General features: G+C 50.6%; 59 protein-coding genes and 2 tRNA genes (2 of these 61 only partly in view). 19 read left to right on the top strand and 42 right to left on the bottom strand.

Features of this window, described 5'->3' with window-relative positions:
- A protein-coding gene (locus tag J9260_RS03950) for a class I SAM-dependent DNA methyltransferase (protein ID WP_210219749.1) crosses the window boundary here: on the top strand, window positions 1–12 show its final stretch. Its footprint begins 2,547 nt before the window's first position; only the last 12 of its 2,559 coding nucleotides appear in the window; the start codon falls outside the window, past its left edge; the stop codon is at window positions 10–12.
- Window positions 13–197: 185 nt separating this feature from the next.
- Here J9260_RS03950 and J9260_RS03945 read toward each other — a convergent pair whose 3' ends face one another.
- On the bottom strand, window positions 198–869 hold the full coding sequence (locus J9260_RS03945) for a hypothetical protein (RefSeq protein WP_210219748.1): 672 nt from the start codon (window positions 867–869) through the stop codon (window positions 198–200).
- 137 nt (window positions 870–1,006) lie between these two features.
- Here J9260_RS03945 and J9260_RS03940 point away from each other — a divergent pair, with 137 nt between their 5' ends.
- The 4 genes from J9260_RS03940 to J9260_RS03925 all read left to right on the top strand — a co-directional run bounded on the left by J9260_RS03940 (window position 1,007) and on the right by J9260_RS03925 (window position 4,352).
- The gene (locus tag J9260_RS03940) at window positions 1,007–1,426 is read left to right on the top strand and encodes an OsmC family protein (RefSeq protein ID WP_210219747.1); all 420 of its coding nucleotides are present in this window, start codon (window positions 1,007–1,009) and stop codon (window positions 1,424–1,426) included.
- A gap of 14 nt (window positions 1,427–1,440) precedes the next feature.
- A complete protein-coding gene (gene cysS / locus J9260_RS03935; protein WP_210219746.1) occupies window positions 1,441–2,826 on the top strand; it encodes a cysteine--tRNA ligase in 1,386 nt (461 codons plus the stop codon).
- A 2-nt stretch (window positions 2,827–2,828) separates the two neighbouring features.
- Window positions 2,829–3,956, top strand: a complete 1,128-nt coding sequence (locus tag J9260_RS03930; protein WP_210219745.1) for an NAD(P)/FAD-dependent oxidoreductase — start codon at window positions 2,829–2,831, stop codon at window positions 3,954–3,956.
- A 144-nt stretch (window positions 3,957–4,100) separates the two neighbouring features.
- A complete protein-coding gene (locus tag J9260_RS03925; protein ID WP_210220842.1) occupies window positions 4,101–4,352 on the top strand; it encodes a hypothetical protein in 252 nt (83 codons plus the stop codon).
- Between the two features lie 70 nt (window positions 4,353–4,422).
- Here the strand turns inward: J9260_RS03925 and J9260_RS03920 are convergent, their stop codons facing one another.
- From J9260_RS03920 to zapE (J9260_RS03880), 9 genes are all read right to left on the bottom strand, one after another.
- Window positions 4,423–4,965, bottom strand: a complete 543-nt coding sequence (locus J9260_RS03920; RefSeq protein WP_210219744.1) for a hypothetical protein — start codon at window positions 4,963–4,965, stop codon at window positions 4,423–4,425.
- 44 nt (window positions 4,966–5,009) lie between these two features.
- Window positions 5,010–5,375, bottom strand: a complete 366-nt coding sequence (locus J9260_RS03915) for a hypothetical protein (protein ID WP_210219743.1) — start codon at window positions 5,373–5,375, stop codon at window positions 5,010–5,012.
- A gap of 166 nt (window positions 5,376–5,541) precedes the next feature.
- Window positions 5,542–8,145, bottom strand: coding sequence for a bifunctional aconitate hydratase 2/2-methylisocitrate dehydratase (acnB, locus tag J9260_RS03910; protein WP_210219742.1), 2,604 nt, complete (start codon window positions 8,143–8,145; stop codon window positions 5,542–5,544).
- Window positions 8,146–8,174: 29 nt separating this feature from the next.
- Window positions 8,175–9,479, bottom strand: coding sequence for a citrate synthase (locus J9260_RS03905; RefSeq protein ID WP_210219741.1), 1,305 nt, complete (start codon window positions 9,477–9,479; stop codon window positions 8,175–8,177).
- A gap of 28 nt (window positions 9,480–9,507) precedes the next feature.
- Window positions 9,508–10,383, bottom strand: a complete 876-nt coding sequence (sucD, locus tag J9260_RS03900; RefSeq protein WP_210219740.1) for a succinate--CoA ligase subunit alpha — start codon at window positions 10,381–10,383, stop codon at window positions 9,508–9,510.
- The gene (sucC, locus tag J9260_RS03895) at window positions 10,380–11,549 is read right to left on the bottom strand and encodes an ADP-forming succinate--CoA ligase subunit beta (protein WP_210219739.1); all 1,170 of its coding nucleotides are present in this window, start codon (window positions 11,547–11,549) and stop codon (window positions 10,380–10,382) included. Before sucC ends, sucD begins: the two co-directional genes overlap by 4 nt.
- 202 nt (window positions 11,550–11,751) lie before the next feature.
- Window positions 11,752–13,188 carry a dihydrolipoyl dehydrogenase gene (gene lpdA / locus J9260_RS03890; RefSeq protein WP_210219738.1) on the bottom strand — a complete coding sequence of 479 codons (1,437 nt, stop codon included), beginning with the start codon at window positions 13,186–13,188 and terminating at the stop codon, window positions 11,752–11,754.
- Between the two features lie 11 nt (window positions 13,189–13,199).
- Window positions 13,200–14,417 (bottom strand): 2-oxoglutarate dehydrogenase complex dihydrolipoyllysine-residue succinyltransferase, encoded by a 1,218-nt coding sequence (gene odhB, locus J9260_RS03885; RefSeq protein WP_210219737.1) that lies wholly within the window; start codon window positions 14,415–14,417, stop codon window positions 13,200–13,202.
- A gap of 232 nt (window positions 14,418–14,649) precedes the next feature.
- Window positions 14,650–14,874 (bottom strand): AFG1/ZapE family ATPase, encoded by a 225-nt coding sequence (zapE, locus tag J9260_RS03880; protein WP_246499623.1) that lies wholly within the window; start codon window positions 14,872–14,874, stop codon window positions 14,650–14,652.
- Between zapE (J9260_RS03880) and J9260_RS03875 the strand changes: the two genes are divergently transcribed.
- Window positions 14,862–15,920 carry an IS701 family transposase gene (locus J9260_RS03875; RefSeq protein ID WP_210217672.1) on the top strand — a complete coding sequence of 353 codons (1,059 nt, stop codon included), beginning with the start codon at window positions 14,862–14,864 and terminating at the stop codon, window positions 15,918–15,920. The two genes, zapE (J9260_RS03880) and J9260_RS03875, sit on opposite strands and share 13 nt — an antisense overlap.
- Here J9260_RS03875 and zapE (J9260_RS03870) read toward each other — a convergent pair.
- Both zapE (J9260_RS03870) and J9260_RS03865 read right to left on the bottom strand, forming a co-directional pair.
- Window positions 15,897–16,880 carry a cell division protein ZapE gene (gene zapE, locus J9260_RS03870; RefSeq protein WP_210219736.1) on the bottom strand — a complete coding sequence of 328 codons (984 nt, stop codon included), beginning with the start codon at window positions 16,878–16,880 and terminating at the stop codon, window positions 15,897–15,899. The two genes, J9260_RS03875 and zapE (J9260_RS03870), sit on opposite strands and share 24 nt — an antisense overlap.
- 23 nt (window positions 16,881–16,903) lie before the next feature.
- On the bottom strand, window positions 16,904–19,723 hold the full coding sequence (locus tag J9260_RS03865; protein ID WP_246499621.1) for a 2-oxoglutarate dehydrogenase E1 component: 2,820 nt from the start codon (window positions 19,721–19,723) through the stop codon (window positions 16,904–16,906).
- A gap of 286 nt (window positions 19,724–20,009) precedes the next feature.
- Between J9260_RS03865 and J9260_RS03860 the strand changes: the two genes are divergently transcribed.
- From J9260_RS03860 to J9260_RS03825, 8 genes are read left to right on the top strand one after another with little or no spacing between them, the layout of a single operon-like run.
- Window positions 20,010–20,714 carry a GntR family transcriptional regulator gene (locus J9260_RS03860; protein ID WP_210219734.1) on the top strand — a complete coding sequence of 235 codons (705 nt, stop codon included), beginning with the start codon at window positions 20,010–20,012 and terminating at the stop codon, window positions 20,712–20,714.
- Between the two features lie 12 nt (window positions 20,715–20,726).
- On the top strand, window positions 20,727–21,104 hold the full coding sequence (gene sdhC, locus J9260_RS03855) for a succinate dehydrogenase, cytochrome b556 subunit (protein ID WP_210219733.1): 378 nt from the start codon (window positions 20,727–20,729) through the stop codon (window positions 21,102–21,104).
- Between the two features lie 26 nt (window positions 21,105–21,130).
- Complete coding sequence (gene sdhD, locus J9260_RS03850) at window positions 21,131–21,511, top strand: succinate dehydrogenase, hydrophobic membrane anchor protein (protein ID WP_210219732.1); 381 nt, start codon at window positions 21,131–21,133, stop codon at window positions 21,509–21,511.
- Between the two features lie 22 nt (window positions 21,512–21,533).
- Window positions 21,534–23,321 carry a succinate dehydrogenase flavoprotein subunit gene (gene sdhA / locus J9260_RS03845; protein ID WP_210219731.1) on the top strand — a complete coding sequence of 596 codons (1,788 nt, stop codon included), beginning with the start codon at window positions 21,534–21,536 and terminating at the stop codon, window positions 23,319–23,321.
- Window positions 23,322–23,332: 11 nt separating this feature from the next.
- The gene (locus J9260_RS03840; RefSeq protein ID WP_210219730.1) at window positions 23,333–24,112 is read left to right on the top strand and encodes a succinate dehydrogenase iron-sulfur subunit; all 780 of its coding nucleotides are present in this window, start codon (window positions 23,333–23,335) and stop codon (window positions 24,110–24,112) included.
- A gap of 7 nt (window positions 24,113–24,119) precedes the next feature.
- Entirely contained in the window at window positions 24,120–24,356 is a 237-nt protein-coding gene (locus tag J9260_RS03835) for an FAD assembly factor SdhE (RefSeq protein ID WP_210219729.1), read from the top strand.
- Entirely contained in the window at window positions 24,349–24,633 is a 285-nt protein-coding gene (locus tag J9260_RS03830) for an FAD assembly factor SdhE (protein ID WP_210219728.1), read from the top strand. The genes J9260_RS03835 and J9260_RS03830 overlap by 8 nt, the downstream gene beginning before the upstream one ends.
- Window positions 24,626–25,048 (top strand): rhodanese-like domain-containing protein, encoded by a 423-nt coding sequence (locus J9260_RS03825; protein ID WP_210219727.1) that lies wholly within the window; start codon window positions 24,626–24,628, stop codon window positions 25,046–25,048. The genes J9260_RS03830 and J9260_RS03825 overlap by 8 nt, the downstream gene beginning before the upstream one ends.
- Window positions 25,049–25,059: 11 nt before the next feature.
- Here J9260_RS03825 and corA read toward each other — a convergent pair whose 3' ends face one another.
- The 30 genes from corA to rlmE all read right to left on the bottom strand — a co-directional run bounded on the left by corA (window position 25,060) and on the right by rlmE (window position 54,382).
- Complete coding sequence (gene corA, locus J9260_RS03820; RefSeq protein ID WP_210219726.1) at window positions 25,060–26,109, bottom strand: magnesium/cobalt transporter CorA; 1,050 nt, start codon at window positions 26,107–26,109, stop codon at window positions 25,060–25,062.
- Window positions 26,110–26,168: 59 nt separating this feature from the next.
- Complete coding sequence (locus J9260_RS03815; RefSeq protein WP_210219725.1) at window positions 26,169–26,474, bottom strand: hypothetical protein; 306 nt, start codon at window positions 26,472–26,474, stop codon at window positions 26,169–26,171.
- 147 nt (window positions 26,475–26,621) lie between these two features.
- On the bottom strand, window positions 26,622–27,530 hold the full coding sequence (truB, locus tag J9260_RS03810; RefSeq protein WP_210219724.1) for a tRNA pseudouridine(55) synthase TruB: 909 nt from the start codon (window positions 27,528–27,530) through the stop codon (window positions 26,622–26,624).
- Window positions 27,527–27,931: a 30S ribosome-binding factor RbfA gene (rbfA, locus tag J9260_RS03805; RefSeq protein WP_210219723.1), complete on the bottom strand. Its 405-nt coding sequence runs from the start codon at window positions 27,929–27,931 to the stop codon at window positions 27,527–27,529. The genes truB and rbfA overlap by 4 nt, the downstream gene beginning before the upstream one ends.
- Before the next feature lie 3 nt (window positions 27,932–27,934).
- Window positions 27,935–30,898: a translation initiation factor IF-2 gene (gene infB, locus J9260_RS03800; RefSeq protein WP_210219722.1), complete on the bottom strand. Its 2,964-nt coding sequence runs from the start codon at window positions 30,896–30,898 to the stop codon at window positions 27,935–27,937.
- Between the two features lie 21 nt (window positions 30,899–30,919).
- Window positions 30,920–32,419: a transcription termination factor NusA gene (gene nusA / locus J9260_RS03795; RefSeq protein ID WP_210219721.1), complete on the bottom strand. Its 1,500-nt coding sequence runs from the start codon at window positions 32,417–32,419 to the stop codon at window positions 30,920–30,922.
- Window positions 32,416–32,895, bottom strand: coding sequence for a ribosome maturation factor RimP (rimP, locus tag J9260_RS03790; RefSeq protein ID WP_210219720.1), 480 nt, complete (start codon window positions 32,893–32,895; stop codon window positions 32,416–32,418). The genes nusA and rimP overlap by 4 nt, the downstream gene beginning before the upstream one ends.
- 65 nt (window positions 32,896–32,960) lie before the next feature.
- Window positions 32,961–33,037, bottom strand: a tRNA-Met gene (locus J9260_RS03785).
- Window positions 33,038–33,102: 65 nt separating this feature from the next.
- Complete coding sequence (locus J9260_RS03780) at window positions 33,103–33,396, bottom strand: DUF2818 family protein (RefSeq protein ID WP_210219719.1); 294 nt, start codon at window positions 33,394–33,396, stop codon at window positions 33,103–33,105.
- Entirely contained in the window at window positions 33,393–34,826 is a 1,434-nt protein-coding gene (gene nuoN / locus J9260_RS03775) for an NADH-quinone oxidoreductase subunit NuoN (RefSeq protein ID WP_343231189.1), read from the bottom strand. The genes J9260_RS03780 and nuoN overlap by 4 nt, the downstream gene beginning before the upstream one ends.
- Complete coding sequence (locus tag J9260_RS03770; protein WP_210219718.1) at window positions 34,823–36,445, bottom strand: complex I subunit 4 family protein; 1,623 nt, start codon at window positions 36,443–36,445, stop codon at window positions 34,823–34,825. Before J9260_RS03770 ends, nuoN begins: the two co-directional genes overlap by 4 nt.
- 27 nt (window positions 36,446–36,472) lie before the next feature.
- Complete coding sequence (nuoL, locus tag J9260_RS03765) at window positions 36,473–38,458, bottom strand: NADH-quinone oxidoreductase subunit L (protein ID WP_210219717.1); 1,986 nt, start codon at window positions 38,456–38,458, stop codon at window positions 36,473–36,475.
- 3 nt (window positions 38,459–38,461) lie between these two features.
- Entirely contained in the window at window positions 38,462–38,767 is a 306-nt protein-coding gene (nuoK, locus tag J9260_RS03760) for an NADH-quinone oxidoreductase subunit NuoK (protein ID WP_093069533.1), read from the bottom strand.
- Window positions 38,764–39,363, bottom strand: coding sequence for an NADH-quinone oxidoreductase subunit J (locus J9260_RS03755; RefSeq protein ID WP_210219716.1), 600 nt, complete (start codon window positions 39,361–39,363; stop codon window positions 38,764–38,766). Before J9260_RS03755 ends, nuoK begins: the two co-directional genes overlap by 4 nt.
- Before the next feature lie 9 nt (window positions 39,364–39,372).
- A complete protein-coding gene (gene nuoI / locus J9260_RS03750; protein ID WP_093069530.1) occupies window positions 39,373–39,864 on the bottom strand; it encodes an NADH-quinone oxidoreductase subunit NuoI in 492 nt (163 codons plus the stop codon).
- A 10-nt stretch (window positions 39,865–39,874) separates the two neighbouring features.
- Window positions 39,875–40,945: an NADH-quinone oxidoreductase subunit NuoH gene (gene nuoH, locus J9260_RS03745; protein WP_210219715.1), complete on the bottom strand. Its 1,071-nt coding sequence runs from the start codon at window positions 40,943–40,945 to the stop codon at window positions 39,875–39,877.
- A gap of 4 nt (window positions 40,946–40,949) precedes the next feature.
- Window positions 40,950–43,256, bottom strand: coding sequence for an NADH-quinone oxidoreductase subunit NuoG (gene nuoG, locus J9260_RS03740; protein WP_210219714.1), 2,307 nt, complete (start codon window positions 43,254–43,256; stop codon window positions 40,950–40,952).
- Between the two features lie 3 nt (window positions 43,257–43,259).
- Entirely contained in the window at window positions 43,260–44,540 is a 1,281-nt protein-coding gene (nuoF, locus tag J9260_RS03735; RefSeq protein ID WP_210219713.1) for an NADH-quinone oxidoreductase subunit NuoF, read from the bottom strand.
- A gap of 4 nt (window positions 44,541–44,544) precedes the next feature.
- Entirely contained in the window at window positions 44,545–45,066 is a 522-nt protein-coding gene (locus J9260_RS03730; RefSeq protein WP_228292183.1) for an NADH-quinone oxidoreductase subunit NuoE family protein, read from the bottom strand.
- Entirely contained in the window at window positions 45,066–46,319 is a 1,254-nt protein-coding gene (locus J9260_RS03725) for an NADH-quinone oxidoreductase subunit D (protein ID WP_210219712.1), read from the bottom strand. The genes J9260_RS03730 and J9260_RS03725 overlap by 1 nt, the downstream gene beginning before the upstream one ends.
- Window positions 46,319–47,032: an NADH-quinone oxidoreductase subunit C gene (locus tag J9260_RS03720; RefSeq protein ID WP_210219711.1), complete on the bottom strand. Its 714-nt coding sequence runs from the start codon at window positions 47,030–47,032 to the stop codon at window positions 46,319–46,321. The genes J9260_RS03725 and J9260_RS03720 overlap by 1 nt, the downstream gene beginning before the upstream one ends.
- A 3-nt stretch (window positions 47,033–47,035) precedes the next feature.
- Window positions 47,036–47,512 (bottom strand): NuoB/complex I 20 kDa subunit family protein, encoded by a 477-nt coding sequence (locus tag J9260_RS03715; RefSeq protein WP_202717941.1) that lies wholly within the window; start codon window positions 47,510–47,512, stop codon window positions 47,036–47,038.
- Window positions 47,503–47,859 carry an NADH-quinone oxidoreductase subunit A gene (gene ndhC, locus J9260_RS03710; protein WP_093069518.1) on the bottom strand — a complete coding sequence of 119 codons (357 nt, stop codon included), beginning with the start codon at window positions 47,857–47,859 and terminating at the stop codon, window positions 47,503–47,505. Before ndhC ends, J9260_RS03715 begins: the two co-directional genes overlap by 10 nt.
- Before the next feature lie 224 nt (window positions 47,860–48,083).
- Window positions 48,084–48,168, bottom strand: a tRNA-Leu gene (locus J9260_RS03705).
- 24 nt (window positions 48,169–48,192) lie between these two features.
- A complete protein-coding gene (gene secG, locus J9260_RS03700) occupies window positions 48,193–48,651 on the bottom strand; it encodes a preprotein translocase subunit SecG (protein WP_210219710.1) in 459 nt (152 codons plus the stop codon).
- Between the two features lie 14 nt (window positions 48,652–48,665).
- A complete protein-coding gene (tpiA, locus tag J9260_RS03695) occupies window positions 48,666–49,418 on the bottom strand; it encodes a triose-phosphate isomerase (RefSeq protein WP_210219709.1) in 753 nt (250 codons plus the stop codon).
- A gap of 76 nt (window positions 49,419–49,494) precedes the next feature.
- Window positions 49,495–50,829: a phosphoglucosamine mutase gene (gene glmM / locus J9260_RS03690; protein WP_210219708.1), complete on the bottom strand. Its 1,335-nt coding sequence runs from the start codon at window positions 50,827–50,829 to the stop codon at window positions 49,495–49,497.
- A 40-nt stretch (window positions 50,830–50,869) separates the two neighbouring features.
- Complete coding sequence (folP, locus tag J9260_RS03685) at window positions 50,870–51,694, bottom strand: dihydropteroate synthase (RefSeq protein WP_246499619.1); 825 nt, start codon at window positions 51,692–51,694, stop codon at window positions 50,870–50,872.
- A 71-nt stretch (window positions 51,695–51,765) separates the two neighbouring features.
- Window positions 51,766–53,697: an ATP-dependent zinc metalloprotease FtsH gene (ftsH, locus tag J9260_RS03680; RefSeq protein WP_210219707.1), complete on the bottom strand. Its 1,932-nt coding sequence runs from the start codon at window positions 53,695–53,697 to the stop codon at window positions 51,766–51,768.
- A gap of 64 nt (window positions 53,698–53,761) precedes the next feature.
- Entirely contained in the window at window positions 53,762–54,382 is a 621-nt protein-coding gene (gene rlmE, locus J9260_RS03675) for a 23S rRNA (uridine(2552)-2'-O)-methyltransferase RlmE (RefSeq protein WP_210219706.1), read from the bottom strand.
- A gap of 48 nt (window positions 54,383–54,430) precedes the next feature.
- Here rlmE and J9260_RS03670 point away from each other — a divergent pair, with 48 nt between their 5' ends.
- The 5 genes from J9260_RS03670 to J9260_RS03650 form a co-directional block, all read left to right on the top strand.
- Entirely contained in the window at window positions 54,431–54,730 is a 300-nt protein-coding gene (locus J9260_RS03670) for a YhbY family RNA-binding protein (RefSeq protein ID WP_210219705.1), read from the top strand.
- Window positions 54,731–54,745: 15 nt separating this feature from the next.
- A complete protein-coding gene (locus J9260_RS03665; protein WP_210219704.1) occupies window positions 54,746–55,630 on the top strand; it encodes an AEC family transporter in 885 nt (294 codons plus the stop codon).
- A gap of 98 nt (window positions 55,631–55,728) precedes the next feature.
- Window positions 55,729–56,319 (top strand): thioredoxin family protein, encoded by a 591-nt coding sequence (locus J9260_RS03660; RefSeq protein WP_210219703.1) that lies wholly within the window; start codon window positions 55,729–55,731, stop codon window positions 56,317–56,319.
- Complete coding sequence (locus J9260_RS03655; RefSeq protein WP_210219702.1) at window positions 56,309–57,316, top strand: TolC family protein; 1,008 nt, start codon at window positions 56,309–56,311, stop codon at window positions 57,314–57,316. Before J9260_RS03660 ends, J9260_RS03655 begins: the two co-directional genes overlap by 11 nt.
- Window positions 57,313–57,671: the beginning of an efflux RND transporter periplasmic adaptor subunit gene (locus tag J9260_RS03650; RefSeq protein WP_246499617.1), read on the top strand. Its footprint extends 427 nt past the window's final position; the window shows 359 of its 786 coding nt (coding positions 1–359); the start codon lies at window positions 57,313–57,315; its stop codon lies off the right edge, out of view. Before J9260_RS03655 ends, J9260_RS03650 begins: the two co-directional genes overlap by 4 nt.

Below are 57,671 nucleotides of genomic sequence, written 5' to 3'. Positions count from 1 at the left end.
GTGGCCGGGTGACGTTATCTGTATGAAAATTCACTATTATGGTAATTCTGTTCAAGTTATTTATTGATATTGGTTGCCAAAGACTACAATATGTAAACCATTAGTTTACAAAACAGTCGTGAATTCACGCATCCACAACGCACGCACGTAGAGACGCAAAATCTTGCGTCTCTACCAAACAAACCGAAACAACACCTCTATCGGCGTGCGCAATACTCAGCCGTTTCCTCCATCGCTACCGGCAGCACTTGCGCCCCCGCTTTAATCACCAGTTCGGCAACGCCCACTTCATTCGCGCCCGCTTTCCAGTTGTAGGTGTAACCCAAGCGTGTCCAAGGGAAACCGTTTTGGGTTTGGTAAGACTGGCTGGTTTGTTTCGCGTACCAAGCGGCGTGGTCGGGTGCGACCGTTTTAGGCAAACTGGCTTCGCAGGTCGTGGCTTGCAAACTCGGATTTGCGCATGGGCGGAATAATGCCGCTGCATCGACTTCGAGCGTGACAAAATGGCGTTTTTCGTCGCGGTTCAGCGGTAAACCCAGCAATTGTTGTACATCGCTCATCACTTTATCGGGCGCGAAACTGCGGCAACGGGTTTGCACGACTTGATCCTGCGTTACCCACACTTCGCCCCATTTGAGCTTGGTCGGTTGCCCCAGCGGGTAACTGTCGGGAAACTTTGTCCAAGTCACTACCCGCACTTTATCGCTGGCAATCGCGGGTAAAGGTTTGACTTCGGTTGGCTCAATAACCGCCGCATCACGGATCGCGGCCTGGTAACGCTGGCTGTCATTGGACGGTGATAGACTCGCACAGCCGGACATAACCATAATGGCTGTAAGTATTAAAGACGCACTCGCAATACGCTTCATAGGTAACTCCCTCCTTATCAGGCTTGGTTATAGCAGGATTATGCAACAACGGCTACACACCTATTGTGAAAGCTGGCAGGCTGGCGGCCTTTCCGTTACCATTTGTTCCTATTCTTACCACTTGCCGAAAGGGATTTATGGACGCACAACCCAAAGACCCGCATACCGTTGTTGTCAGACTACGCGATGCCGAAGGAACTTACACCTGTGATATTCGTGCCGGTAAACATGAAATGGTGGCGGATGAACCTGTTCCCTTAGGTGGTGATGATCTCGGTGCAGCACCCTATCAGTATTTAAAAGCTGCATTGGGCGCGTGTACGGCGATGACTTTACGCATGTACGCCGAGCGCAAGAAATGGCCGTTGCAAGACGCTTGCATTACCCTGAAACACACCCGTGACGCGAATAAGCAAAGCGTGTTTACCCGTGACATTCAGCTCGTGGGTGATTTGACCGCCGAACAGCGCGAAAAATTGCTGGATATTGCTGACCGTTGCCCGGTACATAAAACCTTGAGCAACGGTGTCGCCATCCTCAGTAAACTTGTTGACTAACCTGAAGTATCACCATGTTACAGATATACAATAGCCTGACCCGTCAAAAAGAAGACTTTATTCCGATTACGCCGAAAACCGTGCGCATGTACGTGTGCGGCATGACGGTTTACGATTATTGTCATCTGGGTCATGCCCGCGTCATGGTGGTGTTTGACACGGTTTACCGCTATTTACGCGCCAGCAATTACGCGGTGAATTACGTGCGTAATATTACCGATATTGACGATAAAATCATCCGCCGCGCGGCTGAAAACGGCGAAAGTATTCAAGCCTTAACCCAACGTTTCATCGACGCAATGCACGAGGATGAGGACGCACTAAACGTATTGCGCCCCACCGAAGAGCCGCGTGCCACCGAAACCATTGATGAAATGCTCGACATGATCAATACCTTGATGGGCAAAGGTTACGCTTACCAAGGCAAGAACGGTGACGTGTATTACGACGTATCCAAATTTGAAGGTTACGGTAAATTATCCGGGCGCAAACTCGACGAATTACGTGCTGGCGAGCGCGTGGCGGTGGATGAGGTGAAAGACGATCCGCTTGATTTCGTACTGTGGAAAGCCAGCAAACCGGGCGAACCGGCGTGGGAATCCCCTTGGGGACAAGGCCGCCCAGGTTGGCACATTGAATGTTCCGCGATGTCGAAAACGCGCTTGGGTAGCCATTTTGATATTCACGGTGGCGGCTCGGATTTGCAGTTTCCGCACCACGAAAACGAAATCGCGCAAAGCGAGGCGTGCAATGGACACACTTACGTTAATTACTGGATGCACAACGGTTTCATCCGGGTTAACGATGAGAAAATGTCGAAATCGCTGAATAACTTTTTCACCATTCGCGAAGTCCTGACCCATTACAAAGCGGCGGAAATCCGCTTTTTCATCCTCAATAGCCATTATCGCAGCCAATTGAATTACGGCACAGATCAACTGGATGCGGCGCGTGCGTCATTATCGCGCTTGTACACCGCCATTCGTGGCCTGCCTGAATCTGGCCCTGCGGCTTACACCTATTACGAAACCCGTTTTAACGCCGCAATGGACGACGATTTCAATACGCCCGTTGCAATAGCGATGCTGTTTGAACTCGCGGGCGATATTAATCGCATCCGTAAAACTCAAAGTGATGCCGCCGCCGCGCCTTTAGGTGCTTTGTTGCAAAAACTCGGCGGGATTTTAGGGCTGTTACAGGATGACCCCGAAAGCTGGTTCAAAGGCAAAGCTGCGGCTGATGGTTTGGATGATGCGGCGATTGAAGCTCTGATCCAACAGCGTTTGGACGCACGTAAAGCGAAACAGTGGGCAGAATCTGACCGCATTCGCGACGAACTCAAAGCCCAAGGCGTGATTCTGGAAGATAGCGCGGGCAATACAACATGGAAACGAGCGTAAACATGAATAAAATTACAATTATTGGAGCGGGTTTTGCCGCACTGAGTGCTGTGCGTCAATTACGCAAGCAGAATCGCGATGTGGAAATTACCGTAATTGCGCCGCGTGCAGAACTGCATTACCTGCCGGGGATTATCTGGATTCCCAATGGCTTGCGCACCCGCGAAGACTTAACCATTGATCTGGCGAATTTTTTCCAGCGCATGAATGTCAAATTCCACCAAGGCAATGTCACGGGTTTGCGTGATGCCGGGCGTATTGTGGAAACCGACAACGGCGAAGTCAGCAACGACGGTTTGATTATTGCTTCTGGCGGACGTTTCATCAAAAAACTGCCGGGTATCGAACACGCGATTACCCCATGCGAAGGTATTAGTGCTGCTGAAAAAATCCGTGACCGGCTCCAAGCCATGCAAGGCGGCACGATTGCGATTGGGTTTGCAGGCAACCCCAACGAACCCAGCGCGATGCGTGGCGGCCCGATGTTCGAGTTTTTGTTCGGCATTGACACCTTGTTACGCCAGCAAAACCGCCGTGATAAGTTCAACTTGGTATTTTTCAGCCCCGCACCCCAACCCGGCAATCGTTTAGGCCCCAAAGCCATGTCCGGTTTGCTATCTGAAATGGGTAAGCGCGGTATCGAAACTCACCTCGGTCACAAAATGAAAGGCTTTACCGCCGAGAAAGTGACCACAGAAGGCGGCGAATTTAACGCAGATTTGATCCTGTTTATGCCGGGAATGACAGGTAATTTGTGGTTTGATAACACCACGTTGCCACGTTCCGCCGGGGGTTTGCTGAAAGCGAATCAGCATTGCAAGGTCGAAGGTTGGGATAAGGTTTACGTGGCGGGCGACTCTGGCAGTTTCCCCGGCCCCGACTGGATGCCTAAACAAGCGCACATGGCGGACTTACAAGCAGAAGCGGCGGCGAAAAACCTGTTGGCTGATCTGTGTGGTGGTCTTGGTGACGCAACCTTTAAAGTTGAACTGATCTGCATCGTGGATTCCGTCGACAAGGGAACCCTAGTAGCACGCACCGAAAAACGTTCCATTGTGTTACCCGCGTGTCGCGTGTTCCACTGGATGAAGCGTGGCTTTGAATGGTGGTATTTACGTCAATATCGTTAACAGCGGCATAACTCAGCAGACATTGTGCAAACAATGGGGAAACATTGTGGAAGTCAGCACGACCCCATTGTCGCAGGGGGTTAAACACACTATCGTCAAAGTAGCCTAAGGGCGATTGTGTCACCCCAAACAAGGAGTTTCGCCATGAAAACAACAATTGCTATTGCATTGCTGGCAATCGGCTTATCCGCTTGTCACGCACCACCACCGGGATCTCACCACGGTGGTGGCATGACTGCACATCAATCTTGGTGTGCTGAACACCCGTATAAATGCCGTGACCGTGACGATAATCCACCCGGCTTACGCGGTGGGCGCGGTACTAACTGGGAAAACCCGGCAGGTCCTCGTGGTGGCCCCGGTGCAAGCCCTGATCGTGATCGTCGACGTTGGTAAAATCACAACCCGCGCTGTCGTGTTCCACTGAATGGAACACGACTTTGAACGAAGCTCCCGCACACGCACGTTATTTGATCGTCACCTTGATACCGTAAACCCCTTTCCAAGGGTCAGCCTTCTTGCATTCCACCACTTTGATTCCATAGTCGCCGTCAATGGTGGGTGAAATCGTTGCATTACTGTGACAAGACAAATCCATGTCGTTGGCATTTGCACCGTTTGGAGCAGTAACATACACAGAAACCCGGCCTGTACCTTGCTGATCAAGTTGCTCAACTGTCATGGTTTGGCCTTTAGCCGCATCCACCACAAAATACTGCACATCCTCAAAACCGGACAGATTGCCGGTGATGACTGCATGATCCGCTCCTTTGACAAAGTTTATGCGCCTAATCGGGTCATTGCCCACCTTGGCATTGGCGACAGTCGCCGGATGACTAGTTGCATTCTGAACAGGCTTTGGTGCAACGGGTTTCTCCGTCGCTTTGACATCGGCTGCGGCTTTCCCGCTATCCTGCTTAACTTCATCGGTTTTAGTACAAGCCGCACTTGCCAGCAATAACACGCTCATTGCCGCAATATTAAACAAGCTTTTGACATTAACACTCATAACACTCCCTCCTCATTAGGTGACACTTAAATCACGCATGACCGCTATTTCACGACACCAACAATTCCACCGCATTGCTGAAAACAGGCGCGAAAGTCATTATCACAACGTTCAGTATCCGCGTATTCGTAGCAGCCACTTTTCTGGCATTTAGCCCGATCTGCATCCGTTTTCGCGTAAAGCAGGCACGCATAATGTTCATGCTCCGCTTGTTTTTCACATTTTGCCTGTTTTCTATCCGCACGTTTTTGTGCCTTATGGGTGCATTCACCTTGGGTATCCTGACAACGCATAACACACGCCTGACCTATTGGTGATAACGGCGGTGTATAAGTGTATTCAGGCCCGCAACCTGCTAATCCCAGCAGTGTAATAAAAGTGAACAGCATCATGATTTTTCTTACTAACATGTAACACACCCTCGCAATTAACAAAAAAACCTGATCTAACAATAGACCGCAATCGCACTCGGTGCAAACGGTTAAGGTTTAGCTATAAAAAAAGCCCCGACTAGCGGAGCTTTCTCTTACTCCCCTCGCCCGCTACGCGGGAGAGGGGCTGGGGGTGAGGGGTTATTTAACCCGCCACTACCGGAATCGGCACAACTTTCGCCGCAGCCTTCTGATAGCTTTCCATCTTGTCAAAGTTCAGGTAACGGTAAATGTCAGCCGACATGCTGTCCAGCTTATTGGCATATTCCATGTACTCTGCAACCGTTGGCAATTTACCCATAACCGCCGCAACAGATGCGAGTTCCGCCGAAGCCAAGAACACGTCAGTGTTAGTCCCCAAACGATTCGGGAAGTTACGGGTAGAGGTCGAAACCGCAGTTGAACCTTCCTGAATACGTGCTTGGTTACCCATGCACAGTGAACAGCCCGGCATTTCCATCCGCGCACCGGCACGACCGTAAATGTTGTAGTAACCTTCGTCACTCAACTGCGCTGCATCCATCTTGGTCGGTGGTGCAATCCACATACGGGTTGGGATTTGCTTGTTAGCAGCATCCAACAACTTGCCCGCCGCACGGAAATGACCAATGTTAGTCATGCAAGAACCGATGAAGACTTCATCAATTTTGCGACCAGCCACTTCAGACAACAGATGTGCATCATCTGGGTCATTCGGTGCGCACAGGATAGGCTCTTTGATCTCATCCATATTGATTTCGATCACGGCTGCGTATTCTGCATCTGCGTCAGCACGCATCAGGCTTGGGTTCGCCAGCCACTCTTCCATCTTACCGATACGGCGTTCGATGGTGCGTGGATCGCCATAGCCTTCTGAGAGCATCCATTTCAGCATCACGATGTTGGAACGCAGGTATTCAGCCACGGAAGCTTCAGACAACGCAACAGTACAACCCGCCGCAGAACGTTCCGCAGAAGCGTCAGACAGTTCAAATGCCTGTTCGACAGTCAGGTGATCCAGACCTTCGATTTCCAGCACTGTGCCGTTGAAGACGTTCTTCTTGCCTTTCTTTTCAACCGTCAGCAGACCCATTTGGATCGCTTTGTGTGGAATAGAGTGCACGAGGTCACGCAAGGTGATGCCCGGTTGCATTTTGCCAGTGAAACGTACCAGCACAGATTCCGGCATATCCAGCGGCATAACGCCAGTCGCAGCAGCAAATGCCACCAGACCAGAACCCGCCGGGAAGGAAATACCAATCGGGAAACGGGTATGCGAGTCGCCACCAGTACCAACAGTATCCGGCAACAACATACGGTTCAACCACGAGTGGATTACACCGTCACCGGGGCGCAAAGAAACACCGCCACGAGTCATGATGAAATCAGGCAGCGTGTGGTGAGTCACCACGTCAACCGGCTTAGGATAAGCAGCCGTATGGCAGAAAGACTGCATGGTCAAGTCGGCTGAGAAGCCCAAGCAAGCCAAATCTTTCAACTCGTCACGGGTCATTGGGCCTGTGGTATCTTGTGAACCAACCGTGGTCATTTTCGGTTCGCAGTACATACCAGGGCGTACACCCGGCAGACCGCACGCCTTACCGACCATTTTCTGCGCCAGTGTGTAGCCTTTGCCAGTATCAGCAGGCTGCTCAGGCGAGCGGAACAGGTCAACTGGCGGCAGACCCAGTGACTCACGCGCTTTCGCAGTCAAGCCACGGCCGATGATCAGGTTGATACGACCGCCAGCACGGGCTTCGTCCAACAAAACCTGAGTTTTCAGACCGAAAGTGGAGATGACTTCATCCGTACCGTGACGCTTGGCAACGCCTGCGTAAGGATACACATCAACTACATCACCCATATTCATTTGGGCAACGTCCATCTCGATTGGCAGTGCGCCAGCGTCTTCCATCGTATTGAAGAAAATCGGGGCAATTTTGCTACCGAAGCAGTAACCACCCGCACGCTTGTTAGGAATCCCCGGCATATCATCGCCGAAGAACCACAGCACAGAGTTAGTGGCAGACTTACGTGAAGAGCCTGTACCTACCACGTCACCAACGTAAGCAACCGGGAAGCCTTTCGCCTTCATCGCATCGATTTGCTTCAGAGGGCCTACGCTGCCTTGAACTTCTGGCTCGATACCGTCACGTGCCATTTTCAGCATCGCGTTGGCATGGAGTGGGATGTCAGGGCGTGACCAAGCATCTGGCGCAGGAGACAGGTCGTCAGTATTGGTTTCACCAGTCACTTTGAAAACGGTAACGGTGATTTTCTCAGCCACTTCTGGCTTGGAAGTGAACCATTCGCCCGCTGCCCAAGATTCCATGACTTTTTGTGCAGACGCATTACCTGCTTTCGCTTTGGCTTCCACGTCGTGGAACGCATCAAACATCAGCAGCGTGTGTGACAAAGCGGTAGCCGCTGCGTCAGCCGTTGCAGGCACATCCAGCGCAGCAATCAACGGTTGTACATTGTAACCACCCAACATCATGCCGAGAACTTCGACCGCACGCACCGGGCTAATCAATGCACAAGCAGTTTCACCCGTGACGATGGCAGCAAGGAAAGCGGCTTTCACATAAGCAGCTTCGTCGACACCCGCCGGAACGCGGTTTTCCAGCAAATCAACCAGAAATGCTTCTTCGCCTGCCGGAGGATTTTTCAGCAACTCCACCAGTGCAGCGGTTTGTGCAGCATCTAATGGCTTGGGCGGGATGCCGCTGGCAGCGCGTTCGGCAACGTGTTGGCGATATTCTTGCAACATTTTCTATAGACTCCTCAAAACAACAAAACTTATCTTTCATCCACTGGAACATATTCGCGGCGTTCCGCACCCATGTACAACTGGCGTGGACGACCGATGCGCGACTCCTCATCACCCATCATTTCATCCCACTGTGAAATCCAGCCGATGGTACGTGCCAGTGCGAACATCACCGTAAACATGCTGACCGGAATCCCCATGCTCAGGAAAATCACCCCGGAATAGAAATCGACGTTCGGATACAGGTTACGCGCTTTGAAATACTCATCGTTCAATGCCACCTGTTCCAGCTCACGCGCAATCGCAAACAGTTTCTGGTTCGGGTCATTGGCTGGTAAACGATCCAGAATCTCATTCGCCAATTCGCGGATAATTTTGGCACGCGGGTCATAGTTTTTATACACGCGATGCCCGAAACCCATCAAGCGGAAACGGTCATTTTTGTCTTTAGCGCGGTCTACCCAATGCGACAATGGCAAGCCAGACTTTTCAATGTCACGCAACATATTGATCACGGCTTCGTTCGCACCACCGTGCGCAGGCCCCCACAACGATGCAATCCCGGCTGCCACGGCTGCAAACGGGTTCGCTTCCGAACTGCCTGCCAAACGCACGGTTGAGGTCGATGCATTTTGCTCATGGTCAGCGTGCAAAATCATAATGACTTCCAACGCTTTCACATGCAACGGGTCAGGCGTATACGGTTCGGTCGGCACGGAGAACATCAGGTGCAAGAAATCTTCCGCATACGACAATCTATTGCACGGGTAGACAAACGGTAAACCCACGGAATAACGGTAGCTCCATGCGGCAATCGTCGGCATTTTCGCAATCAAACGGTGCGCAGAACGCTTACGTTGTTCTGGGTCATGAATATTCATGTCATCGTGGTAGAACGCGGACAACGCCCCCACAACCCCAACCACGGTTGCCATCGGATGCGCATCGCGACGGAAACCCCGGAAGAAATACTGTACCTGATCATGCAACATGGTGTGGCGCGAGATCATGTACTCAAAATCTGCCAACTCTTGCTTGGTGGGCAAGGTTTTATTCAGCAGCAAATAGCAGACTTCCAAAAAGCTGCTGTGTTCTGCCAACTGCTCAATCGGATAACCACGGTAGAGCAGCGTGCCTGCATCCCCATCCAAATAGGTAATTTCACTGGAACAACTAGCGGTCGACATGAAACCGGGGTCGTAAGTGAAATACCCCAGTTCCTTGTACAGTTTACGGATGTCAATGGTTTTGACCCCGATGCTAGGCTGAAGTACATCCAACTCGACTTGTTTGCCAGTGATGTTATCAGTAATGGTGACAGTTTGTTTGGTCATGCAGGCACTCCAAAAAATTAACGAAAATTTATCCTTGCAGGGCTGCGAACGCAGCAGCGACACCCTTCCCTAGTTCAGCCGGAGACTGAACAGTATACACGCCCGCCTGTTGCAGTGCAGCATACTTTTCCTGCGCCGTACCCTTCCCGCCTGCAATAATCGCACCAGCATGACCCATGCGCTTACCCTTGGGTGCAGTAACGCCTGCAATGTAGGAAACCACTGGCTTGGTTACATTGGCTTTAATGAATTCTGCCGCTTCTTCTTCCGCTGAACCGCCGATTTCGCCACACATTAAAATGACTTCGGTTTGGGGGTCGGCCTGGAACAAGGTCAGCGCATCAATGAAGCTTGTGCCCGGAATTGGGTCGCCACCAATACCGATACAGGTGCTTTGACCCCATTCGTTGGTTTGCTTGACCGCTTCGTAAGTCAGCGTGCCAGAACGTGACACGATACCCACGCTGCCCGGTTTATGGATGTGACCCGGCATAATGCCGATTTTGCATTCGCCCGGTGTAATGATACCGGGGCAGTTGGGGCCAATCAGACGCACGCCAAGGCTATCCACCACCACTTTCGCATCCAGCATATCGAGTGCCGGAATGCCTTCGGTAATGCACACGATCAGCTTGATACCCGCGTAGGCCGCTTCAATAATCGAATCTTTGCAGAATGCTGCCGGAACGTAGATCACGCTGGCATCCGCGCCGGTCGCTTCCACCGCTTCGCGCACGGTATTGAACACGGGCAAACCTAAATGCGTCGTACCGCCTTTACCCGGCGTAATCCCGCCGACCATGTTAGTGCCGTAAGCAATCGCTTGCTCAGAGTGGAAAGTTCCTTGCTTGCCGGTGAAACCTTGGCAGATGACTTTGGTGTCTTTGTTGATTAATACGCTCATGCGGCATCTCCTACGGCAGCAACGATTTTCAGGGCAGCATCGCCCAAATCACTGGCAGTAATTACCGCCAAACCACTTTTATCCAGCAATTCCAGCCCTTTTTCGGCGTTATTGCCTTCCAGACGCACCACAACGGGGACTCCTACGTTCACTTCTTGCACCGCTTTGATAATGCCTTCTGCAATCAGATCGCAACGCACGATACCACCGAAGATATTGACCAGAATGCCTTTGACGTTGCTATCGGAGAGGATGATTTTGAACGCCGCCGCCACACGCTCGGCAGTCGCTGTACCGCCTACGTCGAGGAAGTTAGCGGGTTGACCGCCGGACAGTTTGATAATGTCCATCGTCGCCATTGCCAAGCCTGCGCCGTTGACCATGCAACCGATATTGCCTTCGAGAGCGACGTAGTTCAGTTCCCACTCGTCCGCTTCCAGTTCACGCGCATCTTCCTGGGATTTGTCACGCATCGCTACCAGTTCAGGCTGGCGGTAGAGCGCATTGCTGTCCACATTCACTTTGCCATCGAGACACAACAAGTTGCCTTCAGCCGTGACTACCAGCGGGTTGATTTCGACCAGAGACAGGTCTTTTTCCTTGAACATTTTGCCCAAGCTGATCAGCAACTTGGTGAATTGCCCAATCTGTGCACCCTGCAAGCCTAAGCCAAACGCGAGTTCACGACCTTGGTACGGCATCACGCCAACCAGCGGATCAACCTGCACTTTGAGGATTTTTTCCGGGGTTTCGTGCGCAACCTTCTCGATTTCCATACCGCCTTCGGTAGAAGCCATGATCACGATGCGGCGGCTAGAACGATCCAGCACTGCGCCAAGGTACAATTCGCGGGCAATATTGCAGGTTTCTTCCACCAGAATGGTGTTCACCGGCTGACCGTGTTTGTCGGTCTGGTAAGTGACCAGGTTTGTACCCAGCAAGCTGGCAGCGAAGGTGGCTGCATCAGCCGGGGTCTTAACCAGTTTCACGCCACCGGCTTTACCACGTCCACCCGCGTGGACTTGCGCCTTGACTACCACTGTCGCCGTGCTTAAAGAAGCCGCTGCTGCTTCGGCTTCCGCCGCTGTGGAGGCGATTTTGCCAGTGGGTACAGGCATACCGTATTGGCTAAAAACCGCTTTGGCCTGATATTCGTGTAAATTCATCCTCAGTTTTCCTTTGGTAGTTCACCGCGAAAACGCGGGTTATAATCGTACAAACGCCACGTATCTGCGTGCAGCAGACCGTGGCGTGTTACCCCTCACCCCCCAGCCCCCTCTCCCTCAAGGGGCGAGGGGGAGCAAGAGAGTATTTGTCTTAGCCCCTCTCCCCTTGAGGGAGAGGGGTTGGGGTGAGGGGTACACCATATTACTTACGCTTTTTGCCAACGGCATGTAATGCCCGCCCATCCACTGCCAGCATGGCTTCGTGTATTGCTTCGGAAACGGTCGGGTGGGCAAAGGTCATGCGAGCCAAATCTTCTGACGAACATTCGGTTTCAATCGCAATCACTGCCTGACCAACCAGTTCGGAAGCCAATGGCCCCACAAAATGCACGCCCAGAATCCGGTCTGTTTTGGCATCTGCCAGCACTTTCACCAAACCATCGGCTTGATCCATCGCTTTGGCGCGACCGTTGGCAGCAAATGGGAAGCTGCCTGTGTTATACGCAACACCTGCGGCTTTCAATTCGGCTTCGGTCTTGCCGACCCACGCAATTTCCGGGTGAGTATAAATAACCCACGGAATCGCGTCATAATTGATGTGCGGCTTTTGACCGGCAATCTGTTCGGCAACCAGCACACCCTCTTCCGAAGCTTTGTGTGCCAGCATTGGCCCGACGATACAGTCACCAATCGCGTAAACACCCGGCACGGCAGTTTGCAGATGACCATCGACGACGACACGTCCGCGATCATCCAGTTGCACCCCGGAATCGTCCGCGAATGCGCCAGCGGTATTGGACTTGCGCCCAACGGCGACGATCAAACGGTCAACGACCAGCGTTTGCTCACCTTTCGGGTCGTTGTAGGTCACAGTGACACCGTTATCGCCTACATCGACCTTGGCAACTTTAGAGCTGAGGCGGATGTCCAGCCCTTGCTTTTTGAATTGCATCTGCGCGGATTTAGCCACGTCACGGTCAGCCGCACCGAGGAAATCGTCCATCGCTTCGATAACAACCACTTCAGAGCCGAGCCTGCGCCATACGCTGCCCATTTCCAAACCGATCACGCCTGCACCGATCACGCCGAGTTTGCCGGGAATGGTTTCCCAATCCAGTGCACCGGCAGAATCCACAATACGGGTATCCAGCCACTTGGCAATCGGCAATTCAATCGGGGTAGAGCCTACCGCAATGATTACGTTGTCAGCCGCCGCCGTTGAAACCGTGCCATCATGCGCGGTGACTTCGACTTGCTTGCCAGCCAACAACCGACCGCGACCTTGCAACCAAGTGATACCGTTAGCTTTGAACAATTGTTCAATACCGCCAGTCAGTTGGCTAACGATTTTGTCCTTGCGGGCAATCATCTTGCTCACGTCGATCTGCAAACCGTCAACCGTAATACCGTGGTCGGCATTGTGTTTAGCGATTTCTTCGTAACGTTCGGAGCTTTCCAGCAACGCCTTGGAAGGGATGCAACCGACATTCAGGCAAGTACCGCCGAGGGCTGGCTTTTGCTGTTTGTTGATCCATTCTTCCACACACGCGGTTTTCAAACCGAGTTGGGCGCAACGGATCGCAGCGACATAACCGCCGGGACCTGCCCCGACGACGATGACATCATATTTATCAGTCATGGCGTATTACCTCACACATCCAACACCAAGCGAACTGGGTTTTCAACCAATTCCTTGATAGTTTTGAGGAAGGTAACAGCACCTTGACCGTCGACAATGCGGTGGTCATAAGACAGAGCCACATACATCATCGGGCGAATAACAATCTGATCATTGACAACGACAGGGCGCTTCTGGATCGAGTGCATCCCCAGGATCGCGCTTTGAGGAGGGTTGAGAATTGGGGTTGATAGCAACGACCCAAAAACGCCCCCGTTGGTTATAGTGAACGTACCACCAGACAGATCGTTCATATCCAGCTTACCTTCACGGGCTTTAGCAGCGTAACCAGCAATGCCGGATTCGATGTCAGCCAGACCCATGTTTTCGGTATTGCGCAGGATAGGCACGACCAGTCCGCGATCAGATGACACGGCAATCCCAATATCGCAGAAGCCGTGGTAAACAATGTCATTGCCATCAATCGAGGCATTGACTTCAGGAAAACGTTGCAGCGCGACAGCGGCTGCTTTCACGAACAGGGACATAAAGCCCAGTTTCGCTTTGTGTTTTTTCTCGAATGCGTCTTTGTATTCGTTACGCATATCCATCAACGGCTTCATGTCGATTTCGTTGAAGGTAGTGAGCATCGCGGTGGATTGCTTGGCGTACATCAGACGTTCGGCGATGCGGGCGCGAAGACGGGTCATTGGGACGCGCTGTTCCATGCGAGCACCTGAAGCAGAAACGGCAACAGTTGGTGCAGGTGCGGCGGCGACGGGTGCTGGAGCAGCAACAGGAGCTGGCGCGGCAGCAGGTTTCGCGGCAACAGCGGCTTGCACGTCTTCTTTGAGGATACGGCCTTGTTTGCCGGAACCTTCGACATCAGCAGCAGAGAGGTCGTTTTCTGCCATCAGTTTGCGGGCAGCGGGAGCGGTTTGTGGTTCAGTGCTAGCGGCAGACTCAACGACGGCGGCAGGAGCAGCTTCAACTTTAGGAGCAGCCGCGACAGCACCAGCCAACAAGCGGCCTAATAATTGGCTACTGATAACGGTAGCACCAGCCTCTTGAACGATTTCAGTCAATACGCCATCCATCGGCGCAGGCACTTCCAAAACGACTTTATCAGTTTCGATTTCAACCAACACTTCGTCTTGCTTCACCGCGTCGCCAACTTTTTTGCTCCAAGCGACTACGGTAGCGTCGGCAACAGACTCCGGTAATACGGGGGTCAGAATCTCACTACTCATTTTTTACACATCCTCGTTTGTATTTATTTAAAATACCATTGTGCGGTATTTTGGTGGTTTGCAGTTATCTTCCGAACTGCGATAACGTATGTTTCCAGCGTCCCACAAGCATACAAGGATATGCACAAAGACGCATGAGATTGCGCTTTAACCTTAGATTGTCGACATTATATGCCATAAAACGGAAAAGTTAAAGAAAATATACCCAACATTGTCGACAACATGACGCTTTTCAGCCTGCGTCTGCCAATTTCACTTGCTGGTATTCGTCGCTTTGCATTTCGTTTAAGCGACTCATCGCACGTTGGAATTCAAATTTGAGCTTTTGCCCTTGATACAAATGCTCTAAGGCCAACGTTGTTGAAAAAATAAACTGAACTTGACGATCATACAATTCATCACTGATGTTACGCAGTCCGACCTCTCCTCGACTATATTTCAGGTATGAATCAAACACGTCTTGACCTCTACACCGACTACCTGACCGTGACCTTTGGCTACGCCACAGCAACGGGTTTATCCCAATTATTGGACGGCGAAATTAGCCACGATGCGATCAGTCGTTTTCTTTCGGGAGATGAGTACACCTCGAAAGACCTGTGGAAACAGGTAAAAAAGACCGTCAGGGAGGTCGAATCAGCCGATGGCATCCTGATCATCGACGATACGGTGCAAGAAAAGCCCTACATGGACGAAAACGATCTAATTTGTTGGCATTACGACCACTGCAAAGGGCGTAATATCAAGGGAATCAACTTGTTAAACTGTCTATATCATAGCAATGGTGCATCCATTCCTGTTGCATTTGAACTGATACGGAAACCGTTCCGTTTCTGTGACATCAATACACGCCAAGAAAAGCGGTGCAGCGATGTCACCAAAAATGAGCAAATGCGCTCCATGATTGACACCTGCATTCAAAACCAACTGACATTTTCATGGGTGTTGAGCGACATTTGGTTCGCCTCCGCCGAGAATATGGAACACATCAAGGAGAAACGGCAAAAGGACTTCATTATGGCATTGAAAAGTAACCGATTAGTGGCATTGAGCGAAGTAGACAGCAAGGCAAAACGTTACACACGACTCGACCAATTGGTATGGACAGAACAAAAAGCCATCAAGGGCTGGTTGAAGGGGCTAACCTTCCCCGTCAAGCTCGCCCGGCAAGTCTTTACGAACAAAGACGGCAGCAGCGGCATTTTGTATCTGGTCTGTAGCCGCTTGGCAGCAGAGTGGGACGAAATCACGACAACCTACCAAAAACGGTGGAAAGTCGAGGTCTTCCATAAATCGCTCAAATCCAATGCTGCCTTTGCGAAATCCCCTGCCCACACCGCTAAAACACAAGCGAATCACTTATTCGCCTCCATCGTCGCCGTCTTCAAAATGGAGTGTTTGACCATCAGCAAGCATCTTAACCACTTTGCCTTGCGTTCAAAGCTCTACGCCAAGGCAATTCGGGGCGCTTTTGATGAGCTACAGGTGCTTAGGGCTGCGTAACATCAGTTCATCAATCAGATTCAGGAAACGCCGGGCAGCGGCTTCGTGCTCTTCACCCAATACGTGTAACCCTGACAAAATAATGTAGTCAAAACGCTCAGCCAACTCGATGTAATCGCGGGTAGAGCGCGGCGTTTCACACAAAGTCTGAAAATCAAACCACACGATATTGTCGGCAAAACGATGCGTTGGCAAAACGCGCCCTTGCACCTTAATATCTTGCCCACTATGAACCCGCCCTTCTGCTAATTCAGCAAAACACTTATCCAATTCGTGTTCGACCAAAATCGCATCGTCATCCGCTAAAAAGCTATCGCTGGTAATGGTTTTGAGCATTCGGTAATCAACACGATTATCCAACTCTACCACGTGAGTATGCTTTTTCAACAAAGCAATGGCAGGTAGAAAACGTTCGCGTTGTAAGCCGTTCAAATACAAATCGTCCGGTACGCGGTTCGAGGTTGTCACCAAGGTAATGCCCTGCTTAAACATCGCATCCAACAAACCGTGCAATAACATGGCATCCACGATGTCCATGACATGAAATTCGTCAATGCACAGCAAGCGTGTATCACGCGCCATTTCTGCCGCTACCGCTTCCAACGGGTTGCGGTGCATCGACAATTTTTTCAGCTCTTCATGAATAAAAAACATGAAATGGTGATAGTGCATACGGCGTTTTTCCACGAGGGGAATTCGCGCATAAAACGTGTCCATTACCCACGTTTTACCACGCCCAACTCCGCCCCACAGATAAACGCCGCGTGCTGGCTCCACATGAACAGGACGCTTGCCACCAAATAAACGCCGCAAGCCGGTTTTTTGCGCTTGCAGCATGGGGCGAGCCGTTAACAACTCATCCCACACTTGTTGCAGAACACTTATCGCTTCAAGCTGTGCAGGGTCTTTGGTAATACTCCCCGCAGCAACTGCTTGGTGATAATGCGTTAATAATGGCATAGCGTCTTGTTTACCTGTTTTGTTTACTCAGAGATACCCAGTGCCGCACACACCAAGGCGTGTTGCTGTTTGGCATGAACCTTCGCACTACCCACCGCCGGAGAAGCCGAAGCCGGACGACTCGCAACGTCTAAACGTGCCGCGCCACCCAACACACCCCGCAGGGACGGTTGAATACTCAGCCACGCACCTTGATTGAGCGGCTCTTCCTGACACCACACATTAATTTCAACATTGGGGTAACGATCAACCAACTCATTCATGTCTTTATCAGGGAATGGGTAAAGCTGTTCAATCCGCACCAGTGCCACATGACTCAAATTTTCTGCACGACGTTTTTCTAGCAGATCGTAATAGACTTTGCCGCTACACATCACCAAACGGGTAACTTGTAACGGATCAGCGGCATCCACTTCATCAATAACGTTCTGGAAACCGCGCTCCGTCAAATCTTCAATGGTATTCACTGCCAACGGATGACGCAGCAAGCTTTTTGGTGTCATCACAATCAAGGGCAGACGGCAATCACGCAACATCTGGCGACGCAGCATGTGGAAAGCCTGCGCTGGCGTACTTGGCACGCACACTTGCATATTATCCTGAGCGCACAGTTGCAAATAACGCTCTAAACGTGCGGAAGAGTGCTCTGGCCCCTGACCTTCAAAGCCATGGGGTAACAACATAACCAGACCGCACAAACGATCCCACTTTTGCTCGCCGGAACTGATGAACTGGTCAATAACCACTTGCGCACAGTTGGCGAAGTCACCGAATTGCGCTTCCCAAATCGTTAAAGTGTTTGCCTCAGTGGTGGCATAACCGTATTCAAACGCCAATACCGCTTCTTCTGAAAGCAGCGAGTCAATCACCACAAACGGTAGTTGTGCTTCGGACAAGTGCTCCAACGGCACAAAACGCTCGCCGGTTTCTTGCTCATGAAATACCGCATGGCGGTGGAAAAACGTGCCGCGCCCGCAATCTTCACCGGACAAGCGAATCGGATAACCTTCATCCAGCAATGTCGCGTAGGCAAGGTTTTCACAGAAACCCCAGTCCATTGCTTGCTCACCGGCTGCCATTTTCTTGCGGTCAGCAACAATACGTGCCACCCGTGAATTCAGCTTGAAATCAGCCGGATGCACTGTCAGTTTTTCACCTAAGTACTTCACTGTTTCGGCATCAATGGTGGTGTCGACTGGCATATCCCATTTACCGTTAACAAAACGCTTCCAGTTAACCGGGTATTGATGTTCAACCTGCCCTTTTTCCAGCAAATGCGGCACAGTTGGCGCACCTGCACCCAATTGTTGACGGCACTGCTGCACCCGTTCCTGCGCTTGTTCGAGAGTAAGCACACCTTCAGCGGCTAATTGCTGGGCGTAACGCTCACGAGTTGTCGCCATTGCACGGATTTTACGGTACATCACCGGCTGCGTCGCGGAAGGCTCATCGGCTTCGTTATGCCCGTGACGACGGTAGCAAACCAAGTCAATGACCACATCCTTCTTAAAGGTATTACGGTAATCCATCGCAATTTTCGTGATCAAAACCACCGCTTCCGGGTCATCGCCATTCACATGGAATACTGGCGAATCCACCATTTTAGCAAGGTCAGTACAGTAGAATGTCGAACGCGCGTCCGCTGCCACGCTGGTGGTAAAGCCCACTTGGTTATTAATAACAATGTGGATCGTACCGTAAGTGCGATAACCACGGGTATCTGCCATTTGCAGCATTTCCATGTTAACGCCTTGACCTGCAAACGCCGCATCACCGTGTAATACAATCGGTACAATTTTATTGCCTGAACCTTCATCCCAACGGTCTTGACGCGCACGCACCGCACCTTCCACCACCGGACCGACGATTTCCAGATGCGAAGGGTTAAATGCCATCGCCACATGCACCGGGCCACCCGGAGTCATCAGGTCGGACGCGAAGCCCATGTGATATTTCACATCGCCGGTACGGTCGCCGGTAATCGCGTATTTACCTTCAAATTCACCAAACAGCAGTGCGGGGGATTTACCCAAAACATTCACCAGCACATTCAGCCGCCCACGGTGCGCCATGCCGATAACCATTTCCTGCGTACCCAGCGTCCCGGCATGTTGAATCAGCGTATTCAACATCGGAATTAAGCTTTCGCCCCCTTCGAGTGAGAAACGCTTTTGCCCAACGTAATTGGTATGCAAATAACGTTCCAAACCTTCTGCCGCAGTTAAGCGACCGAGGATTTCTAACTTTTCTTCGACGCTATAGCTAGGCTTTGAACGAATGGTTTCTAAACGCTGTTGAATCCAGCGTTTTTGTTCAGTGCTGGTGGTGTGCATGTATTGCACGCCCAAAGAACCACAGTAGGTTTGCTCCAACTGCGCCACGATTTCGCGCAATGTCATTTGATCCGGGGCAAACAACGAGCCAGTATTGAATTTAGTGTCTAAATCACTAGCACTTAAACTGTGGTGCTCCAACGTCAATTCCTTGACGAAGGCGGGAGCATTTTCATCTAACGGATTGGTTTTCGCGTGAAAATGACCTTGAACGCGGTAAGCATTGATAAGCTGCAAGACCTTGACCTGCTTGCGTTCATGCTCAAAATGACTCGCATCAGCATCCGCCGCAACCGCGTAAGCTTGGGGCTTTGCCGCATAAGCACGGAAGTAATCTTTGACGACAGAGTGGCGCGTATCGCGCTCTTCGCCGTTAATGGCTGGCAGACTATCAAAGTAGTGCTGCCATGTTGCGGGAACAGACGTTGGGTCTTGTAAATAGCGTTCATACATTTCCTCCAAATACAAAACGCTATTCCCATCGAGTTGTGTATCAGCATTCCAGGCCATAGCCTGCGCTTCTCCTTTGTTCATCTGTCAAACCTACATTGATGGTAAATATCAAACATTTCCGACTTGACGCAGCGCAGCAAAATAGTGCATTGTCGACACATTGGTGTCAAGTGAGCAATGAAAGTGCTACTTATTGCGGTAAACCGGGTCATATTCTCGTTATAGTGTCGACATTCTACTTCAAAAGTGTCAACAATGTCAGGAGGTTTGACTTGAAAAAACGCTGTTTATCGGTATTATTGTCAACATAAATGACAAGATGTCGACAAAACGAGGTTGCACCATGGCTTTTCATTCGGCCTGTCAATTGCAGGATCCTGTCACGATTGCAGACAAGCTATTTCTTGATCTGCGACGTGCAATTCTGGAGGGTGAAATACCCGCTGGGAAAAAGATTAGCGAGCCAGAACTCGCGGGTGCTTATGGCGTAAGCAGGGGTTCGCTCCGGGAAGCCATTAGCAAATTGGAGAATTGTAACTTGGTAACGCGCAAGCCCAATATTGGTGCGCGGATTATTGGTTTTTCCACCACGCAAATGATGGATATTTACCAGATTCGCGAAGCAATGGAAGGCATGGCTGCTCGCTTGGCAGCAGACAATATGAGTGATGAGGAGTTGGTACGCTTGCGGCAATTGCTGGAACGTCAGCAAGCTATTGGGAATGATCCGAACAGTATTCCCCAGCAAAGCGTCGACCTCGACTTTCACTTTTGTATTATCCAAGGCAGCAAGAATCATCGCTTGATTCGGATGTTATGCCAGGACTTGTATGATTTGGTGCGGTTTTACCGTTTCCGTCTTACATCCGGGGCAAACCGCAGCGTACAAGCGTACCAAGAACACAACTTAATCGTGTCGGCACTGGAACGACGCGATGGGGAGATGGCAGAAACACTCATGCGCCATCACATTAGGGCATCGCGCGATAATGCACGCAAGTGCATTGAATCAATGGCGGTGTCTCCAGAGGATTTGAATAGTCACTAACCGGGAACCTTTATGAAGAACACAAGCAACCGACCGCTCTCACCCCATTTGCAGGTTTATAAGCCGCAATTAACTTCTGTGCTGTCTATCCTGCACCGCATCACCGGGGCGGCATTAGCGGTTGGTACGTTGTTAGTCACTTACTGGTTAAGTGCGCTGGCTGGCGGCCCGGAAACGTTTGCCAGTGCCAATGCAGTGCTGGGTTCGGTGTTGGGTAAAATCGTTTTATTCTTCTGGTCATGGGCATTGTTTTACCACTTATCTAACGGCATCCGGCATTTAGTGTGGGATACCGGTTTTGGTTTTGACCTGCCAACGGTTTACCTGAGCGGTAAAATTATGGTCGGTACTTCATTCGTGTTAACCGTCCTATTGTGGCTGGTTGCCTAACCCCTTATTAAGCACAAGGAATACACATGAGTCTGTTAACACCTTTTAAGCGTGCCAGCGGCCTTGGCACAACCAGTGACGGGGTAAAGCACTGGTGGATGCAACGTTTAACCGCGATTGCATTGATTCCACTCACATTTTGGGTCGTGTTCTCAGTAGCTTCTCACGTGGGTAACGATTACGCCACGGTAGCCGCTTGGTTTGCGCAACCGTTTACAACCACCATGCTGGTGCTGTTTGTGTTTACCACGTTTCTTCACGCCAGCCAGGGGCTGACGGTCATTATTGAAGATTACATGCACCACGAAGGCTACAAATTCACAGCCCTGATTGGGATGAAACTGGTATTGGTATTGCTGGGAACCAGCAGTGTGTTAAGTATTTTACGTGTCGCTTTTACAGGCTGATTACTCAAGAGGCTGATAAACAATGTCCGAATATAAAATCGAACATCATACCTACGACGTGGTAGTCGTCGGTGCGGGCGGCGCGGGTTTACGTGCCACTTTCGGGATGGCTGTGAAAGGCTTGTCTACCGCTTGTATTACCAAAGTATTTCCTACCCGCAGCCATACAGTTGCCGCACAAGGTGGCATGTCCGCCGCGCTCGGTAACATGGGGCCGGATAAATGGCAATGGCATATGTACGACACCGTAAAAGGGTCGGACTGGCTGGGCGACCAAGACGCGATTGAATACATGTGCCGTGAAGCGATTCCAGCGGTCATTGAACTGGAACACCAAGGTGTACCGTTTTCGCGCACTGAGGAAGGCCGCATTTATCAACGTCCGTTCGGCGGGATGACCACCGAATTCGGTAAAGGCATTGCACACCGTACTTGTGCAGCGGCTGACCGTACCGGTCACGCGATTTTGCACACGCTGTATCAGCAATCCTTGCGTCACGATGCGGTGTTTTTCATTGAGCATTTCGCTACCGACCTGATTATGGATGAGGAAGGCGTGTGCCGTGGGGTGCTGGCGTGGGATTTAGCCAATGGTATTTTGCGTATTTTCCGTGCGCAAACCGTGGTGCTGGCAACCGGCGGTTACGGACGTGCGTACTTCTCGGCAACGTCAGCACACACCTGTACTGGTGACGGTAACGGCATGGTGGCGCGGGCTGGCTTACCGTTGCAAGACATGGAATTTACTCAGTTCCACCCTACCGGCATTTACGGCTCTGGCTGTTTAATTACCGAAGGGGTACGCGGCGAAGGTGGCTACCTGACGAATGCGCAAGGCGAACGTTTCATGGAACGTTACGCACCGAACGCCAAAGATTTAGCATCGCGTGACGTGGTAAGCCGCGCCATGACGATTGAAATCAATGAAGGCCGTGGCGTAGGCAAAGAATCTGATCACATTCACCTGCACTTAGAACATTTAGGTTCAGAAGTTATCCACGAACGCTTACCCGGTATCGCGGAAAGTGCGCGGATCTTCGCGGGTGTTGACGTAACCAAGGAACCGATCCCGGTATTACCGACCGTGCATTACAACATGGGCGGCATCCCCACCAATTACCACGGCGAAGTCGTTACCCTGAAAGATGGCGAACCGGATACCGTTGTTCCCGGCTTGATGGCGATTGGCGAATGCGCGTGCGTATCCGTCCACGGCGCAAACCGCTTGGGTTCAAACTCGCTGTTAGACATCGTAGTTTTCGGACGTGCTGCCGCGAATCGTTGTGCTGAAACACTGGTAGCCGGTGCAGCACAACACGACTTGCCTGAATCTGGTGTACAAAAAGCGTTGGATCGTTTCAAGCGTATCCACAATGCGAATGGCAGCCAATCCACTGCGCAAATCCGTGATGCCATGCAACGCACCATGCAAAAACACGCTGCCGTGTTCCGCACTGGCGAGTCGATGCAAGAAGGCGTGGATAAAATGAACGCCATTTACGCCAGTTTCAACGATGTCGCGGTGAAAGACCGTGGCTTGGTATGGAACTCTGATTTGATGGAAACCTTCGAGCTGGCTAACCTGCTGGATTGCGCTCAAACCTCCATCAATTGCGCCTTGAATCGTGAAGAAAGCCGTGGCGCACATGCCCGTGAAGACTTCCCAGATCGCAACGATGACGAGTGGATGAAACACTCTATCGCCTGGCTGGATGAAGCAGGCAAGGTTTCCATCGACTACCGCCCCGTCCACACTTATACGTTGACGGATGAAATCGAGTACATCGCACCGAAGAAACGGGTTTACTAAGGAGCATTGCCGTGGCTGAATTTACCTTACCTGCCAACTCGGTTGTTAAGAGTGGCAAAACCTGGCCTGCACCGGCAGGTGCAACCCGCGTAAAGAATTTCCGCATTTACCGTTTTGATCCCAATACGGGCGAAAATCCACGCTGGGATACTTACCAAATCGACCTTGATCAGTGCGGGCCGATGGTGCTGGACGTGCTGTTAAAGATCAAAAATGAAATTGATCCTTCATTGACGTTCCGCCGTTCCTGCCGTGAAGGGATTTGCGGGTCATGCTCAATGAACATCGGCGGAACCAATACGCTGGCGTGCATCAAGGCCATTGACGCTTTCGACGGCGATGTAACGATTAGCCCGTTGCCACACATGGAAGTCGTCAAAGACCTCGTGCCTGACTTGACGCACTTCTACGCGCAATATGCCTCCATCAAGCCGTGGATTCAGACGCAAACACCTGCACCACCAGACCGTGAACGCCTGCAATCCCCGGAAGACCGCAAGAAACTGGATGGCTTGTACGAGTGCATTTTATGCGCAAGTTGCTCCACTTCTTGCCCAAGCTACTGGTGGAATAGTGATCGTTACTTAGGGCCAGCGGTGTTATTGCAAGCGAATCGTTGGGTCGTGGATAGCCGTGACGAAGCCACTGGCGAACGTCTGGACAATCTGGAAGACCCTTTCCGCCTGTACCGTTGCCACACGATCATGAACTGCACTAACACTTGCCCTAAGGGTTTGAACCCTGCAAAGGCAATCGCAGAACTCAAGAAAAAGATGATCGAGCGGCGGTAACAGCATTATGAGCGAATTTTCCCGCTTGAAAATGCGTAGTCGCCGTGGTTTGAAAGAACTGGATGTGGTGTTCCAACACTATTTGGAACACCACTATCCGGTGGCTGATGCCATTGAAATACAACGTCTGGATGAATTGCTAAGCCTGCAAGATCCGGTGTTGCTGGATATGTTATTAGCCATGATTGCCGTTCCTGATGAATACGCTGAACTGATTGAGAAGCTGAGAAAGCCCCATGAATGAGGCTTTCCAAGAGGAGCGCATGATTCGCCTGCGCTGGGCGTGTCGGCGCACCTTGCAGGTTCTTGACCGTCCGTTAGGTGAGTTTCTCAAAGACTGTTACCATAACCTGAACCTGTCCGAACAGTTTGCCTTTGAACGCTTGTTAAGTGCCAAAGACCAAGAAATTCTGGACTGGATTATTGGTAATAGGGAATCCGGCGACGCGGGGATTCGTGCGATTGCTGAGCAGATACGTGTATATAACGACCGGGTAACGGAAGGACATTCACATGAATAAGCTGATTGATTTAAGCCCAAAAGCGGCCTACGACTACCTGCAAAATACCGAAGGCAGTCTCTTAATCGACATCCGCTCATCAATGGAATATTTGTTCGTCGGGCATCCGGTCGGCTCGGTACACATTGCATGGATTGACGAACCCGATTGGGAAGTTAACCCCCATTTTGTCGCTGAAATTGAACGTGCTGTCAGTGGTCGCTACAAATATGCCGCGCCCAAACAAGACGCGGCAGTTGTTTTAATTTGCCGCAGCGGTAAACGCTCACAAGAAGCTGGCGAAGCCCTATTAGCAGCCGGATTTGAACGCGTTTTACACATCGAAGAAGGCTTTGAAGGTGAACGCGACGAACACCATCATCGCGGCACCTTAGGCGGCTGGCGGTTTCACGGCTTACCTTGGGAACAGTGCTAAAACAGCATTAGCTACAACCATTTACGCCATTTGAACGCAGCAAGCATGAGAATGGCTAAAACGATCATCACGCCCCACACTCCGAAATAGCCGTTTTGCCACTTTAATTCCGGCATATTCTCGAAATTCATGCCGTAAACGCCGACAACAAAGGTCAAAGGGATAAAAATTGTCCCAACGATAGTCAGTACCCGCATAATATCATTCATACGATTACTCACGCTCGACAGGTAAATATCCAATAAACCACTTAGCATTTCACGGTAGGTTTCAATTAAATCAATAACCTGAACCGCATGATCGTAACAATCGCTAAAATAAGGGCGCATCGCTGCATCACGCCATTGCACATCATGTTGTAACAAACGACTGACCACTTCACGTTGCGGCCACAATGCACGCCGTAATAGCAATAAATCACGCTTAAGTTGGTGCAACGTATGCAGCATCGCCTTGTCTGGGTTTTCTAATACCTGCTCTTCCAACGCCTCAATGTGCTCACCCAAGTCTTCCAACAACGGAAACGCTGAATCAATCACCACATCCAGCAAGGAATATAACAAATAAGCAACACCTTGGCTGCGAATGCGCCCAAAACCTTTACGCAGGCGTTCGCGCACCGGCTCAAATGCACTACCATTTCCGCTACAAAAACTGAGCAAATGATCATTGCTAATGAATAAACTGACCTGCTCCAAGGCGATTTCATCATCGACCCAGTGCGGTAAATTGAGCACAAGAAACGTGTATTGCTCATGAACATCAATCTTTGGACGTTGCCCACTATTAAGCACATCTTCCAATGCCAACGGGTGCAGCCCAAAAACCTCACCAAGCTGATTCACCACCGTCGGATCATGCACCCCGGTAACGTCTAACCAATCCAACCAATCGTTTTTAGTGGCAGCAAGGCAATGCTGCGACGTTGGTGAAACGGTTTCGGTAAAATGCTCATCCCTATACTCAAACAAACGAATCTGGGTGAGTCCACCCGCACCGTGGCGAGTCAATGTGCCTGGCGGTGTACCGGGGGGATGATAGCGTTTACCAAAAGTTTCCATAGAAAATCCTACACGACTGACACGCCGACACAATCGCGTGCCTAGCTCCGTAGCGTATCTTACAACGTTTGGTAGGACAGCAAGCCAATTTGCGTTAAATAAGGCAATACCACCACACCAGCCGCAAACCAGCGCAACATATTACCCATTGAACACGAAGCCTTGAAAAACAGACACCATAACGTCGCTAATAACAGCGTCTGTGCCGTTGCCAACGCCATTGACAATGCAGGCGCGGAACCGCCAACCGATAAAATAGGATTCGATAAGAAATTAACAAGAACGAAAAGAGTACCCAAGAACCACAACGACAAAAACACCACTTTTTGCACAAACGAATAGTGATAACGGTAACGATAGACCATGCAAGCTTCCCCTCAGAAGACACCCCAAAACCCGCCTAGAACCTATACACTCAAGGTGAGAATATTCTCACATTAAGTGGCTCTATCTTCAATAAGGGAGGCTGTATAAGAGGTGAATTTTTAGCATGGAAATAGCTTATAATTTTATCAATACGACAAAAGGCGGCGCACGCTCAAATTGCCTTGCACAACACTGCCCAAACCGATGAATAATCCAGCATTATCATACAATCGCAATAGTTCACAATCGCCCGTTACCTCAACCTCGAAACGCTGCCCCTGACGAATACGCAACACTTGCTCATCAGTAAGCGTCAATGCCGTAACGTTTGGCAGGGCTGCATCAATAGGCAATAACAAGGCATCCAGCGCAGCGAAACTGTGTTCATCCGCTAATGCACGCAAGCTTTCCAAGGTATGCATGGGGTAAGCCCCAAACGGATCAACCCGCTCACGCCGTAACGCAGAGACATAAGCCCCACAACCTAAGGCTTCACCAATATCTTCCACTAGGGTGCGTATGTATGTGCCTTTACTGCACGTTACTGCGAAATTCAAGGTGGTTGGAGTGCGTTCTAACAGGGTCAATTCGTGAATGGTAACGTGACGGGGTTCACGCTCTACTTCAATGCCTTGACGCGCCAACTTATACAGCGGCTGTCCGGCTTTTTTCAGGGCGGAATGCATGGGAGGAATCTGACTGATTTCACCACGAAAGCGTTGCAGAACGTCTTCAATAGTAGCTTCAGTTAAATCGGGAATCGGGCGCGGATTAAGCTTTTCACCTTCCGCATCGCCGGTACTACTCACAAAACCCAAAGTCGCCGTCGTCAGGTAACGCTTATCAGAATCCAGTAATAAACCAGACACTTTGGTAGCTTCACCAAAACACACAGGCAACATACCAGAGGCTAGCGGATCAAGACTGCCGGTATGCCCCGCTTTTTCCGCTTCAAATAAGAAACGAGCGTCTTGCAGGGCTTTGTTGCTGGAGACACCTAAGCCTTTATCCAGCAACAAAATACCATCTAATTTACGGAAACGCCGCCGACTCAAGGTGCATCCGTATCCGTTGCTGCGTCTTCTTGTGGGTGCTGATCAGAGGCAACTGCCCGATCAATCAACACTGACAACGCATTACCGCGTGACTGGGTATCGTCATAGAAAAAGTGCAACGCGGGAGTCATGCGTAATTTGAGCAAATGCCCCAATTCACGCCGCAAGAATCCCGCCGCGTGATTCAAAGCGGTTTGCGCATCCAGACCTTGATCAGCTTGCAGCACATCAAACCAGATTTTAGCGTGTGCAAAATCCTTAGAAACCTCCACGTCCAGCAGCGTTACCATGCCAACACGCGGATCTTTTACCCGGTCACGGATCAGTATCGCCAAGTCGCGGCGAATCTGCCCCGAAACCCGTTCTGTACGTGCAAAGCCGTGAGGTGCGTGATTTGGCATCGGTTAAATCTTCCTTGCCACTTCAATGCGTTCGTAACATTCGATGTTATCGCCCTTGCGCACGTCATTGTAGTCTTTAACCGCGATACCGCACTCTGTACCCATGTGGACTTCTTTCACGTCATCACGGTGACGGCGTAAGGATTCCAACTCACCGTTGAAAATCACCACATTATCACGCAATACGCGAATCGGCAGGCTACGGCGCATTGCACCATCGACCACCAAGCAACCCGCCACTTGACCCAGCTCAGATGAGCGGAATACTTCACGGACTTCTGCCAAACCGACGAAGACTTCACGGACTTCCGGCGACAACAAGCCACTCATGACAGACTTAATGTCGTCAATGACTTCGTAAATAATACTGTAGTAGCGAATCGTGACAGCGTTATCAGAAGCAATTTTACGCGCCGTCGCATCGGTACGCACATTGAAGGCAATAACCGTAGCTTTCGAGGCGGAAGCCAAATCCACGTCACTGGCACTGATACCGCCAACGCCCGCAGATACCACGCGCACTTCGACTTCATCCGTTGAGAGACTGAGCAATTCAGTACGTAATGCTTCCACACTGCCCTGTACATCAGCCTTGATCAACACGTTAACTTGCGCACGTTCGCTGGCCTTCACTTGAGTGAAGAAGTCTTCGGACTTGCTTACATGTTGTGCTGCAAAACGGGTATCGCGTTGTTTTTCACGACGTAATTCAGCAATTTCACGCGCTTTACGTTCGTCGTTCAGTACCACGACTTCATCACCCGCTTCAGGTGCTGCGGAAAGACCGAGTACCGCAACGGGAATCGACGGGCCTGCTTCTTTCACCGGACGACCCGTTTCATCGAACATCGCCCGGACTCTGCCGTATTCAGAACCGCACAGCAGCAAATCACCGCGACGCAATGTACCACTACGTACTAATACGGTAGCAACTGCACCACGACCTTTTTCGATACTGGCTTCAATCACGTTACCGGTAGCTGGCGCGTCAACAGGCGCGGTCAACTCTTGTACCTCAGCAACTAACAGCAAAGTTTCCAGCAAAGCATCAATGCCCTGTCCGGTTTTTGCGGAAATTTGCACAACCGGCACATCACCACCCCACGCTTCGGTGTTCACTTCATGCTGGGAAAGTTCGCTCAGTACGCGGTCAGGATCAGCACCTTGCTTGTCGATTTTGTTAATTGCCACCACCATTGGCACACCCGCCGCTTTCGCGTGCTTAATGGCTTCTTTGGTCTGTGGCATCACGCCGTCATCAGCAGCAACAATCAGGATAATAATATCGGTGACTTTTGCACCACGTTCACGCATTTGGGTAAACGCTTGGTGTCCCGGCGTATCCAGGAAAGTAACCGTGCCGTGATCGGTGTCGACGTGGTAAGCCCCAATGTGCTGGGTAATACCACCTGCTTCACCGGCTGCTACCCGCGTTTTGCGGATATAGTCGAGCAAGGATGTCTTACCGTGGTCAACGTGACCCATAATGGTAACGACAGGTGGACGCGGTTTAGCTTCGTATTCAGTAGTATCTTGACCAATCATCGCTGCCAACAATGCCGCGTCATCCATTTCCTGCATGGGCTTGGCTTTGTGACCCAGCTCTTCCGTTACCAGAATTGCTGTATCTTGGTCGATGGCTTGATTGATCGTCATCATCATGCCCATTTTCATCATCGCTTTGATAATGTCAGTCGCACGGATAGCTAATTTTTGCGCCAATTCAGAAACCACAATTGTCGGTGGAATCTCAATCTCTTTCACCATCGGTGCGACAGGCTTTTCAAATGCATGTTTGTTAGCCGCTTGACGTGGATCAGGACGACCAAAGGCTTGCTTACCACCACCCTTCTTCTTACCGTGACGACCACCACCGTTGTTGGACGGTACGTGTAATTCTTCGCGATCACGCCCACCACTTTTGCCTTTAGCTGGCTTCTTATGCGATTTTTTATCGCTTTGTGCTTCAGGTTCAACCGCCAGTTTTTCCGCAACGGCAACGGCGACAGGAACAACCGGAGCAACTTTCTCCTCTGGTGTTTCAGAGCTATCGACCACCGTCTGTGGAGCTAATGTTGGCTTAGGTTTAATTTTAAGTTTGGAAGGGCGACGCTTAAGCGCGGCAGCCGCTTCTTCTTTAGCCGCAGTCGCCACCACTTGCCGCTGATCTTTTGCAGATAAGTTACCACTATCATCGGTAGTGCGTGGGAACATTGCGCTGATGCTAGGGTGTGAAGAAGAAATAACAACCTGTGACGGATCAGCCGGTTTTGTAGCAACCGGTACTGGCGCAGGTGTTGGAATTGGAGCCGGAGCGGGTGTAGGAGCTGGCTTTGGTGCTGGCACTGGCGTAACCACGACTTCTGGTACAACTGCCGCAACAGGTGGCTCTGGCTGCACTTCAACGACTGGCTCGACCACAACAGCAACCACTGGCTCTACAGGTTGAGGTGCTGCAACGACAGTAGGCTCAACCGGCGGCTGAACAGGCTTAGCAGGCTCAGCTTTTTGACGCTGCTGTTCAATGCGGCGTGCTTCAAGTTGACGACGCTCTTGTTCAGCTTTTTGAATCGCCGCTTCGCGAGCCTGACGTTCTGCACTCATCTGGCGTGCCATATCTTCAGCACGTGCAGCACCGCTGGCTGACTGTTGCTCACCTTGCCCGGAGGAAGCATCGGCGGAGAAAACCTTTTTCCGTCTAACTTCAACGCTTACTGTGGTTTTACCGCGTCCCGCACCCACCGTCATTTCACTGGTGGAACGGCGTTTCAGGGTTACTTTATTTCCCGTATCAGCCGTGGTGGTCGCGCCCTGACGAATATGCGCCAACAACGTTAACTTCTGGGCATCCGTAATCCATGCGTCTGCGCCACTAACTGAAATACCTGCGTCCTGCAACTGCCTAAGCAGCACTTCGACGGGGGCATTGATTATCTCGGCAAGTTTTTTGATCGCTATGTCCGACATCTTGTCATTCCTCCCGCAGAATCATGCTTCTGCCTTGTTATCGTCTGCAAACCAAGGGGCGCGTGCTGTCATAATCAACGTCGCCGCTCGCGTTTCATCAATTTCACCGATTTCTACCAGCTCATCTACTGCTTGCTCTGCCAAATCTTCCATTGTGCAGATGCCGTTAGTCGCTAGTTTAAATGCCAGTGCTTCATCCATACCATCCATGTGCAGCAAATCTTCTGCTGGCAAATGCTGGTCTTGGGAAATAGCTTGGGAAAGCAGGGCAGTCTGTGCGCGATCGCGCAATTCACCCACGATTTCCGCGTCGAAGCCTTCGATGGCTAGGAACTCTTCCACAGGAACGTAAGCTACGTCTTCCAGCGTTGAGAAACCTTCCTCGGCAAGAATGCCAGCCACTTCTTCATCAACATCCAACTTGTCCATAAACAAATTGATTAATGCTTGCTGCTCAGCTTGAGTTTTCGCTTCGGCTTCTTCAACGCTCATGACGTTGAGGATCCATCCGGTCAAATCGCTGGCAAGGCGTACATTTTGTCCACCACGACCGATAGCTTGCGACAATTTTTCACTGTCAACACCGATGTCCATCGTGCGGGCTTCTTCATCCACCACAATCGACAACACTTCTGCCGGAGCCATTGCATTCATTACATAGGTTGCAATGTCAGCATTCCACAACACAATGTCGACGCGCTCTTTGCCGCCTAATTCATTGGTAACAGTCTGAATACGTGAACCACGCATCCCAACGCAAGCACCAATCGGGTCAACGTTAGGCAAGTTGGCACGTACTGCTACTTTAGCACGCGAACCGGGGTCACGCGCCGCACCCATAATATCAATCATTTCCTGACTGACTTCGGGAACTTCCAATTTCATCAGTTCCGTCAGGAAATTAACATCCGCACGGCTGATAATCATCTGCGGGCCACGCACATCCTGGCGAATTTCCTTGAGCAAACCACGCACCCGTGCGCCAGTATGCAGGTTATCGCCCGGAATCATTTCTTCGCGCGGGATGAAAGCTTCTGCATTTTCACCCAAATCAATCACGACACCTTTACGGTCGGCGCGTTTGACTACGCCCATGACCAATTGACCAACGCGATCACGGTAAGCCGAAACCACTTTTTCACGTTCCGCTTCGCGCACCTTGGCAACGATGACTTGTTTCGCAGTTTGTGCGGCAATGCGCCCAAAATCAACGGAAGCGATAGGTTCTTCGATGTAAGTACCAATCTCAACATCTAAACCACGGTCTTTAGCATAACTAATGAGGATTTGACGCTCTGGGGTTTCAAATTCAGGATCTTCGTCATCCATCACTTTCCAGCGACGAAACGTATCGTAATCACCGGTTTGGCGATTCACAGAGACGCGAACATCCATACCCATGCCATAACGCTTACGGGTAGCCATCGCCAGTGCAGTTTCAACGGCCTGAAAAATCAGGTCTTTGGTTACATTTTTCTCATTGGAAACTGCATCAACAACATGGAGGATTTCTTTATTCATGCCTGCTTACCGCCCTTACGCTGAGGTCGAACAACATCTAAAACTAAGCGTCCACGATCAATCAGATCATAAACGATTTCATAAACTGTGCCTTCCACTTCCACCTTGATGTGTTCGTCATTAACATCGTGCAATTTGCCGACGAAATTACGACGCTTTTCAATGGGTAAGCGGGTGCGAATTTTCACGTTTCTGCCCAGATAGCGGGTGTAATGCGCGGGAACAAACAAGACCCGATCAATGCCGGGAGAAGACACTTCTAAGATATAGGCGAGGGGAATCAAGTCGTCCACGTCCAAAGCGGAACCTAGCTGATGGCTGACACGCCCACAATCTTCAACGGTGATTCCATTCTCGGAATCGATAAAAACCCGCAACAAAGCACTTTCTTTTTGCGGGCGGTATTCGTATCCCCACAACTCGTAACCGAGGCCAGTTACCGTTGTTTCGATCAAAGTATCCAATTTTTCCTGCATTACGATCCTAACGCCATCTCATTGGGCAGATAATAAAAAAGCCCCGTAAAGGGGCTTTTTGTATTTGGTAGCGGGGGCAGGATTTGAACCTGCGACCTTCGGGTTATGAGCCCGACGAGCTGCCAGACTGCTCCACCCCGCATCAGAGGTGTGAACTATAGAGAGATTTACTGATGCTTGCAAGCTTATTATTATCAATAAACAAAATTAGCGCACATTACGGAAGATAAACCCCGGAAATGCGAAAACCATGAACAATGCCAACGTCACCGCATAAAACTCCCAATCTTGCGCATGGATAGTCCCGCCCATGGCTTGACGTTCCAACGCCACGGCAAGACCGCCAACAACAAAATATAAGATAAACCATTCCAGCAACCGCAACCAAGGTGACTTACGTTCACAACGCAACACCAAGAAACAACTTTGGCTTAACCAAGGCAGGTTAGCTAACACAAACGCCACCGCCAGAAAGCCCCACTGCAATACCGACAAACTCATAAACTCGCGCCTATCGCCAGAGAACAAACACCCATCAGGAAGCCAGGGAATAAACCCAGCACCAACATCAGGACGCCATTTACACTGATCAGCACATTAAAATCAAGTTCTGCGGTAATCGGCGCGGTATCATCGGGCTTGTCGAAATACATCATTTTGATCGCACGCAAGTAGTAAAACGCGCCAATCACCGATACCACCACCATGAATACCGCAGGCCACAAATAACCCGCTTGCATCACCGCCTGAATAATCGACAGTTTTGCATAAAAACCCACAGTGGGCGGAATGCCTGCCATCGAAAACAAAAACAGCATCATCATCAGCGCGTACCAAGGATTACGCTCATTTAAGCCCTTGATGTCATCCAGCGTTTCAGCTTCAAAACCCGCACGCCCCAACAAAATCAAGATAGCAAAACCACCGGCAGCCGTCAGTGCGTAAGTGATGGTGTAGAACAATGCAGCAGAATACCCCTGCTCACCGGAGATTGTCCCCAATAAAATGAAACCCATGTGCGCAATCGTCGAATACGCCAACATACGTTTTAAGCTGAATTGTGCAATCGCCACCACGTTACCGAGCAAGATCGACACCAAACCGAATACCAACAACATTTGCGCCCAACCCGGCTGCGCTGCGGCGGTAGACTCTGCCAAAACCCGGAACAACATCGCCAGTGCCGCAATTTTTGGCACACTACCTAAAAACAAAGTAACAGCAGTCGGCGCACCTTGATAAACGTCGGGAACCCACATATGAAACGGCACTGCACCAAATTTAAACGCAATCCCCGCCACCACAAACACCAAAGCAAACAACAAAGGAATATTCGCCATGACATCTTGCGCCGCTACGTAAGTCGCCACACCGGTAATGTCTAGCTTGCCACTCAAGCCGTACAGCATTGAAATACCGTACAATAAAAGACCAGAAGCTACCGCGCCCAACACAAAGTATTTCATTGCCGCTTCGGAACCACGCCCGTTATCACGATCTAATGCCACCAGCGCGTACATGGACAACGCCAGCAATTCCAAACCCAGATAAACCACCAGCAGATGATTCGCTGAAGCCATAATCATCATGCCCAAGACTGCAAACAGCCCCAAGACGAAAAACTCACTGACCCAGAGTTTATTATCCAGCAAATACTTACGGGCATACACGAACACCAGCGCAGTCAGTAGCAACATGCTGACTTTCAAAATACCGCTCAAATCATCACGCACATAGGTATCGTTTAAACCTACAATTTTCTGCCCATCCATCGTGCTGTAAACCAGTAACGCAGTTGCCAGTAACGCAACAATCGACAGCAGATACGTGACCGTGCGGCAATCTTCACGCAAGAACAAATCCAGTAACAGAATTAAGCAAATGGTGCTCAATAAGAAGATTTCCGGGGTTGCAATGGCAATATTCATCATAACCGGCAAGCCTCCACGCTCATTCCCATGCAGCCACCAATCTTGCTTTGCAAAATTTGTGGAATCAATTGTCTAATCGACGCATCCATCACATCAGTCAAGGGCTGAGGCCACAATCCCAGCATCAACACCGCACCCGCCAGCAATGCCAGCATCACAAATTCACGTTGATTAATATCGTTCAATTCAGCCACTTCGCCGTTACGAATTTCACCGAAGATTACACGTTTCACCAACCACAACGTATACGCAGCACCCACAATCAAGGTCGTTGCTGCTAAAAAGGCAATCCACGGACTCGCTTTGAAACTGGCTAAAATCACCATGAATTCACCCACGAACCCTGATGTTCCCGGCAAACCTGTATTCGCCATCGCAAAAAACACATAAAGTGCAGCAAACTGCGGCATCCGATTTGCCACACCACCGTAAGCATTAATATCGCGGGTATGCATCCGGTCATACAACACCCCAATACACAAGAACATCGCCGCCGAAATAAAGCCGTGCGATACCATTTGCACCATTGCACCTTGCAGCCCCATGATGACGCTATCGAACTTATCGGCTGCCATCAAACCATTAATGCCTTGAGCCAGCATTAACTCCGGGTTCCCTGCTTGCACTGCTTCCGAAATGTAATACACCATGAAGAAGCCCAAGGTAACAAAACCCATGTGCGCAATCGACGAATACGCCACCAGCTTTTTCATATCTTGCTGCACTAAAGCGACAAACCCGATATAAACCACCGCAGTCAACGACATAATCAACACCAGCCAATCAAGCTGCGCTGCTGCATCCGGGGTAATGGGCAAAGCAAAACGTAAAAACGCATAGCCACCCACTTTCAAGGTAATCGCCGCCAAAATGACTGAACCACCCGTCGGGGCTTCAACGTGCGCATCCGGCAACCATGTATGCACCGGCCACATAGGGACTTTCACCCCAAATGCCAATAAGAATGACAGGAAAATCAATATTTGCGCGGTGCGGTCAATCGGCAAGCGGTGTAAATCAGCAATCGCAAAACTTGCTTGAAAACCTTCTGTGGTCGCACCTAACTGATACAGATAAATCAAACTGATCAGCAAAAACACCGAACCAAAGAAGGTATACAAGAAAAATTTAATCGTGGCGTAAACCCGTCGCGCCCCACCCCAAATCCCGATGATGAGAAACAGTGGAATCAACATTGCTTCAAACAAGATGTAAAACAGCATTGCATCCAACGCGGCAAACACCCCGTTGACAATACCTGCCATGATTAAAAACGCCGCCATGTATTGCGAAATACGGTATTTAATCACCTCCCAACCGGCGATCACCACCAATACCGTAATAAAGGTATTCAGCAGAATCAACGGCATCGACAATCCATCCACACCCAAGTGGTAATGAATGTTAAAGGTATCTATCCACAGGTATTTTTCAACAAACTGCATTCCCGCATCGGCAGCATTAAACCCGACATACAGCGGCAAACTCAGTAAAAACGTCACTAACGCAACACCCAAGGCAAATTGTTTGGCTCCGAAACGGTCGCCCACAATCAATACCCCTAAACCACCCACAATAGGCAGCCAGATCAAAAAACTCAGTATTGGCAAATCAAACATGTGCATTTCCAAGTAATGTCCCAGGGGCTAAACAAACAACAGCCAAGTAATCATTAGCAATAAACCAACGATCATGGAAAAAGCGTAATGGTACAAGTATCCCGTCTGAAGTTGACGCGCCACACCGGATGCCCACTGCACCACCCGTGCCGTGCCATTCACAACCAACCCGTCAATCAATAAACGCTCACCGAATGCCCACAGCGCGTTCCCTAAATGAAGCGAACTATTAGCGAAAGCTTTCTGGTTAAAATCATCTAAGTAATATTTACGATCTAACAAGGTATGTAACCAACGGAATTTGTCATATGCCCACACCGCCAGCGCATTATTTTTCAGGTAGATATACCAGGCCAGCCCCAAACCAGCCATTGCTAACCAAAACGGCGGAGCCAACAAGCCGTGCAGAATAAAATTCAAGATACCGTGGTAATGCGAACTAATCGTCTCTAAGCCAAGGTGCATTGAAATTGAGCTTTTCAAACCCGGATCAAGAATATGTGCCGTATCATTAACGTGAATTTCATCGTGGAAGAAATTACCCACCACCATTGGGTCTAATAAATATCCGGCAAAAACCGACGGAATCGCCAGCAATATCAGCGGTACAGTAACTACCCACGGTGATTCATGCAGGTGATGCAGGGTATGGTCATCCATGCGTTCTTCGCCGTGGAACACCAAGAAAAACATACGGAAACTGTAAAATGCGGTAACAAACACACCCAATAACACCAAAGTATACGCATACCCAGAAGCCCATAATTCAGAATGATGCACAGCTTCAATAATCAGGTCTTTTGAGAAAAATCCGGAGAAACCGGGGAAACCAATCAAGGCCAGTGAACCAATTAATGCCGTCCAATACGTAATTGGCATGTGCTTTTTCAACCCACCCATTTTACGGATGTCCTGCTCATGGTGCATCGCGATAATCACCGAACCCGCAGCCAAGAACAACAATGCCTTAAAGAAAGCGTGCGTCATCAAATGGAACACCCCGGCAGAATAAGCCGAAGCCCCCAACGCCACCGTCATATAACCAAGCTGTGACAAAGTGGAATAAGCCACCACACGTTTAATATCGTTTTGTACAATACCAATCAAACCCATGAAAAAGGCCGTGGTCGCACCCACGATCAAGATCATGTTTAACGCCGTATCGGACAATTCAAAAATGGGTGACATCCGCGCCACCATGAAAATCCCCGCTGTTACCATCGTCGCAGCATGGATTAACGCTGAAATAGGCGTAGGGCCTTCCATTGAATCGGGCAACCACACATGCAACGGCACTTGCGCTGATTTACCCATTGCCCCGATAAACAAACAAATCGAAATAAATGTCAGCAAATCCCAATTCATGCCCGGAAACAGCGTCAATGGCGGCTTTTCAATTTGCACCGTACCAAATACGTGTGCGTAACTGAGGGTTTCATAAGACACTACGATTGCCGCAATCCCCAACAAAAATCCAAAGTCACCCACGCGATTCACCAAAAACGCCTTCATATTGGCGTAAATCGCGGTATCTTTCTTAAACCAAAAACCAATCAGCAAATACGACACCAGCCCGACCGCTTCCCAGCCGAAGAACAACTGCATAAAGTTGTTACTCATAACCAGCATCAGCATCGAAAAGGTAAACAACGAAATATAACTGAAGAAACGCTGATAACCGGGGTCTTCGTGCATATAACCGATGGTGTAAATATGCACCATCAACGACACGAACGTCACCACCAGCATCATCATGGTACTGAGATTATCCAGCATAAACCCCACTTCAAAGCGGATTTTGCCAATTTCAGCCCAAGTATACACCGTACCGTTATAGCTATTACCATTGCCCATCACATCATAGGCAACGTAAACCGACAGCAAAAACGCCACCGCCACGCCCAAAATAGTGACCCAATGCGCTCCTGCACGTCCAATCTTTTTCCCAAACAGCCCCGCAGCAATCGCCCCGAACAACGGTGCAAGCGGAATAGCCAGATAAATTGCTTCCATCGCTTACCCCTTCATCGCATCAAGTTGTTCAACATTGATCGTGCGCCGGTTACGGAACAAAACCACCAAAATCGCCAAGCCAATCGCCGCTTCCGCTGCTGCCACCGTGAGGATAAAGAACACGAACACCTGCCCTGCCATATCCCCCAAATAATGGGAAAACGCGATAAAATTCAGGTTCACCGCCAGCAACATCATCTCGATGCACATCAACAAGATCAGCACGTTCTTACGGTTAAGGATCATGCCTGCGATGCTGATCGCAAACAGCAAGGCCGCCACAATCAGGAAATGCGACAAAGGGATCATGCTTGCTCCTTGGTTTCGGCTTTCATCTTCACCAGACGTACACGGTCTTCCCGCTTCACCTGCACCTGTTGGCTAATATCTTGTTTACGCGAATCCGGGCGACGACGTAGCGTCAAGGTAATCGCGGCAATAATCGCCACCACCAGAATCACCGCCGCAATTTCAAACGGATACACATAATCGGTATACAAAATCGCACCCAACGCTTCAGTATTATTCGCCGGAGCCGGATTCAACGGTGTCGCAATCTGAAACGGCGCACTTTGCAGCACCAGAATCATTTCCACCGCAATCACCGCTGCCACCACAAACCCAACAGGTGCGTGTTTCACTAGCCCCTCTTTCAACGGATCTGTGTTCAAGTCCAGCATCATAATCACGAACAGGAACAGCACCATCACCGCCCCGACGTACACCAACACCAGCACCAAGCCGAGAAACTCCGCTTCCAACAGCAACCACAATGCGGCACTGGTGAAAAAGCTCAAAATCAGGCACAACGCCGCATACACCGGGCTGCGTACCGTCACCATCCCCACTGCCGCTGCCAGTAATACAGCGGAAAACAGGTAAAAGATAATCTGCTCAAATGTCATGTCATCCCCTTAACGGTACGGCGCATCAGCGGCTTTCATCTTGGCAATCTCAGCTTCGTGCTTGTCACCGATTGCCAGCAATTTGTCTTTGGTTTGAATATTTTCACCACGATTTTCAAAGTGATACTCGAAAATATTGGTTTCCACAATTGCATCCACCGGGCAGGCTTCCTCGCAGAAACCGCAGTAAATGCACTTAAACATATCTATGTCATAGCGCGTGGTACGGCGAGTACCATCCGGGCGTTCTTCCAAATCAATCGTGATTGCCAATGCTGGGCAAACCGCTTCGCACAATTTGCAGGCAATGCAACGCTCCTCACCGTTCGGGTAACGCCGCAATGCGTGATGCCCGCGAAAACGGTTGGAAATCGGCGTTTTCTCTTCCGGGTACTGAATCGTGATCTTACGCTCGAAGAAATACTTCCCCGTCACGCCCATGCCCTGCATCAATTCTTTCAGGCTGAACGTCTTGAAATAATGTTTCCAGTTGAAACTCATATCAGTCTCCTTACAGCCACGGTTTCCAGCCCAGCGCGATCGCCAGCCCTTCCGCAAAAATCCACACCAAGGTTATCGGGATCAGAATTTTCCACCCCAAGCGCATGATTTGGTCATAACGGTAACGCGGGAACGTGGCGCGAAACCAAAAGAACAGCAGCATAAAGAACGAGGCTTTCAACAGTAACCAATGGATACCATCACCAAACACCCAGCCCAATACCGGCATATCCGTCAAGAAAGTCAGCCCTTGGAACGGTGACAACCACCCACCCAAGAACATCAACGAAGTCAGTGCGGCAATTAGCCACATATTGGCGTATTCCGCGAGGAAGAAAATCGAGAACGCCATACCGGAATATTCCACATGGAAACCCGCCACAATCTCAGACTCACCTTCCGCCACGTCGAACGGCGCACGGTTGGTTTCTGCCACACCCGAAATAAAATACACCAAGAACAAACCAAACAAAGGCCACACAAACCAGCTAAAAATGCTACCGGATTGCGCCCGCACAATGTCGCCGAGGTTCAGGCTGCCAGATGCCATCAGCACCCCGACCAGCGCAAACCCCATTGCAATTTCATACGACACCATTTGCGCCCCAAGACGCATTGCACTCAGTTGCGCATACTTAGAATTCGATGCCCAACCCGCAATAATGACCCCGTAAATCCCCAAGGAAGTCAGTGCCAACAGGAACAACAACCCCGCATTCACATCCGCCAACACCATGCCGTCACTGAACGGAATCACCGCCCAAGCCGCAAACGCAGGCCCCATTGCCAACAAGGGTGCGATCAAAAACAGGAAACGGTTAGACTTCTCAGGAATAACAATTTCCTTAAAAATCAGCTTGAACATATCCGCAAACGGCTGCAACAAGCCTTTGAACCCAACCCGGTTCGGCCCCACGCGCACCTGCATAAAACCGATGATTTTGCGTTCTGCGTAAGTCGCGTAAGCCACCAACAAAATCAGCGGCAACACAATTGCCACCACTTTGATCAAAATGATTAGCAGCGTCACCATCCACTCAGGGAGGAAGGCACCGAAGAAATTTGCGAGTATTTCCATCATTCCCCTAACCTGCCTTTGCTATTTGGAGCGTACCGAAAGCCGCGCCCAACACGTTGGATATTTCAATGCCCGACTGCAAACCGGCGCAACCTGCTGGAATACCCGCGTCCAGTTGTGCTGGCAACGTGATCGTCACCGCCCCCTGCGACACTTTAAGCGTATCGCCAGCCGCGATACCCATATTCGCCGCATCTTGCGGATTCAACTGCACCGCTGCCGGAGGAATCATGGCTTGTAAGGCTTTCGCACGGCGTACTAGCGGATCAACGCTGTACATTTCTACGTCGCCAATACGCTGAAATCCGCCATCTGCCGTCGTAGAGACGCAAGATTTTGCGTCTCTACCCACAGTGCCAGCATAACGGTTGTTACAAACCTCTACACCGTCGAGTTCAAGGTGCAACTCGGCAACAATTTCTTCGGTGGCAACCCAGTCAAATTCAGGCACACCCGCCGTATTACCCAACACCCGCAGCACTTTCCAAGTAGGTCGCGCGTCACCCGGTGACACAGTCGCGCCCTTAAAGCTTTGCCACTGCCCCGCTGCATTAATAAACGTGCCGGAAGTTTCGGCAAACGTCGAACTAGGCAATAACACCGTCGCGTATTTGCGCGTGGTATCATCCGCAAACGGCGCAATCACAATCACGTTTGCCGCTGCACTTAACGCTTTCATTGCTTGTTGCGGATTCGCGAAATCTGCCAACTCGGTATTCAGCAAGACAAACGTGCGGGTATTTTCACTGAGGAACTCGCCAACCGGCACGCCCGCTTGTTTGAGTTCACGCCCCGCCGATAAACGGTGCGGCACAACACCTGCTACCCACGCACCTACGCTGTTAGCACTTTCCGCCAAATAGCCAAAGGTTGCGCCCGTTTGTTCAGCAATCGTGTAAGCCAAACCGCGTAACGCTGCAAAATCAGGATGCTGAACGGCGACATTGCCCAGCAATACCGTCGCGTATTCCGCCTTTTTAAGCGTTGCCATCACCGCATTATCAGGGTCATTCGCAATCGCTTGTAAAGCTTGCAGCATATCTGCCGGAGCAACCGCTTGCTGGGCTACATCAAAGTTAAAATCGAATGCACGCGGATTCAATGCCATCACCGCTGCGCCTTTCAACGCGGCTTTACGGATGCGGTGATTCAGCAACGGCTGCTCTTGGCGCACATTAGAGCCGATCAGGAATACCGCATTTTGCTGTTCCAATTGCGCAATGGGCATTCCCAATGACGGGCAAAGCGGTGCAGCACTTTGGTCACTGAAATCGGTCTGGCGTACACGGTGGTCAATATTGCGGATGTTCAGACCGCGCATTAAACGCTGGAACAAATACAACTCTTCCACAGTGGAAGTCGCGCTTGCCAATGCACCGGTACGCGCTGGGTCAGCCGCCCGCAAAATTTCTGCGGTCGCATCTAACGCCTGTTGCCAGCTCACTTCATACCAATGCCCATCACGCTTGAGCATAGGCTTTGTAATACGATCAGCACTGGCAATACCTTGGTAGCTGAAACGGTCACGGTCAGAAATCCAGCACTCGTTTATCACGTCATTTTCACGCGGTACTGAACGCACCACTTCTTTGCGGAAAGTGTGCACCTGAAGGTGTGAACCCACCGAATCGTGCGGGGCAATCGCATCATGCGCCACCATTTCCCACGCCCGTGCTTTGTAGCGTGACGGTTTCGCGGTCAACGCACCCACGGGGCAAAGGTCAATCACATTGCCGGAGAGTTCCGATTTGAGCGATTTCTCAATATACGTGCCGATTTCGAGCCGATCACCGCGCCCTACCCCGCCCATTTCGCGCATCCCGGCGATTTCATCACCGAAACGCACACAGCGGGTGCATTGGATGCAGCGGGTCATTTCGGTTTCGATCAAAGGGCCAATGTCTTTGTCTTGCACCACGCGCTTGATTTCGGCGTATTGCGATTTATTGCTACCGTAGCCGACTGAGACATCCTGCAATTCGCATTCGCCACCTTGGTCGCAAATCGGGCAATCCAGCGGATGGTTGATCAGCAGAAATTCCATAATGCCTTTCTGCGCGTTCTTGGCTTTGTCGGAGCGCGTCCAGAATTTCATGCCTGCATTCACTGGCGTGGCGCAAGCGGGAACCGGTTTCCACGATTTTTCCATTTCCACCAAACACATGCGGCAGTTGGCGGCAATGGAAAGCTTTTTGTGGTAGCAAAAACGCGGAATGCTAATGCCATTATTATCAGCCACTTCAATCAGCATCGCACCTTTGCGAGCCTGAACCGGCTGGTCGTTAATTTCGATGGTGACGAATTCTTCTGCCATGTGTTACCCCTGTCCCACCATGCTACGACCGTGCTTGACGTAGTACTCAAATTCCTCACGGAAGTGCTTAACGAAACTCCACACCGGCATCGCCGCCGCTTCACCCAAGGCACAAATGGAACGGCCTTCGATATTGTGGGAAATTTCTTCGAGCCGCGTAACGTCTTCCATCTTGCCCTTGCCTTCCACAATGCGGGTCAACATACGGTATAACCAACCTGTGCCTTCGCGGCAAGGTGTGCATTGCCCGCAGGATTCGGAAAAGTAGAAACGTGAAATCCGCTGCAACACTTTGACCATATCGGTGGTGTCGTCCATCACGATCACTGCACCCGAACCGAGATATGAACCGGCTTTGGCAATGGTGTCGTAATCCATCGTCAAGCCCATCATGACATCACCCGGTAACACCGGAACGGACGAACCGCCCGGAATCACCGCTTTCAACTTGCGTCCATTGCGCACCCCACCAGCCAACGCCAGCAGTTCAGGGAACGGCATTCCCATCGGAATCTCGAAATTGCCAGGATTATTCAAATGCCCTGACATCGAAAACAGCTTTTCGCCACCGGAATTCTTCACACCCAAATCAGCAAACCACTTGCCGCCGTTGCGCATAATCACCGGAATGGAGGATAGCGTTTCAGTGTTATTAATCGTGGTCGGGCGACCGTACAAACCGAAACTCGCAGGGAATGGCGGCTTGAAACGCGGCTGACCTTTTTTGCCTTCCAGCGATTCCAGCAAGGCGGTTTCTTCGCCGCACACATACGCACCCGCACCGAGCGTGCCGTACAGGTCAAAATCAACGCCACTGCCTTGAATATTTTTACCCAGCAAACCGAGCTCGTAAGCTTCTTTCACTGCCTGCTCAAAATTGATGAACGGCTCATCCATAAACTCGCCGCGCATGTAGTTGTAACCAACGGTTGCACCAATGCTGTAACCGGCAATCGCCATGCCTTCGACCAGCGCGTGCGGGTTGAAACGCAGGATGTCGCGGTCTTTGCACGTACCCGGTTCGGATTCATCCGAGTTGCACACGATGTATTTTTGCCCCGGCATAGTACGCGGCATAAAACTCCACTTCATGCCAGTGGGGAAACCCGCACCACCGCGTCCGCGTAAACCAGAGTCTTTAATCGTATCAATGATTTCTTCAGCAGGTGTTTTTTCAGCCAGAATTTTTCGCCATGCCTGATAGCCGCCCACTTTGAGGTAGCTTTCCAAGGTATTGGCTTGGTCGCCAAATTGGGTCGTGATGAAACAGACTTGATTTGCCATGTGCTTACTCCAGTCCGTCCAAAATCTCATCCACTTTTTCAGGGGTGAGATGGGTGTGGTATACGTGATTGACCTGCATCATTGGCGCACTGCTACAGGCTGCGAGGCACTCTTCTTCGACTTTAAGGAAAAACTTGCCGTCTGGGGTGGATTCGCCCAATTTAATGCCCAGCTTTTTCTCAACATGGTCGAGAATCACATCCGAACCGCACAACATGCAGGAGACATTGGTGCAAACCGAAATGCTGTACTTCGCCGCCGCTTTTGCATCCATTTCATACATGGAGTAAAAGCTGGCAACTTCATACACCGCAATTTCGGGCAAGCCTAAATAATCTGCCACCGCATCCATTTTTTCGCGGGATAAATAATGATCTTCGTGCATCACGGCGCGTAACGCTGCCAGCAGTGCCGATTGCTTCTTATCCGCCGGATAGCGGGCTAACCAGCTATCAATGTCTTCACGCTCGTGATGGCTGAGCAAGTCGCTTTTGCGCTTGAGCATCGTAATGGGATGTTCAGTCATCAACGGTCAACCTCCCCGAAAACAATATCTTGGGTGCCGATAATCGCCACCACGTCAGCCAGCATGTGGCCTTTCACCATTTCATCCAAGCCGGATAAATGTGCAAATCCCGGCGCACGTACTTTTAAGCGGTACGGTTTATTCGCGCCATCCGAGACGATGTAGCAGCCGAATTCACCTTTAGGGTGTTCCACTGCTGCATAGGATTCGCCTTCCGGCAAGCAATAGCCCTCGGTCATCAGCTTGAAATGCTGAATCAAGGCTTCCATGTCCTGCTTCATCTCAGCGCGTTTCGGCGGCGCGATTTTGCTGTCTTCCAGCATCACTTCGCCGGGGTTAACGCGCAGCCAGTCAATGCATTGCTTGATAATGCGATTGGATTGGCGCATCTCTTCGATCCGCACTAAATAGCGATCATAACTATCGCCATGCGTTCCCACCGGAATATCGAAATCCATTTTGTCGTAAGCGGCATACGGTTGCTTCTTACGCAAATCCCATTCCACGCCCGAACCGCGTAGCATTGCCCCACTAAAACCGAGTTGCAGGGCGCGTTCAGGTGACACCACGCCGATCCCGACCAGACGCTGTTTCCAGATGCGGTTGTCAGTCAGCAGGGTTTCGTACTCGTCGACATAACCGGGGAAACGGTTGGTGAAATCTTCCAAGAAATCCAGCAACGAGCCACCGCGATTGGCATTCAAACGCTTAGCTTCGGCTTCAGTGCGGAAACGGTTGGGCAAAAATTGCGGCATGGAATCCGGTAAATCGCGGTAAACACCACCCGGACGGTAGTAAGTAGCGTGCAAACGTGCGCCGGATACAGCTTCATACGCATCCATCAAATCTTCACGTTCGCGGAAAGCGTACAAGAACATGGTCATTGCACCCACGTCCAGCGCGTGTGCGCCAATCCACAGCAAGTGATTGAGAATACGGGTAATTTCGTCGAACATGGTACGAATGTAGAGCGCACGTTCTGGCGGGGTAATTCCCAACAGCTTTTCAATTGCCAGCACGTAACCGTGTTCATTGCACATCATCGACACATAATCGAGGCGATCCATATAACCGATGCTTTGATTATACGGTTTGCTTTCTGCCAACTTTTCAGTGCCACGGTGCAGCAAGCCAATATGCGGGTCAGCACGCACGATGGTTTCACCGTCCATTTCCAGCACCAGACGCAACACACCGTGCGCGGCGGGGTGAGCTGGGCCAAAGTTCAGCGTAAAATTGCGGATTTCAGGCATTAGTCATCACGCTCCACGGCTGGGGAAAAACGCTGGTCAGCGCGGATAGTGCGCGGAACCAACACCCGCGCTTCAATGGATACAGGTTCGTAAATGACGCGCTTTTGCTCAGCGTCGTAACGCATTTCAACCTGCCCGATGAGCGGGAAATCTTTGCGGAAGGGGTGTCCGACAAAACCGTAGTCGGTGAGGATTCGGCGTAAATCCGGGTGTCCACTGAACATAATGCCAAACAGATCAAACGCTTCACGCTCGTACCAATTCACCGAACTCCAAATGTCTACCAACGATGCCACTACCGGAAAATCGTTATCATCACAGCGTGTGCGCACCCGGATACGCAGATTGCGGCTCACCGATAACAAGTGGATTACCACTGCGAAACGTTTACCCGCGAACTGAGCACCCTCTTCCTGCGCATCAAAATCAAACGGATCCGCTTCGGTGGCTTGTGCCGCACGGCTAAAACCGCTGCGCGAGGCAGTGGTCACATCCCATTCCGCATCGCCATACGTGAGGTAATCAACCCCACACAAGTCGGTCAGTTGCGCAAAATCCAACATGGAATCGTGCCGCAGGAAACGCGCCACTTCCAGCCAATGTTCAGCGGCTACTTCCAAGGTCAACTCGCCGTGCGCCAGAACGCTGGTTGACAGCTTATCGCCGAGTCCTTGCTGAACGTAATCCTTAACAAATTCGAGTGATACAGCCATGAATTACCGCGCTATCGTGTTGGTTCGACGAATTTTATTCTGCAACTGGATAATGCCATACAGCAGGGCTTCAGCGGTTGGTGGGCAACCGGGTACGTAAATATCCACCGGCACAATCCGGTCACAGCCGCGCACCACCGCGTAGGAATAATGGTAGTAACCGCCACCATTGGCACAAGACCCCATCGAAATCACCCAACGCGGTTCCGCCATTTGATCATAGACCTTGCGCAACGCCGGAGCCATCTTGTTGGTCAGCGTTCCTGCCACGATCATCACATCCGATTGGCGCGGACTGGGGCGGAACACAATGCCGAAACGGTCTAAATCGTAACGAGAAGCCCCTGCGTGCATCATTTCGACCGCACAGCACGCTAGACCAAAGGTCATCGGCCACAACGAGCCAGTACGCGCCCAGTTGATCAGGGCATCGGCTGTCGTGGTAACGAAGCCTTTCTCCAGAATCCCTTCTACTCCCATTCCAATGCCCCTTTTTTCCACTCGTAGATGAAACCAACAATCAGGATAGTCAGGAAAATACCCATCGCCACGATGCCGAACACACCAATGGTGTCGAGCACAATGGCCCACGGAAACAGAAAGGCGATTTCAAGGTCGAAGATGATGAAGAGGATGGCGACGAGGTAGTAGCGCACATCAAATTTGATGCGAGAGTCTTCAAACGCGGGGAAGCCGCACTCGAACGGTGAATCTTTTTCTGCGTCTGGTCGGCGCGGGCCTGCGAGCAACCCCAAGCCTAGCAATACCACTGCTAAGCCAAAACCGACTGCCAGAAAAACGAGAATGGGAAGGTATTCTCCTAGCATACTAACTCCTGGTGCAAACCGTCGTGTTCTCTCCAAACCACTCGGTTGTCTGTGATGCATGATTCCAAACACACACTGTTTGTATCACTATTTCGTTATACAGTCGAATATAACGGTGCATGAACCACAGATTAATTCCCCAAAGTGGGTATTGTCAGGTTTTAGCAAGAATTAGGCATAAAAGCAAAAAGCCCATCATCTTACGATGACAGGCTTTTTATGTATGGTACCGACGACCGGACTCGAACCGGTACAGCTTGCGCCACTACCCCCTCAAGATAGCGTGTCTACCAATTCCACCACGTCGGCAAAGCAGGCGCGAATTCTATCCTACTATTTCTTTTCTTGCACGGGTTTTTCATCGGCAACTGGTTTTTTCTCATCAACCACTGCCTTTTCTTCAACCTTGTCAGACGGCTTAGCATCAACAGCAGGCGGAACATCGCTAGAAGCTTTCTCGGCGGCAGGTGCTGGTGGTACATCACTTGCAGGTGCTGCCGGAGTTTCTGTCTTGGTTTCTGGTGCAGCAGATTGCATAATGCTGACGGATTCCAGCGTGCGCCCTGATGCCAAAAATGCCAAGGCCAATGCCACCAAGAAAAAGACGGTCGCCAGAATACCGGTGGTACGACTCAAAAAGTTCGCTGAACCTTGCGAGCCAAATACCGTACCCGACGCACCGCTACCAAACGCAGCACCTGCATCAGCACCCTTGCCCTGTTGCATTAGGATTAACACAATCATAGCCACAGAAACAACGATCAAAATGATCAACAAGACATTGTATAACATAGTTTTTTTGAACCTTAGTTACCGGCCTTGCAAATAGCCAAGAATTCGTTGGCATCCAGTGATGCACCACCAATTAGGCCACCGTCAATATCCGGCATTGCAAACAATTCAGCAGCATTCGCACCTTTGACGCTGCCACCGTATAAAATTTGTACCTTCGCTGCAACCGCTGCATTCAGCGTCGCTAATTTACCGCGAATAAAAGCATGGACATCCTGAGCCTGTTGCGGACTAGCGGTTTTACCCGTGCCAATCGCCCACACCGGTTCGTAAGCAATCACACCGTCAGTCAGTGCTTCCACACCTTCCAATGCAATCACCGCATCCAATTGACGCGCCACGACCGCTTCGGTAATGCCTGCTTCACGCTCCTCCAGCGTTTCGCCCACACACAGAATCGGTTTGAGGCCATGCTTACGTGCAGCAGCAAACTTACGTGCAGTATCAGCGTCTTGTTCGCCGTAAATCGCACGGCGTTCAGAGTGACCCACAATCGCGTAGTCACAGCCAAATTCCTTGAGCATCGCCCCGGAAACTTCGCCAGTGAAAGCACCTGCGTCTTGATCAGCAATATCCTGAGAACCCAGACCGATACGGCTTCCAGCCACCAGCGTTTGAGCCATGGGAATGTAGACGTAAGGTGGGCAAACTGCCACCGCTACATTATCCATGCCTTCCAGTCCAGCTAGAATGCCACCCATCAAAGACTCGATACTCGCCTTTGACCCGTTTAGTTTCCAGTTACCTGCAACCAATTTCTGACGCATAACTCCACCTCTCTTTCAAGCAAGGGCGAAAGATTACCTGCATAAGCGGTGGAAATCAATCTTCATTCCGGGCAGGTCAAGCCGCAGCCCGCACCGCACTAGCGATTTGCTCTGCCAGTTCAGCGGTTTCGCCAGGGTCTTCACCCTCCACCATTACCCGAATCAATGGCTCAGTGCCGGATGCACGCAATAATACCCTGCCACGACTACCCAATTGTTGCTCAACTTGACGAACTGCATCCTGAATCGCGACAGATTCATTCAAATTAATCTTGTGTTTGGTCGGAACATTAATCAGCGTTTGCGGGTACTTGGTCATTACGCTTTTCAGGTCGCGTAACGATTTTCCCGTCATGCGCATGGCACGTAACACTTGCAGTGCGGCAATGATGCCGTCACCGGTAGTGATGAAATTGCGCACAATGATGTGCCCGGATGATTCGCCACCCAAATCACAATCGTGCTGCGTCATTTGCTCAATAACGTAGCGGTCGCCGACTTTCGCACGGTAAAACGGTACACCTAACGCCTGAATCGACTTTTCCAAACCGAGATTACTCATCAGCGTGCCAACCACGCCGCAGTGCAACTTGCCTTCAGCATAACGATGGTGCGCAATAATGGCGAGAATCTCATCACCATCAACCGTATCACCGTGCTGATCCACCATAATCAAACGATCACCATCACCGTCCAAGGCAATGCCAAGATCAGCACGATAACGTAAGACGGCATCGCACAAACCATCCACATGAGTTGCGCCGCACGCTTCATTAATGTTGATGCCATCAGGCGTATTGCCAATCGCAATGACTTCCGCGCCCAGCTCTTTGAAAACATCGGGTGCAACGTGGTAAGTCGCACCGTTGGCGCAATCCACCACCATCCGCAAACCTTTCAGGGAAACCGTATTGGGCAACGCGCGTTTGCAAAATTCGATGTAACGTCCCGCCGCGTCTTTAGCACGTTCGACTTTACCCAGCTCGTCGGAAGACACGGTTTTAAAGTCCATATCCAACCAACGTTCAATTTCTTCTTCTACTTCGTCGGGTAATTTTGTGCCGTCACCAGAGAAAAACTTTACGCCGTTATCATCGTAAGGATTGTGCGAGGCACTGATTACAATTCCGGCAGAAGCACGGAACGCACGGGTCAAATAAGCCACCGCTGGCGTAGGCATTGGCCCTAATAAACGGATATTCACACCCGCCGCCACCAAACCCGCTTGCAACGCGGATTCAAGCATGTAGCCAGAAATACGGGTATCTTTGCCGATTAACACCAAAGGATGTCCGTTACTTGCCAACACCTTGCCAGCAGCCCAACCCAACTTCAACACGAAATCAGGGGTCATGGGATAGCAACCAATCTTGCCGCGAATACCGTCTGTTCCGAAATATTTTCTTGCCATCGCTGTAAAATCCTACCGCTCAATCCGAATCAACACGCGCTTAGCTTCTCATCCAGACATCCAATGCCGCGTTGTAAAAACTAATTGCCTCAACCGTTTCTTTCACATCATGCACGCGCACAATCGACGCACCATTCACTGCTGCCATCACCGCCGCCGAGACACTGCCCGACACGCGCTGCTCCACTGGTACACCACCTAGTAATGCACCAATCATGGATTTACGCGACAATCCCACCAGTAAAGGTAAGTTTAGCCGCTGTAATTCGCGCAATTGAAATAAAAGCGCGACATTATGCTGCAATGTCTTACCAAAACCAAACCCAGGATCAAGAATCAAACGTTCACGCCCAATACCAGCCGCTTCACACGCTTGAATTCGCGTCTTAAAGAAGCGGTAAACATCCCACACCACATCAGCGTATTGCGGATTTTGTTGCATGGTGCGCGGCTCACCCTGCATATGCATTAAGCAAATGGGCACGGACAAATCCGCACAAACTACCAACGCACCCGGCTCCTGCAACGCCCGCACATCATTAATCATCCCAGCACCCGCAGCAACGGCCGCCCGCATGACTTCAGGCTTACTGGTATCAACCGACACCAATACCTCAAAATTCTTGTTAATAGCTTCGATTACCGGCACAACACGATCTAATTCCGCCTGTAATGTTACCGCCTGCGCACCGGGGCGCGTTGACTCACCGCCGACATCAATAATCGTTGCGCCATCCAGCAACATTTGCTCCACATGACGCAAGGCCGCGTCGCGGGCGTGAAATTTTCCACCATCAGAAAACGAGTCGGGCGTCACGTTGAGAATGCCCATAACCCGCACACCTTCTGTCCTCATTACCATCATTATTGCCGCTCCAAAAAGAAAAGGCGCGAACTCAACATTCGCGCCCTTTATTACGTCAACCGTGCAAGCAGTTAATGTGAGCTGGCTGCTCCACCAATAACGCCACTGTCAGTTTTAGTGCCATCAGCCGAGCGTGGTTTGCTTGGCGTGCCTTTACCGCCGGAGGAATCATCATCCGTCCAATCAGCAGGTGGCGGTGGCTCTTCACCACGCATCAATGCATCCACTTGCGCACGGTCAATGGTTTCGTACTTCATCAAAGTCTGCGCCATTGCGTGCAACACACTCATCTTGTCGGTGAGGATTTGCTTCGCACGGGTATAGTTACGATCAATCACTTCACGGATTTCACCGTCAATCGCGTGCGCGGTTTCATCAGAAACGTGCTTGTGCTGGGTTACGGAACGCCCTAAGAACACTTCGCCCTCATCTTCCGAATACGCCAACGGCCCCATGCGGTTTGACAAACCCCACTTAGTCACCATATTGCGGGCAATGCTGGTTGCACGTTCAATATCATTGGACGCGCCCGTGGTCACACCCTCAACGCCGTAGATTAACTCTTCAGCAATACGACCGCCGTACAAGCTGGAAATCTGGCTTTCTAAACGCTGCTTGCTGGCACTGTAACGGTCTTCTTCCGGCAAATACATGGTCACACCTAAAGCACGACCGCGCGGAATAATACTAACCTTGTAAACAGGATCGTGTTCTGGAACGCTCAAACCCACAATCGCATGACCCGCTTCGTGGTAAGCAGTTGCCAGCTTTTCAGCTTCCTTCATGACCATTGACTTGCGCTCAGCACCCATCATGATCTTATCTTTGGCTTTCTCAAACTCAGCCATATCAACGGTGCGCTTGTTGTTACGCGCTGCAAATAACGCCGCCTCATTGACCAAGTTTGCCAAATCCGCACCAGAGAAACCCGGTGTACCGCGAGCAATCAGGGATGGCTTAACATCATCGCCCAACGGCACTTTACGCATATGCACCTTGAGGATATGTTCACGACCACGCACGTCTGGCAATGGCACCACCACCTGACGGTCAAAACGACCGGGGCGCAACAATGCCGCATCCAAAACGTCCGGGCGGTTAGTCGCCGCAATCACGATAATGCCTTCACTGCCTTCAAAGCCGTCCATTTCGACCAGCAACTGGTTGAGGGTCTGCTCACGTTCATCGTGACCACCACCCACGCCTGCGCCACGCTGACGGCCTACTGCATCAATTTCGTCGATAAAGATAATGCAAGGCGCGTGTTTCTTCGCCTGCTCAAACATATCACGCACACGGGATGCACCCACGCCCACAAACATTTCCACGAAATCAGAACCGGAAATGCTGAAAAATGGCACTTTCGCTTCGCCCGCAATCGCTTTTGCCAGTAAAGTTTTACCCGTACCCGGTGAACCCACCATCAGTACGCCGCGTGGAATCTTGCCACCGAGCTTTTGGAATTTACCCGGATCACGCAAAAACTCGACCAATTCGCCCACTTCCTCTTTGGCTTCATCACAGCCAGCGACATCGTTGAAATTCACTTTTACTTGGTCTTCGGTCATCATCCGCGCACGGCTTTTACCAAACGACATCGCACCGCGACCGCCGCCACCGCCCTGCATCTGGCGCATGATGTAAATCCACAGCCCGATAATCAGCAGGAACGGAACCCAGCTAATAATGATTTCCCACAAAATGGAACGCTCTTCCGGTGGGGAAGCTTGGAATTTGACATTGTACTTTACCAAGTCGTCGATCAGTTTCGGATCATTCGGCGGACTATAGGTAATAAACTTGCCGCCATTGCCGTCCAGACCGATGATCTTTTGCCCGCGAATCTCTACTTCCTTGACCGTGCCATTATGGACACTGGTTAAAAATTCAGAGTAAGGCACTGCCGAAGAGGACTGCACAGGCGCACTAAATTTACTGAATACCGCAATCAGGACAAAGGCGATGACAGCCCAAATCAGTAAATTTTTGGTTAAATCGTTCAAGAGATTTCTCCGTTATCAACTCGCGGGAGCCGTCAGCTTATAACGACGCCCATACAAGCGCATATTACACCACAAAACCTTGGGCAAGCACATAAACTTCCCTGCTGCGGGGTCTTGAGGCTGCTGGCTTTCTCACTTTTACGGTTTTGAAGCTACTGCGCACTTCACGCATGTACTCTTCAGAACCCGCACCTTGGAAAAGCTTCACTAAAAAGGCTCCACCCGGCTTTAATACCTGTCGCGCCATGTCTAAAGCAAGTTCACATAGATGAACGGCGCGTGGTTGATCCACCGCATCCACACCACTCATATTGGGAGCCATATCCGAAATTACAAGATCCGCCTTGTCATCGCCCAATAACCCTAAAATTTCGGCTAAAACGGCATCGTCACGGAAGTCGCCCAACACAAACTCCACAAACGGCAACGGGTCTAATGGCAAAATATCACTCGCCACGATCCGGCCTTTACGCCCGATCAATTGTGTCGCGTACTGGCTCCATCCACCAGGAGCTGCACCCAAATCCAACACCTTCATGCAAGGCTGGATAATGCGGTCTTTCTCCTGAATTTCCTTTAATTTGTAAACTGCACGCGAACGATAACCTTCTTGCTGTGCTTTTTTGACAAATTCATCACTAAAATGTTCACCTAACCAGCGTTGACTGCTTTTGCTTCTTGCCATGCCTCAATATCACTCATTACACTTAATCAATTTACGGAAAAGCCTATCATGGAACTGAACGAAACTCAGAAAAAACGACTGCGCACTCGCGCACACGACCTCAAACCCGTTGTTATGGTCGGTCAGCACGGGCTGAAACCCACGGTGTTAGAAGAAATTAGCGGGGCGTTAGACTACCACCAATTGATCAAGATCAAGCTGAGTGTCGGCGACCGCGATTTACGTGATGAAATTTTGTCACAAATCGTTCAATACAGCCAAGCGCAAACAATTCAACGCATCGGCAATGTCGCCGTATTGTACCGTCGCAATACTGATCGCCCTGATATTTTGAAACAAGATTTCTAACACGAGCCGCACAAGGTGCTAGACACGGCACTGCGCATTTTTAGCATCATCTTCCCGGTGTTCGCTTGTACCGGGCTGGGTGCTGCTTATGGCTATCGCTATCGCCCCGACATGAGTGTGGTTAATCGCCTCAACATGGAATTTTTCGCGCCATTTTTGGTGTTTTGGGCGTTAGTCAACCAGCCTTTCGATTTCCCCGCGTACCGTGATTTAGCAATTGGTGGTGTGGCGGCGGTTTTGGGTGCGGGTTTATTGCTGCTACCGATAGCGCGGCTGTTAAAACTTAACCTCAAAACATTTTTACCCCCGATGATGTTTAACAATTCAGGCAACATGGGCATTCCGCTGGTGTTGTTTGCATTTGGGGAAGGGGCATTACAAGCCGCTGTGGTGCTGTTTATTATTGAAATGGTGCTGCATTTTAGTGTCGGGTTTTACATCCTTGACCATCGCACCCGCCCGTTACAATTACTGAAAATGCCGATGATACAGGCGACGTTATCGGGCTTATTATTCAGTGGTTTACATATAAGCTTACCGGATGCATTAGCTAATACGGTGAAATTACTGGGGCAAGTGTCGATTCCCCTGCTTTTATTTTCGCTAGGCGTGCGCTTGTTAGACGTAAATTTCCGCGATTGGAAACTGGGCGCATTTGGAGCGATTGCAGGCCCCGCAGCCAGTATTGCCTGCGTATTGCTGGTTAGCCCGCTGTTAAACTTAGATCAAACGCAATATGCGCAATTGATTATTTTCGCCGCATTGCCGCCAGCGGTTCTCAATGTATTAGTCGCGGAACAATACCAGCAGGAACCGCAGCGCGTGGCTTCCATTGTGTTACTGGGCAACCTTGCCAGCTTAATTATTATGCCGGTGGTGTTATGGTTTGCCCTTGGATAAAACCTTGTGTGAAACTTTCTTGCTTGAATACACCCTAAATTCCCAATAGCATAACGCTACAACCATAACAGACTAAAAAGACTGCAACCCTTTGGAGGATGACTGACGTGTTACGTACTACCTTGTTGACCGCGCTATTATCACTTGGTCTGGCAACTGCCGCTGTTGCGGAAACCCCGGCTGCAACACCAGCAACCCCGGCTGCAACACCAGCAACCCCTGCTGCCAGCGAAACCCGCGATGTAAAATTGTTCTTTGACGAAACCTTCAACGACATGAAGGAAGAGCTCGAAACCGCGAAAACCGACGGTAAAAAAGGCTTACTCATCATGTTTGAAATGGATGAATGCCCGTTCTGCCACCGCATGAAAACTACGGTACTCAACCGCAGCGACATTCAGGACTATTACAAAGAAAACTTCCGCGTGATCAGCGTCGACATCGAAGGTGATTTGGAATTGACCAATTTCAGTGGTGAAACCACCACGCAAAAAGATTTCGCGCTGAAAGATTTTCGGGTACGTGCCACTCCGGTATTTCAGTTCATCGACTTAGAAGGCAAGCCTTTCAAAAACGGACGCATGACCGGAGCCACCAAAGATGCAGAAGAATTCATGCTGTTAGGCAAGTACATCACCGCCAAGAAAAACGAAGAAATGCCGTTCACGAAATTCAAGCATGAACAATAAAACGTTTTGGAATACGCGGGCAGCGGGGTTATTGCTGTGCCTTGCGTTGCCCGTTATCCCCACACAGGCGGCGAATGAAGTTCCAGACCCCTTAAGTCTGGAACAGGCGTTGACCTTTGCCGAAAAGCATCCGCGCACCCAACTCAGCGCGGAGATTGCGGCACGTTACCCCACATCACGCCCGCTGTATCTGGATTGCCACAACCTTGCCTACAACAACAGTGCCAGCCCCGATAATCAACGGGATCGTTTGCTGCCCTCGCTCGTCGCATCCATTGATGCGCAACGTTTGGAAATCATGCAACGATTCTTCGACGTATTGCTGGCGGATAGCAGTGCGGTACGTGACAACGAAAACATGGCGGTTTACTTCATTCCGCTGGATCGCACCAAAACGCGCATGGAACTCAAAGAGTTTTCCGAGCTAGATGTGGCGGAATTGGATGCAGAGTATCAAGTGGTACGCCAACAAGGAGCCGCCAGCATTGCCTCGCAACGCCTGACACGCTCGTTGTTAGCCCAAGCGATTAATAACCCGGAAAAACTACCGAACGAGTTACAGCCGCCGACCTTGCCAGCACCTCCTGCGGAATTACCGACCACTGAAGAACTACTCAAAGCCGCACTCGACAGTGACCATTTGAGTGATTTGCTTGATGATGCTGACGCACCGCAACGCGCACTACTAGACATGGAAATTCGCCAGCAAATCTTGGAATTGGTTTTGCGTTTAGACATTTTCAAAGTCGCCGCAGAGCGCAATAAAGCCGAAACGTTGTGGCGGGATTATTACCTCGAACGCAGCCGCACCCTTTACGAACAAGAAGTTAAATCCGACATTGGCGATGCCATGACCCAACAAAGCAAAGTGCGTTTACAACAACAGCAAATTCAATTTTGCAGCGTACTCGCCTTGGCACAACTCAATGCACTCCAAGGCAAACCCGTTTGGCCTTTAGCAACCACCGCCGCCAAACCAGAGGAAAAAACGCCATGATGACCCGTCAACGCTATGCTTACGCTTGTTTATTAGTGCCGTTTTTAATGCTTGGCAGCACCGCCGCGCACGCGCTCGAACTTAAAGGTCGTTTGGAATGGGTGCATAAAATCGACATGCGTGTGATGGAAAATGGCATTGTTGAAACCGTCAAAATCACCACCGGACAGCACGTCAACAAAGACGATTTACTGTTACGCATGGATCAGCGCAAACAAAAAGCCGCGCTATTGGAAGCCAAAGCCCGTGTTGCCCGCGCCAAACTCAGCTTGGAAGACAGCGAACGTGATATTGCCCGCACTCAGGAATTATTCGACCGGGGCTTAATCGCGGAAGAGGAATTAAAAGACGGCGA

Origin of the sequence: Thiothrix unzii (genome assembly GCF_017901175.1) — a bacterium.
Taxonomy (GTDB): Bacteria; Pseudomonadota; Gammaproteobacteria; order Thiotrichales; family Thiotrichaceae; genus Thiothrix; species Thiothrix unzii.
Note: the sequence above shows the minus strand (reverse complement) of the source record. Positions and strands in the feature narration are given on the sequence as shown.

Bases quoted from the DNA above. Each gene is read 5' to 3' on its own strand.
- J9260_RS03945 (WP_210219748.1), bottom strand. From the start codon at position 869: ATGAAGCGTATTGCGAGTGCGTCTTTAATACTTACAGCCATTATGGTT.
- J9260_RS03940 (WP_210219747.1), top strand. From the start codon at position 1,007: ATGGACGCACAACCCAAAGACCCGCATACCGTTGTTGTCAGACTACGC.
- cysS (WP_210219746.1), top strand. From the start codon at position 1,441: ATGTTACAGATATACAATAGCCTGACCCGTCAAAAAGAAGACTTTATT.
- J9260_RS03930 (WP_210219745.1), top strand. From the start codon at position 2,829: ATGAATAAAATTACAATTATTGGAGCGGGTTTTGCCGCACTGAGTGCT.
- J9260_RS03925 (WP_210220842.1), top strand. From the start codon at position 4,101: ATGAAAACAACAATTGCTATTGCATTGCTGGCAATCGGCTTATCCGCT.
- J9260_RS03920 (WP_210219744.1), bottom strand. From the start codon at position 4,965: ATGAGTGTTAATGTCAAAAGCTTGTTTAATATTGCGGCAATGAGCGTG.
- J9260_RS03915 (WP_210219743.1), bottom strand. From the start codon at position 5,375: ATGTTAGTAAGAAAAATCATGATGCTGTTCACTTTTATTACACTGCTG.
- acnB (WP_210219742.1), bottom strand. From the start codon at position 8,145: ATGTTGCAAGAATATCGCCAACACGTTGCCGAACGCGCTGCCAGCGGC.
- J9260_RS03905 (WP_210219741.1), bottom strand. From the start codon at position 9,479: ATGACCAAACAAACTGTCACCATTACTGATAACATCACTGGCAAACAA.
- sucD (WP_210219740.1), bottom strand. From the start codon at position 10,383: ATGAGCGTATTAATCAACAAAGACACCAAAGTCATCTGCCAAGGTTTC.
- sucC (WP_210219739.1), bottom strand. From the start codon at position 11,549: ATGAATTTACACGAATATCAGGCCAAAGCGGTTTTTAGCCAATACGGT.
- lpdA (WP_210219738.1), bottom strand. From the start codon at position 13,188: ATGACTGATAAATATGATGTCATCGTCGTCGGGGCAGGTCCCGGCGGT.
- odhB (WP_210219737.1), bottom strand. From the start codon at position 14,417: ATGAGTAGTGAGATTCTGACCCCCGTATTACCGGAGTCTGTTGCCGAC.
- J9260_RS03875 (WP_210217672.1), top strand. From the start codon at position 14,862: ATGAATCAAACACGTCTTGACCTCTACACCGACTACCTGACCGTGACC.
- zapE (WP_210219736.1), bottom strand. From the start codon at position 16,880: ATGCCATTATTAACGCATTATCACCAAGCAGTTGCTGCGGGGAGTATT.
- J9260_RS03865 (WP_246499621.1), bottom strand. From the start codon at position 19,723: ATGGCCTGGAATGCTGATACACAACTCGATGGGAATAGCGTTTTGTAT.
- J9260_RS03860 (WP_210219734.1), top strand. From the start codon at position 20,010: ATGGCTTTTCATTCGGCCTGTCAATTGCAGGATCCTGTCACGATTGCA.
- sdhC (WP_210219733.1), top strand. From the start codon at position 20,727: ATGAAGAACACAAGCAACCGACCGCTCTCACCCCATTTGCAGGTTTAT.
- sdhD (WP_210219732.1), top strand. From the start codon at position 21,131: ATGAGTCTGTTAACACCTTTTAAGCGTGCCAGCGGCCTTGGCACAACC.
- sdhA (WP_210219731.1), top strand. From the start codon at position 21,534: ATGTCCGAATATAAAATCGAACATCATACCTACGACGTGGTAGTCGTC.
- J9260_RS03835 (WP_210219729.1), top strand. From the start codon at position 24,120: ATGAGCGAATTTTCCCGCTTGAAAATGCGTAGTCGCCGTGGTTTGAAA.
- J9260_RS03830 (WP_210219728.1), top strand. From the start codon at position 24,349: ATGAATGAGGCTTTCCAAGAGGAGCGCATGATTCGCCTGCGCTGGGCG.
- J9260_RS03825 (WP_210219727.1), top strand. From the start codon at position 24,626: ATGAATAAGCTGATTGATTTAAGCCCAAAAGCGGCCTACGACTACCTG.
- corA (WP_210219726.1), bottom strand. From the start codon at position 26,109: ATGGAAACTTTTGGTAAACGCTATCATCCCCCCGGTACACCGCCAGGC.
- J9260_RS03815 (WP_210219725.1), bottom strand. From the start codon at position 26,474: ATGGTCTATCGTTACCGTTATCACTATTCGTTTGTGCAAAAAGTGGTG.
- rbfA (WP_210219723.1), bottom strand. From the start codon at position 27,931: ATGCCAAATCACGCACCTCACGGCTTTGCACGTACAGAACGGGTTTCG.
- infB (WP_210219722.1), bottom strand. From the start codon at position 30,898: ATGTCGGACATAGCGATCAAAAAACTTGCCGAGATAATCAATGCCCCC.
- nusA (WP_210219721.1), bottom strand. From the start codon at position 32,419: ATGAATAAAGAAATCCTCCATGTTGTTGATGCAGTTTCCAATGAGAAA.
- rimP (WP_210219720.1), bottom strand. From the start codon at position 32,895: ATGCAGGAAAAATTGGATACTTTGATCGAAACAACGGTAACTGGCCTC.
- J9260_RS03780 (WP_210219719.1), bottom strand. From the start codon at position 33,396: ATGAGTTTGTCGGTATTGCAGTGGGGCTTTCTGGCGGTGGCGTTTGTG.
- nuoN (WP_343231189.1), bottom strand. From the start codon at position 34,826: ATGATGAATATTGCCATTGCAACCCCGGAAATCTTCTTATTGAGCACC.
- J9260_RS03770 (WP_210219718.1), bottom strand. From the start codon at position 36,445: ATGTTTGATTTGCCAATACTGAGTTTTTTGATCTGGCTGCCTATTGTG.
- nuoL (WP_210219717.1), bottom strand. From the start codon at position 38,458: ATGGAAGCAATTTATCTGGCTATTCCGCTTGCACCGTTGTTCGGGGCG.
- nuoK (WP_093069533.1), bottom strand. From the start codon at position 38,767: ATGATCCCTTTGTCGCATTTCCTGATTGTGGCGGCCTTGCTGTTTGCG.
- J9260_RS03755 (WP_210219716.1), bottom strand. From the start codon at position 39,363: ATGACATTTGAGCAGATTATCTTTTACCTGTTTTCCGCTGTATTACTG.
- nuoI (WP_093069530.1), bottom strand. From the start codon at position 39,864: ATGAGTTTCAACTGGAAACATTATTTCAAGACGTTCAGCCTGAAAGAA.
- nuoH (WP_210219715.1), bottom strand. From the start codon at position 40,945: ATGATGGAAATACTCGCAAATTTCTTCGGTGCCTTCCTCCCTGAGTGG.
- nuoG (WP_210219714.1), bottom strand. From the start codon at position 43,256: ATGGCAGAAGAATTCGTCACCATCGAAATTAACGACCAGCCGGTTCAG.
- nuoF (WP_210219713.1), bottom strand. From the start codon at position 44,540: ATGGCAAATCAAGTCTGTTTCATCACGACCCAATTTGGCGACCAAGCC.
- J9260_RS03730 (WP_228292183.1), bottom strand. From the start codon at position 45,066: ATGACTGAACATCCCATTACGATGCTCAAGCGCAAAAGCGACTTGCTC.
- J9260_RS03725 (WP_210219712.1), bottom strand. From the start codon at position 46,319: ATGCCTGAAATCCGCAATTTTACGCTGAACTTTGGCCCAGCTCACCCC.
- J9260_RS03720 (WP_210219711.1), bottom strand. From the start codon at position 47,032: ATGGCTGTATCACTCGAATTTGTTAAGGATTACGTTCAGCAAGGACTC.
- J9260_RS03715 (WP_202717941.1), bottom strand. From the start codon at position 47,512: ATGGGAGTAGAAGGGATTCTGGAGAAAGGCTTCGTTACCACGACAGCC.
- ndhC (WP_093069518.1), bottom strand. From the start codon at position 47,859: ATGCTAGGAGAATACCTTCCCATTCTCGTTTTTCTGGCAGTCGGTTTT.
- secG (WP_210219710.1), bottom strand. From the start codon at position 48,651: ATGTTATACAATGTCTTGTTGATCATTTTGATCGTTGTTTCTGTGGCT.
- tpiA (WP_210219709.1), bottom strand. From the start codon at position 49,418: ATGCGTCAGAAATTGGTTGCAGGTAACTGGAAACTAAACGGGTCAAAG.
- glmM (WP_210219708.1), bottom strand. From the start codon at position 50,829: ATGGCAAGAAAATATTTCGGAACAGACGGTATTCGCGGCAAGATTGGT.
- folP (WP_246499619.1), bottom strand. From the start codon at position 51,694: ATGATGGTAATGAGGACAGAAGGTGTGCGGGTTATGGGCATTCTCAAC.
- rlmE (WP_210219706.1), bottom strand. From the start codon at position 54,382: ATGGCAAGAAGCAAAAGCAGTCAACGCTGGTTAGGTGAACATTTTAGT.
- J9260_RS03670 (WP_210219705.1), top strand. From the start codon at position 54,431: ATGGAACTGAACGAAACTCAGAAAAAACGACTGCGCACTCGCGCACAC.
- J9260_RS03660 (WP_210219703.1), top strand. From the start codon at position 55,729: ATGACTGACGTGTTACGTACTACCTTGTTGACCGCGCTATTATCACTT.
- J9260_RS03655 (WP_210219702.1), top strand. From the start codon at position 56,309: ATGAACAATAAAACGTTTTGGAATACGCGGGCAGCGGGGTTATTGCTG.